The organism is Bradyrhizobium nivariense (assembly GCF_029846695.2).
In the GTDB taxonomy this organism is placed as follows: domain Bacteria; phylum Pseudomonadota; class Alphaproteobacteria; order Rhizobiales; family Xanthobacteraceae; genus Bradyrhizobium.
This window is the reverse complement of the sequence record NZ_JARWCR020000065.1, coordinates 1-53,406: the sequence shown is the minus strand read 5'-3', so window position 1 is coordinate 53,406 and position 53,406 is coordinate 1. Positions and strand designations below refer to the sequence as shown.

Annotated in this window: 52 protein-coding genes and 1 pseudogene; 28 read left to right on the top strand and 25 right to left on the bottom strand. The window is 64.2% G+C overall.

The features are described from left to right. Nucleotides 1-221, bottom strand: a pseudogene (locus QCM77_RS35685) (ATP-dependent DNA helicase RecG); the annotation flags it as partial. A 184-nt stretch (nucleotides 222-405) separates the two neighbouring features. Between QCM77_RS35685 and QCM77_RS35680 the strand changes: the two are divergent. Beyond that, nucleotides 406-696 carry an FAD assembly factor SdhE gene (locus tag QCM77_RS35680; RefSeq protein ID WP_279668134.1) on the top strand — a complete coding sequence of 97 codons (291 nt, stop codon included), beginning with the start codon at nucleotides 406-408 and terminating at the stop codon, nucleotides 694-696. After that, nucleotides 693-4,211, top strand: coding sequence for a transcription-repair coupling factor (gene mfd, locus QCM77_RS35675; RefSeq protein ID WP_280096080.1), 3,519 nt, complete (start codon nucleotides 693-695; stop codon nucleotides 4,209-4,211). Before QCM77_RS35680 ends, mfd begins: the two co-directional genes overlap by 4 nt. Nucleotides 4,212-4,267: 56 nt before the next feature. On the opposite strand, the gene QCM77_RS35670 is transcribed toward mfd, so the two are convergent. From QCM77_RS35670 to QCM77_RS35660, 3 genes are all read right to left on the bottom strand, one after another. Then, nucleotides 4,268-5,491 (bottom strand): GGDEF domain-containing protein, encoded by a 1,224-nt coding sequence (locus tag QCM77_RS35670; protein ID WP_280096079.1) that lies wholly within the window; start codon nucleotides 5,489-5,491, stop codon nucleotides 4,268-4,270. Nucleotides 5,492-5,576: 85 nt separating this feature from the next. Further along, on the bottom strand, nucleotides 5,577-7,079 hold the full coding sequence (locus QCM77_RS35665; protein ID WP_280096078.1) for an AMP-binding protein: 1,503 nt from the start codon (nucleotides 7,077-7,079) through the stop codon (nucleotides 5,577-5,579). A 4-nt stretch (nucleotides 7,080-7,083) separates the two neighbouring features. Continuing rightward, entirely contained in the window at nucleotides 7,084-8,952 is a 1,869-nt protein-coding gene (locus QCM77_RS35660) for an extracellular solute-binding protein (protein WP_280096077.1), read from the bottom strand. A gap of 262 nt (nucleotides 8,953-9,214) precedes the next feature. Between QCM77_RS35660 and QCM77_RS35655 the strand changes: the two genes are divergently transcribed. Next, nucleotides 9,215-10,039, top strand: coding sequence for an invasion associated locus B family protein (locus tag QCM77_RS35655; protein WP_279668142.1), 825 nt, complete (start codon nucleotides 9,215-9,217; stop codon nucleotides 10,037-10,039). Between the two features lie 92 nt (nucleotides 10,040-10,131). Here the strand turns inward: QCM77_RS35655 and hspQ are convergent, their stop codons facing one another. Further along, nucleotides 10,132-10,464 carry a heat shock protein HspQ gene (hspQ, locus tag QCM77_RS35650; protein WP_279668144.1) on the bottom strand — a complete coding sequence of 111 codons (333 nt, stop codon included), beginning with the start codon at nucleotides 10,462-10,464 and terminating at the stop codon, nucleotides 10,132-10,134. Between the two features lie 106 nt (nucleotides 10,465-10,570). Between hspQ and QCM77_RS35645 the strand changes: the two genes are divergently transcribed. After that, nucleotides 10,571-11,524 (top strand): AEC family transporter, encoded by a 954-nt coding sequence (locus QCM77_RS35645; protein WP_280096076.1) that lies wholly within the window; start codon nucleotides 10,571-10,573, stop codon nucleotides 11,522-11,524. Nucleotides 11,525-11,782: 258 nt separating this feature from the next. Here the strand turns inward: QCM77_RS35645 and QCM77_RS35640 are convergent, their stop codons facing one another. Then, entirely contained in the window at nucleotides 11,783-12,967 is a 1,185-nt protein-coding gene (locus QCM77_RS35640; RefSeq protein WP_280096075.1) for a UbiH/UbiF family hydroxylase, read from the bottom strand. Between the two features lie 87 nt (nucleotides 12,968-13,054). On the opposite strand from QCM77_RS35640, the gene pcsA reads away from it, so the two are divergent. The 3 genes from pcsA (at nucleotide 13,055) to QCM77_RS35625 (ending at nucleotide 15,603) form a co-directional block, all read left to right on the top strand. Next, nucleotides 13,055-13,822, top strand: a complete 768-nt coding sequence (gene pcsA / locus QCM77_RS35635; RefSeq protein ID WP_279667364.1) for a phosphatidylcholine synthase — start codon at nucleotides 13,055-13,057, stop codon at nucleotides 13,820-13,822. Continuing rightward, a complete protein-coding gene (locus tag QCM77_RS35630; protein ID WP_279667365.1) occupies nucleotides 13,819-14,553 on the top strand; it encodes a TerC family protein in 735 nt (244 codons plus the stop codon). Before pcsA ends, QCM77_RS35630 begins: the two co-directional genes overlap by 4 nt. Nucleotides 14,554-14,628: 75 nt before the next feature. Next, complete coding sequence (locus tag QCM77_RS35625) at nucleotides 14,629-15,603, top strand: quinone oxidoreductase family protein (protein ID WP_279667366.1); 975 nt, start codon at nucleotides 14,629-14,631, stop codon at nucleotides 15,601-15,603. A 131-nt stretch (nucleotides 15,604-15,734) separates the two neighbouring features. Here QCM77_RS35625 and QCM77_RS35620 read toward each other — a convergent pair whose 3' ends face one another. Continuing rightward, entirely contained in the window at nucleotides 15,735-16,925 is a 1,191-nt protein-coding gene (locus QCM77_RS35620; protein ID WP_279667367.1) for an acetylornithine transaminase, read from the bottom strand. Between the two features lie 577 nt (nucleotides 16,926-17,502). Here QCM77_RS35620 and QCM77_RS35615 point away from each other — a divergent pair. The 3 genes from QCM77_RS35615 (at nucleotide 17,503) to QCM77_RS35605 (ending at nucleotide 19,391) form a co-directional block, all read left to right on the top strand. Then, nucleotides 17,503-18,450: a hypothetical protein gene (locus tag QCM77_RS35615; RefSeq protein ID WP_279667368.1), complete on the top strand. Its 948-nt coding sequence runs from the start codon at nucleotides 17,503-17,505 to the stop codon at nucleotides 18,448-18,450. Between the two features lie 157 nt (nucleotides 18,451-18,607). Next, nucleotides 18,608-19,039, top strand: a complete 432-nt coding sequence (locus tag QCM77_RS35610) for a MerR family transcriptional regulator (RefSeq protein ID WP_279667369.1) — start codon at nucleotides 18,608-18,610, stop codon at nucleotides 19,037-19,039. Further along, nucleotides 18,972-19,391, top strand: coding sequence for a carboxymuconolactone decarboxylase family protein (locus QCM77_RS35605; RefSeq protein ID WP_279667370.1), 420 nt, complete (start codon nucleotides 18,972-18,974; stop codon nucleotides 19,389-19,391). Before QCM77_RS35610 ends, QCM77_RS35605 begins: the two co-directional genes overlap by 68 nt. A 294-nt stretch (nucleotides 19,392-19,685) precedes the next feature. Here QCM77_RS35605 and QCM77_RS35600 read toward each other — a convergent pair whose 3' ends face one another. Beyond that, a complete protein-coding gene (locus tag QCM77_RS35600) occupies nucleotides 19,686-19,826 on the bottom strand; it encodes a hypothetical protein (RefSeq protein ID WP_279667371.1) in 141 nt (46 codons plus the stop codon). Between the two features lie 150 nt (nucleotides 19,827-19,976). Between QCM77_RS35600 and QCM77_RS35595 the strand changes: the two genes are divergently transcribed. Then, complete coding sequence (locus tag QCM77_RS35595; RefSeq protein WP_280096074.1) at nucleotides 19,977-20,624, top strand: YxiH-YxzG fusion protein; 648 nt, start codon at nucleotides 19,977-19,979, stop codon at nucleotides 20,622-20,624. Nucleotides 20,625-20,643: 19 nt separating this feature from the next. Here QCM77_RS35595 and rimO read toward each other — a convergent pair whose 3' ends face one another. Further along, nucleotides 20,644-21,969, bottom strand: a complete 1,326-nt coding sequence (gene rimO / locus QCM77_RS35590; RefSeq protein ID WP_007590900.1) for a 30S ribosomal protein S12 methylthiotransferase RimO — start codon at nucleotides 21,967-21,969, stop codon at nucleotides 20,644-20,646. 110 nt (nucleotides 21,970-22,079) lie between these two features. Between rimO and QCM77_RS35585 the strand changes: the two genes are divergently transcribed. From QCM77_RS35585 to QCM77_RS35565, 5 genes are all read left to right on the top strand, one after another. Continuing rightward, complete coding sequence (locus QCM77_RS35585; RefSeq protein WP_148749280.1) at nucleotides 22,080-22,670, top strand: ANTAR domain-containing response regulator; 591 nt, start codon at nucleotides 22,080-22,082, stop codon at nucleotides 22,668-22,670. Beyond that, nucleotides 22,667-23,830 carry a CmpA/NrtA family ABC transporter substrate-binding protein gene (locus QCM77_RS35580; protein ID WP_279667373.1) on the top strand — a complete coding sequence of 388 codons (1,164 nt, stop codon included), beginning with the start codon at nucleotides 22,667-22,669 and terminating at the stop codon, nucleotides 23,828-23,830. Before QCM77_RS35585 ends, QCM77_RS35580 begins: the two co-directional genes overlap by 4 nt. 333 nt (nucleotides 23,831-24,163) lie before the next feature. Continuing rightward, nucleotides 24,164-25,945 (top strand): NirA family protein, encoded by a 1,782-nt coding sequence (locus QCM77_RS35575; RefSeq protein ID WP_279667374.1) that lies wholly within the window; start codon nucleotides 24,164-24,166, stop codon nucleotides 25,943-25,945. Continuing rightward, nucleotides 25,942-27,549, top strand: a complete 1,608-nt coding sequence (locus tag QCM77_RS35570; RefSeq protein WP_279667375.1) for a sulfite reductase subunit alpha — start codon at nucleotides 25,942-25,944, stop codon at nucleotides 27,547-27,549. Before QCM77_RS35575 ends, QCM77_RS35570 begins: the two co-directional genes overlap by 4 nt. A 330-nt stretch (nucleotides 27,550-27,879) precedes the next feature. Continuing rightward, nucleotides 27,880-28,032: a hypothetical protein gene (locus QCM77_RS35565; RefSeq protein ID WP_279667376.1), complete on the top strand. Its 153-nt coding sequence runs from the start codon at nucleotides 27,880-27,882 to the stop codon at nucleotides 28,030-28,032. Here the strand turns inward: QCM77_RS35565 and QCM77_RS35560 are convergent, their stop codons facing one another. Genes QCM77_RS35560 through pxpB form a run of 3 tightly spaced genes read right to left on the bottom strand, consistent with a single transcriptional unit; the run spans nucleotide 28,033 to nucleotide 30,601 of the window. Next, nucleotides 28,033-28,803, bottom strand: a complete 771-nt coding sequence (locus QCM77_RS35560) for a LamB/YcsF family protein (protein ID WP_279667377.1) — start codon at nucleotides 28,801-28,803, stop codon at nucleotides 28,033-28,035. Nucleotides 28,804-28,835: 32 nt separating this feature from the next. Next, nucleotides 28,836-29,873 (bottom strand): 5-oxoprolinase subunit C family protein, encoded by a 1,038-nt coding sequence (locus QCM77_RS35555; RefSeq protein ID WP_279667378.1) that lies wholly within the window; start codon nucleotides 29,871-29,873, stop codon nucleotides 28,836-28,838. After that, nucleotides 29,870-30,601 (bottom strand): 5-oxoprolinase subunit PxpB, encoded by a 732-nt coding sequence (gene pxpB / locus QCM77_RS35550; protein WP_279667379.1) that lies wholly within the window; start codon nucleotides 30,599-30,601, stop codon nucleotides 29,870-29,872. Before pxpB ends, QCM77_RS35555 begins: the two co-directional genes overlap by 4 nt. A 247-nt stretch (nucleotides 30,602-30,848) precedes the next feature. Here pxpB and QCM77_RS35545 point away from each other — a divergent pair, with 247 nt between their 5' ends. Both QCM77_RS35545 and QCM77_RS35540 read left to right on the top strand, forming a co-directional pair. Then, the gene (locus tag QCM77_RS35545) at nucleotides 30,849-31,547 is read left to right on the top strand and encodes a ribonuclease activity regulator RraA (protein ID WP_007590912.1); all 699 of its coding nucleotides are present in this window, start codon (nucleotides 30,849-30,851) and stop codon (nucleotides 31,545-31,547) included. Nucleotides 31,548-31,570: 23 nt separating this feature from the next. Next, on the top strand, nucleotides 31,571-31,975 hold the full coding sequence (locus tag QCM77_RS35540) for a (R)-mandelonitrile lyase (protein ID WP_279667380.1): 405 nt from the start codon (nucleotides 31,571-31,573) through the stop codon (nucleotides 31,973-31,975). A gap of 141 nt (nucleotides 31,976-32,116) precedes the next feature. Here the strand turns inward: QCM77_RS35540 and QCM77_RS35535 are convergent, their stop codons facing one another. The 3 genes from QCM77_RS35535 to QCM77_RS35525 all read right to left on the bottom strand — a co-directional run bounded on the left by QCM77_RS35535 (nucleotide 32,117) and on the right by QCM77_RS35525 (nucleotide 34,606). Further along, complete coding sequence (locus QCM77_RS35535; protein ID WP_279667381.1) at nucleotides 32,117-32,467, bottom strand: hypothetical protein; 351 nt, start codon at nucleotides 32,465-32,467, stop codon at nucleotides 32,117-32,119. A gap of 181 nt (nucleotides 32,468-32,648) precedes the next feature. Beyond that, nucleotides 32,649-33,551 carry a DUF2147 domain-containing protein gene (locus QCM77_RS35530; RefSeq protein ID WP_280096073.1) on the bottom strand — a complete coding sequence of 301 codons (903 nt, stop codon included), beginning with the start codon at nucleotides 33,549-33,551 and terminating at the stop codon, nucleotides 32,649-32,651. A gap of 272 nt (nucleotides 33,552-33,823) precedes the next feature. Then, entirely contained in the window at nucleotides 33,824-34,606 is a 783-nt protein-coding gene (locus QCM77_RS35525) for a transporter substrate-binding domain-containing protein (protein ID WP_280096072.1), read from the bottom strand. Between the two features lie 126 nt (nucleotides 34,607-34,732). Between QCM77_RS35525 and QCM77_RS35520 the strand changes: the two genes are divergently transcribed. Then, nucleotides 34,733-35,230, top strand: coding sequence for a DUF1993 domain-containing protein (locus QCM77_RS35520; protein WP_280096081.1), 498 nt, complete (start codon nucleotides 34,733-34,735; stop codon nucleotides 35,228-35,230). Between the two features lie 65 nt (nucleotides 35,231-35,295). Here the strand turns inward: QCM77_RS35520 and QCM77_RS35515 are convergent, their stop codons facing one another. Next, nucleotides 35,296-35,775 (bottom strand): hypothetical protein, encoded by a 480-nt coding sequence (locus QCM77_RS35515; protein ID WP_280096071.1) that lies wholly within the window; start codon nucleotides 35,773-35,775, stop codon nucleotides 35,296-35,298. Nucleotides 35,776-36,080: 305 nt separating this feature from the next. Further along, complete coding sequence (locus QCM77_RS35510; RefSeq protein ID WP_279687554.1) at nucleotides 36,081-37,364, bottom strand: hypothetical protein; 1,284 nt, start codon at nucleotides 37,362-37,364, stop codon at nucleotides 36,081-36,083. A 203-nt stretch (nucleotides 37,365-37,567) separates the two neighbouring features. Between QCM77_RS35510 and QCM77_RS35505 the strand changes: the two genes are divergently transcribed. After that, on the top strand, nucleotides 37,568-37,888 hold the full coding sequence (locus QCM77_RS35505) for a hypothetical protein (RefSeq protein WP_279687556.1): 321 nt from the start codon (nucleotides 37,568-37,570) through the stop codon (nucleotides 37,886-37,888). Nucleotides 37,889-38,255: 367 nt separating this feature from the next. Beyond that, complete coding sequence (locus QCM77_RS35500; protein ID WP_279687558.1) at nucleotides 38,256-38,567, top strand: hypothetical protein; 312 nt, start codon at nucleotides 38,256-38,258, stop codon at nucleotides 38,565-38,567. Nucleotides 38,568-38,868: 301 nt separating this feature from the next. Here the strand turns inward: QCM77_RS35500 and QCM77_RS35495 are convergent, their stop codons facing one another. From QCM77_RS35495 to QCM77_RS35475, 5 genes are all read right to left on the bottom strand, one after another. Then, entirely contained in the window at nucleotides 38,869-39,858 is a 990-nt protein-coding gene (locus tag QCM77_RS35495; RefSeq protein ID WP_279688340.1) for a hydroxyacid dehydrogenase, read from the bottom strand. Nucleotides 39,859-39,892: 34 nt separating this feature from the next. Further along, nucleotides 39,893-40,993: an ABC transporter ATP-binding protein gene (locus QCM77_RS35490; protein ID WP_280096070.1), complete on the bottom strand. Its 1,101-nt coding sequence runs from the start codon at nucleotides 40,991-40,993 to the stop codon at nucleotides 39,893-39,895. 20 nt (nucleotides 40,994-41,013) lie between these two features. Then, nucleotides 41,014-41,925 carry a carbohydrate ABC transporter permease gene (locus QCM77_RS35485; RefSeq protein ID WP_279667388.1) on the bottom strand — a complete coding sequence of 304 codons (912 nt, stop codon included), beginning with the start codon at nucleotides 41,923-41,925 and terminating at the stop codon, nucleotides 41,014-41,016. Then, nucleotides 41,925-42,863, bottom strand: a complete 939-nt coding sequence (locus QCM77_RS35480; protein ID WP_279667422.1) for a carbohydrate ABC transporter permease — start codon at nucleotides 42,861-42,863, stop codon at nucleotides 41,925-41,927. The genes QCM77_RS35485 and QCM77_RS35480 overlap by 1 nt, the downstream gene beginning before the upstream one ends. Before the next feature lie 135 nt (nucleotides 42,864-42,998). Next, nucleotides 42,999-44,339: an ABC transporter substrate-binding protein gene (locus QCM77_RS35475; RefSeq protein WP_279667389.1), complete on the bottom strand. Its 1,341-nt coding sequence runs from the start codon at nucleotides 44,337-44,339 to the stop codon at nucleotides 42,999-43,001. Nucleotides 44,340-44,801: 462 nt separating this feature from the next. Between QCM77_RS35475 and QCM77_RS35470 the strand changes: the two genes are divergently transcribed. After that, nucleotides 44,802-45,599, top strand: coding sequence for a Spy/CpxP family protein refolding chaperone (locus QCM77_RS35470; protein WP_279667391.1), 798 nt, complete (start codon nucleotides 44,802-44,804; stop codon nucleotides 45,597-45,599). Nucleotides 45,600-45,710: 111 nt separating this feature from the next. Then, nucleotides 45,711-46,088, top strand: a complete 378-nt coding sequence (locus QCM77_RS35465; RefSeq protein ID WP_279667393.1) for a response regulator — start codon at nucleotides 45,711-45,713, stop codon at nucleotides 46,086-46,088. A 105-nt stretch (nucleotides 46,089-46,193) separates the two neighbouring features. Here QCM77_RS35465 and QCM77_RS35460 read toward each other — a convergent pair whose 3' ends face one another. The 3 genes from QCM77_RS35460 to glk form a co-directional block, all read right to left on the bottom strand. Beyond that, nucleotides 46,194-46,349: a hypothetical protein gene (locus QCM77_RS35460; protein WP_279667395.1), complete on the bottom strand. Its 156-nt coding sequence runs from the start codon at nucleotides 46,347-46,349 to the stop codon at nucleotides 46,194-46,196. 140 nt (nucleotides 46,350-46,489) lie between these two features. After that, complete coding sequence (locus QCM77_RS35455; RefSeq protein ID WP_279667396.1) at nucleotides 46,490-46,693, bottom strand: hypothetical protein; 204 nt, start codon at nucleotides 46,691-46,693, stop codon at nucleotides 46,490-46,492. A gap of 140 nt (nucleotides 46,694-46,833) precedes the next feature. Next, nucleotides 46,834-47,805 carry a glucokinase gene (gene glk, locus QCM77_RS35450; RefSeq protein ID WP_279667423.1) on the bottom strand — a complete coding sequence of 324 codons (972 nt, stop codon included), beginning with the start codon at nucleotides 47,803-47,805 and terminating at the stop codon, nucleotides 46,834-46,836. Nucleotides 47,806-48,055: 250 nt separating this feature from the next. On the opposite strand from glk, the gene pncA reads away from it, so the two are divergent. From pncA to QCM77_RS35425, 5 genes are all read left to right on the top strand, one after another. Further along, complete coding sequence (pncA, locus tag QCM77_RS35445) at nucleotides 48,056-48,694, top strand: bifunctional nicotinamidase/pyrazinamidase (protein ID WP_279667397.1); 639 nt, start codon at nucleotides 48,056-48,058, stop codon at nucleotides 48,692-48,694. 16 nt (nucleotides 48,695-48,710) lie between these two features. Beyond that, the gene (locus tag QCM77_RS35440; protein ID WP_279667398.1) at nucleotides 48,711-49,826 is read left to right on the top strand and encodes an alpha/beta fold hydrolase; all 1,116 of its coding nucleotides are present in this window, start codon (nucleotides 48,711-48,713) and stop codon (nucleotides 49,824-49,826) included. 149 nt (nucleotides 49,827-49,975) lie between these two features. Next, entirely contained in the window at nucleotides 49,976-52,009 is a 2,034-nt protein-coding gene (locus QCM77_RS35435; RefSeq protein ID WP_279667399.1) for an NAD(+) synthase, read from the top strand. Nucleotides 52,010-52,023: 14 nt separating this feature from the next. After that, nucleotides 52,024-52,410 (top strand): GrlR family regulatory protein, encoded by a 387-nt coding sequence (locus QCM77_RS35430; RefSeq protein WP_279667400.1) that lies wholly within the window; start codon nucleotides 52,024-52,026, stop codon nucleotides 52,408-52,410. Between the two features lie 80 nt (nucleotides 52,411-52,490). Further along, nucleotides 52,491-53,249: a DUF1236 domain-containing protein gene (locus tag QCM77_RS35425; RefSeq protein ID WP_279667401.1), complete on the top strand. Its 759-nt coding sequence runs from the start codon at nucleotides 52,491-52,493 to the stop codon at nucleotides 53,247-53,249. The last annotated feature ends 157 nt before the right edge of the window (nucleotides 53,250-53,406 follow it).

Sequence of the window (53,406 nt, the reverse complement as noted above, 5' to 3'; positions counted from 1 at the left end):
ACGGTGACCTCCAGCGTCACCATGGTTCCCTGCACGGCGTCGCGGATCTTTGGCCGCGCCCGGCGGTCGATGACCTGGCTCGGCAAATGCAGCAACAGATCGACCAGCCGCGGCGTCTCATTGCGGCTGAGCAGATACTGCAGCAGCTTGTCCTGCTTCGGACCGACGCCGGGCAGGCTGGTCACGGGGGCAAACAGCGGATTGAGCAGGCTGGGGCGCATCAGGCGAATCTAGGATCGTTTCGGCCCGTCATGCCCGGCTTTATGCTCGGCATCCACGTCTTTTTTTGTGTCCCTGCGGCGGCAGCGGGCCATGATAAATCGAGGGCTGACAGGGCCGGTTCGAGTGGCTATATCACCCCAGCCCGGCACGTCCGGGCTTTTGGCGTTTGACTGGAATCGAGACATGACGGGGACGACACGATCGAGCAACGGGCTGGACGACCGCCGCAAGCGGCTTCTGTTCCGCTGCTGGCACCGCGGCACGCGCGAGATGGACCTGATCCTCGGCCGCTTCGCGGATGCCGAGATCGGCAATCTGTCCGATGACGAGCTGACGCAGCTCGAGACCCTGCTCGAAGAGGCCGATCCCGACCTCTATGCCGCCATCACCGGCGACAAGGTGCTGCCGGCAGATGTCGCCGGCACGCTGTTTGCCCGCATCAAGGCGTTTCCGATCGCGGACCGCGACGTATGAAGCAGGGGATGAAATCGCCGGCCGAGCTGCTCACGCCCGGCCGCGCGCTGACGCTTGCCAATGTCGCCGAGGGCGCCGAGGGCCTCGTCATCTCGGATCTCGCCCGCGCCATCGCGGCGCGGCCGAAGAAGCCGGCTGTCAGCCTCGCGGTGATCTGCCGCGACGGGCCGCGGATGCAGCAGCTCGAACGGGCGCTGCAATTCTTCGCGCCCGATTTGCCCGTGCTGACCTTCCCGGCCTGGGACTGCCAGCCCTATGACCGCGTCTCGCCGCATGGCGGCGTCCTCGCGCAGCGCCTGACCACGCTGGCACGGCTTGCGTCCCTGACTGGCAGCGACAAGCCGCTGATCGTGCTGACCACGGTGAACGCCGTCGTACAGCGCGTGCCCTCGCGCGACCTCGTCGCGGCGCAGGCGCTGTCGGTCGCGCCCGGCAACGTCGTGCCGATGGACACCATCGTCGCCTGGCTCGAGCACAACGGCTACAACCGCTCCTCGACCGTGCGGGAGCCCGGCGAATATGCCGTGCGCGGCGGCATTTTGGATCTGTTTCCGGCCGGCCTCGACCAGCCCGTCCGCTTCGACTTCTTCGGCGACAGCCTGGAATCGATCCGCACTTTCGATGCAGAGACCCAGCGCACGCTGCTCGACATGCGCGCGCTCAATCTCGTGCCGATCTCCGAATTCCAGCTCGTCACCGACACCATCCGCCGCTTTCGCATGGGCTATGTCGCCGAGTTCGGCGCGCCCGAGCGCGACGATGCGCTGTACGAGGCTGTCAGCGAGGGCCGCCGTCATCCCGGCATGGAGCATTGGCTGCCGTTGTTCCAGGACCGGATGGACACCCTGTTCGACTATCTGCAAGGTGCGGCCGTCGCGATCGAACCGCAGGCCGAGGATGCCGTCCGCGAGCGCTTCAAGCAGATCCTCGACTATTACCAGGCCCGCCGCGATGCGATGGAGCATCCGGGCGGCGGCGCCATCTACAAGCCGCTGCCGCCTGACCGGCTCTATCTGACCGAAGACGAGTGGGGCAAGCGGCTCGGCGACGTCCCGCTGGCGCGGTTGACGCAGTTCGCCGTACCGGCGGATGGCACGACCGTCGTCGATGCCGGCGCGCACAAGGGCCGCGACTTCGCGCCGGAGCGCAACGATAGCAAGGTCAATGTCTTCGAAGCCGTCGTCGGTCATGTGCATGGGCTGCTGGCAAGCCGCAAGAAGGTCGTGATCGCGCTCTGGAGCGAAGGCTCGCGCGACCGCATGATTTCGATGCTGCGCGACCACAAGCTCACCCCTGTGACCGGCGTCAACAGCTGGCGCACGGTGCAGGCCACCCCGCGCAACGAGACCATGCTCGCCGTGCTCGGCCTCGAAAGCGGTTTCGAGACCGACGAGATCGCGCTGATCAGCGAGCAGGACATCCTTGGCGATCGCCTGGTCCGGCCGCGCAAGGCGAGCCGCAAGCTCGACAATTTCATCTCGGAGATCACGAGTCTGGCGGCCGGCGACATCGTCGTGCACGTCGACCACGGTATCGGCCGCTTCATCGGCCTGCAGACGCTCGACGTCGCCGGCGCGCCGCATGACTGCCTCGAGCTGCATTATGCCGCCGAGACAAAACTGTTCCTGCCGGTCGAGAACATCGAGCTGCTGTCGCGCTACGGCTCCGACCAGACCACGGTCGAGCTGGATCGTCTGGGTGGTTCGGGTTGGCAGACCCGAAAAGCAAAACTGAAGAACCGCATCCGTGAGATCGCGGGCGAGCTGATCAAGATCGCCGCCGAGCGGCATTTGCACGAGGCGCCAAAGCTGCCGGTGCAGCCGGGCCTTTATGACGAATTCTGCGCCCGCTTCCCCTATGACGAGACCGAGGACCAGCTTGGCGCGATCGAATCCACGCTGAAGGACCTCGAACTCGGCCGTCCCATGGACCGGCTGATCTGTGGCGACGTCGGCTTCGGCAAGACCGAGGTGGCGCTACGCGCCGCCTTCGCGGTGGCGCTCGAGGGCAAGCAGGTCGCGATTGTGGTGCCGACCACGCTGCTCGCGCGCCAGCACCACAAGACGTTTACCGAGCGTTTCAAGGGGTTTCCGGTGCAGGTCGCGCAGGCCTCCCGGCTGGTGCCGACCAAGCAGCTTAATCTGGTCAAGAACGGTCTCACCGATGGCTCGGTCGACATTGTCGTCGGCACCCATGCGCTGCTCAGCAAGTCGATCAAGTTCCGCGACCTCGGCCTGCTGATCGTCGACGAGGAGCAGCACTTCGGCGTCACCCACAAGGAGCGGCTGAAGCAGCTCCGCGCCGAGGTGCACGTGCTGACGCTGTCGGCGACGCCGATCCCGCGTACGCTGCAGCTTGCGCTCACCGGCGTGCGCGAGCTCTCGATCATCGCCTCGCCCCCGGTCGACCGCCTCGCGGTGCGCACCTTCGTCGCCCCGCACGATCCGCTGATGATCCGCGAGGCCCTCTTGCGCGAGCGCTATCGCGGCGGCCAGGCGTTCTACGTGGTGCCGCGCATCGACGATCTCGCCGAGGTCAAGGATTTCCTCGACAAGAACGTGCCGGAGATGAAGGTCGCGGTCGCGCACGGGCAGATGCCGCCCGCCGTGATCGAGGACATCATGACCGCGTTCTACGACGGCAAGTTCGACATCCTGCTGTCCACCACGATCGTGGAATCCGGCCTCGACATCCCCAACGCCAACACGCTGATCGTGCATCGCGCCGACATGTTCGGCCTCGCCCAGCTCTATCAGCTCCGCGGCCGGGTCGGCCGTTCCAAGCTGCGGGCTTATGCGCTGTTCACGCTGCCGGCGCAGCAGAAGATCACGGCGCAGGCCGAGCGCAGGCTCACGGTGCTGCAATCGCTGGAGACGCTGGGCGCCGGCTTCCAGCTTGCCTCACACGACCTCGATATCCGCGGCGCCGGCAATATCCTGGGCGAGCAGCAGTCCGGCCATATCAAGGAGGTCGGCTTCGAGCTCTACCAGTCGATGCTGGAAGAGGCGATCGTCAACCTCAAGGCCGGCGTCTCCGAGCCCGCCGCCGACCGCTGGTCGCCGTCGATCACGATCGGCATGCCCGTGCTGATCCCGGAGGACTATGTCGGCGATCTCTCGGTGCGGCTGTCGTTGTACCGGCGTCTCGCCGATCTCGACACCGAGGAGGAGATCGAGAATTTTGGCGCCGAGATGCGCGACCGTTTCGGCGTGTTGCCGGACGAGGTCCGCTATCTGTTCAAGGTCGCCGCGATCAAGGCGTTCTGCCGCCAGGCCAATGTCGGCAAGATCGATGCCGGCCCCAAGGGCGCCGTCATCGCCTTCCGCGATAACTCCTTTGCGCATCCCGACCGCCTGGTGACGTTCATCCGCAGCCACGGCCAGGCCGCGAAGGTGCGGCCCGACATGAAGGTGGTGTTCCTGCAGGACTGGGAAACGCCGGAAGAGCGTCTCGCCGGCACCACCGAGATCATGCGGCAGCTGGCGCAGCTCGCGCACAGCAAGAAGGCGGCGTAAGGCGAGGCCTGACCAGGCAATGACGGGTGGTTGTTGGTGTAGTCTGCGAGACGTAACTACGACGCCGCCCGCGACGCGTCGGCCGAGAGCCGTCCGAGCAGCGACCGCGCCGTATCTGACGGCGACAGCGAATCCACGCTGACGACGGGATCGCTGCGCATCTCGTGCTTGCCGTTGGACGTGTGCCGCATCACCGCCGACAGGCGGCGGGCGATCATGTGGGCGGTGCGGAAGTCGGTCTCCGCGAACACGACGATGACCGAGCCGTCCTTCTGCGCCGCGCCAAAATCCATCTGCCGCATCAGGCGACTGAGAATGCGCGCGGCATCGAGCTGGGCGCGGGAATTGCCGGGGTCGAAGGCGAAGCGCGCGACCGAGAGGCCGCCGCCGCGGGCCAGTGTCTGCTCGACCGCCTTGGCAAAATCGCGCGCAAAAGCTTCCACCGTGAGCAGGCCGCTGCGCGGGTCGAGCCAGCCGCCGGCATCGATCGAGCGCAGCGTGCGGCTCAGTTGCGCTTCCATCGCGTGCTGGCGGATCAGCGGCAGCGCGTTGGCGGCGACCTTCGCGGGCTCGCCGGGAATGAGCTCGAGATTGGGCAGGTCGTAAGTCTGCGTCAGCTGGTGCGCGGTGACGACCACGGGCAGGCTGCGGAAGCGGGTGTCCTCGGCGAGCACCGTGAGGAAGGCATCGGTCACGCGGGCGGTAAAACCTTCGGCGAGCACGACGCCATCAAGGTCGCGGGTGTTGAGGTGTTTGGCCGCGGCCTCGATCGAGAGCGCGCCGACGACGCCGACGCGTTCACCGAGCGCGACAGAGAGGGCAGGGTAAGCCGGTCCACGGCCGACCAGGAGCACGGTGGCATCGCGTGCGGGGTCAACCTCCGGCAGCGCGACTTTCGTCTCCGGCAGCCGGCGCAGCACCGTGGCATGAAGCGTGCGGATGCGCAGCGCGGCGCGAAGCCGCGCGATCAGGCGGTCGGACTGGCCGCCGCGCGAGGAGAAGGGCAGGGCGTTGTGCGGGAGCGTGCCCGCCGCGTCCAGCGCCACGAAGGGAAGATAAGGCGATTGCTCCGCGATCTTCCTGGCGAGCGGCGCCAGATGCGGCTCGTGCCCGCCGGACATCGCGGCGAGAACCACGGCCGGCTGCACCTCTTCGACCGCGCGCGCCGCGCTGGCCCAGTCGGTATCGACCACGGGGAACAGTCGGGCCGCGTCCAGGGCCGCAATGAAGGCCGGCCGCTCGCCATTGGACACAAACAGGATCGGGCCGGCCTGGGACATCGAAAAACTCTGGTCACGCAACAGGTGCTGCGCAATCTAGTCCGGCCGCCTTAATGCAGCGTCAATGGATCGGTCGAAACTGCGCCTAGACCGGCCCGGAACGGTCGCGAAAAGCTTCGACCATCAGGGGGTTAAGCCCGAGTTCGCTGAGCGCCTCGCGGGCGCGGGCATTGTCCTGGGCCCGGCCCGCGAGCCGGTGGCCGGAGAGCCGGTCGGGCAGTGCGGTGAGGAGGGCGCCCTGGCCGAGCCGTCGCGCCCATTCCTGGAGGTCGTTGGAGAGAAAGCGGTAGCCGCCGACGGCCATGATGCCGGAGGGCGGCGCGGTGATGCAGATCGCGCCGCTCGGACGGTCGAGCCGCGCCGCATAGCCGGTGTCGACATAATCGCGCGGCGGCTGCGCGATCAAGGTGTCGCCGACCGGCTGCGGCGGGGCGTAAGCCGCGATCGGCACCATCGCTCCGCGCAGGCCGAGCGTGCCCTTCGGCGTCAGCAGGATCTCGCCGGCGATGGAGGAGCCGGATTGCTCGCGCGGCGCGCCGTGCGGCCCGGGCATCACCGCGACCGGCATGCCGTCCTCGCCGCGGCGGGCGCCGAACAGGCCGGCTTCGCCGAACAGATAGACGTCGGTGAGCGGCGCATGCGGCGCGATCCAGGCCTCGCTCGCCGCCACCTGTTCGGGGGCACGCCAGAGGCCGATGACGTTGCGCAGGCTCGGCATCCGCGCCGCCATATCGGCATCGCCGAGCCGCAAGGCGAGTTGCGCCGGGGCGATCAGCACCTCGCATTCATGCGCGTTGATCTGCTGCTCCAGCACGTCGTTCTCGTAGGGATGATGCAGCGCCAGCGCGCCGCCGCACAGCAGCCACACCACGAGCGAGGAGGCCAGCCCCGCGAACGACATCGGCGTGAACGCCGCCATCACGGTCGCGCCCTGCTTGATGTCGGCTTCCAGCGACATCGCGAGCCCGCCGGCGATCAGGCTGAAATGCGGCCGCGGCACCGGACGAAAGCCTTCCGCGGTGACGTCGAACGAGATCAGCGCCGCCTTGCGGCCATCCTGGATCACGGCGCGCGCGGTGCCGGGCGGTCGGGCCAGCACGTCGTCGAGCGAGGCCATGCCTTCGGGCAGGTCGATGCCGAAGCCGCAGACATGGCGGATCGAGAAGGCTTCGGCGGCCGCATGCATTGCGAAATCGGCATAGCTGACGCCGTCGACCGTGCTCATGGTGACGATCGCGCGCGCCGCGGTGCGGTTCAGGGCGGCGACCAGTTCGGCATGGCGCCAGAGCAGCGGCAGCACGGCGACGACGAGACCGGCGCGATGGGCGGCGAGTACGGTGAGCACGAACTCGACCGTATTCGGCAGCTGGATCGCGATGACGGAATTGGCCGGCAGGCCCGATTCGACGAAATAGGCCGACAGCGCCTCGATGGCCGTGTCAGCCTCGGCATAGCTCATCCGCCGCGGCTGGTGCCCGGTGACGCGGGCCTTGTTCAGGGGATCGAGCAGAGCGGGCGCGTGCGGCTGCCGCATCAGCGTGCGCTGAAACAGCGTGTCGAGCGTCGGCGATACAGCTGGCTGGTTCACGGCGTCACTTTGCTTGATTAGCTTGCGGCTGCCCCTTCGACCACCAGGTCTCCGGCAGATAGCCGGACAGCGAGGTGGCCTTTGGCCGTTCTATCCGATTCCAGCGCGCGATCCATTGCTCGGATACGTTAAACAGAGGGATTGTATAGAAACCGGCGATCAAAGCGCGATCGAGCGCCCGTACCGCCGACACGAAAGCCGTATGTTCACGGGCCTCCAGCAGTGCGGCGATCATCGCATCGACCGCGGGATTCCTGGCACCCATGTAGTTGCGGGTGCCCGGACTGTCGGCGGCAGCGCTGCCCCAGTAGAAATATTGCTCGTTGCCGGGCGACAGCGACTGGTCCCAGCGGTTCTGGATCATGTCGAATTCGTACCCAAGCCGGCGCTGGTCGAACTGCACCGGATCGACCGATCGCACGCTCGGCTCGATGCCGGCGCGCTTGAGGTCGCGCTGGAAGGCAAGCGCGACGCGCTCCTGGTCGCGGGTCGTGACCAAAATCTCGAAGGTGAAGGGCGCCTTGGTCGCGCGATTGCGCAGCACGGTGCCGTCGAGATCGTAGCCAGCCTCCGCCAACAGCTTCAGGGCCGCGCGCAACGTGGTCCGGTCGCGTCCCGAACCGTCGGTCACCGGCAGGCGGTAGCTGCCGTCCAGGATGTCCGGCGGGATTTGCGCGGCGAACGGCTTGAGCAACTCGCGCTCGCGCGCATCCGCGGGGTGGCCATACGCCGAGAGGTCCGAGCCGGCAAAATAGCCGGCGACGCGCGCGTAGAGGTTGAAGAAGTAGTTGCGGTTGACCAGCTCGAAATCGAACAGCAGCGTCAAGGCCCGGCGCACACGGATGTCGGCGAAGATCGGACGCCTGGTGTTGAACACCAGAAATTCGGAAGGTTGCGGCACGCCCGGCGTGATGGTGTCGCGGATCACCTCGCCACTCTTCGCCGCCGGAAAGTCATAGCCGTCGTGCCAGCGCAGCGGCTCGTGCTCGATGCGGAAATCATAGAGACCGCGCTTGAAAGCTTCGAACTGGCCGTTGGCCTCGCGAAAATAGTCGAGCCTGATCTCGTCGAAATTATAGAGCCCGCGATTGATGGCGAGGTCGCGGCCCCAATAATCGGGATTGCGGGTGAGCGTCACGCTGGCGCCGGGCTTTACGGCAGTGACGCGATAGGGGCCGGAGCCGACCGGGCCGGTCAGCGTCGTCTCCTCGAAAGCCGCGACGTCGACCGCATGCTTCGGCAGGATCGGCATCAGGCCGAGAATCAGCGGCAGCTCGCGGTCATTGGCCCCCGCGAGGTCGAACCGGACGGTGAGGGGATCTGGCGCCTCGGCCTTGGCGATCTTGGCATAGTATTGCCGAAGGTTTGGGCGGCCATGGTCGCGCAGAAGCTGCCAGGAAAACAGCACGTCGTCGCCGAGCACCGGCTTGCCGTCGGAGAAGCGGGCGCGGGGATCGAGGCGGAAGGTGACATAAGTCCGCTCGTCGTCGGTTTCGACGGTCTTGGCGAGCAGGCCGTAGAGTGTGAACGGCTCATCCTGACCGCGCGCAAGCAGGCTCTCGACCACGTAGCTCCGCATCTGCTGCACGGCCAGGCCCTTGACGATGAAGGGATTGAGGCTGTCGAAGGTGCCGAGAACGCCCCAGGTCAGCCGGCCGCCCTTGGGGGCATCAGGATTGACGTAGGGCATGTGGGTGAAATCGGCAGGCATCGCCGGCTTGCCGTGCATGGCGATGGCGTGGGCTTCCTCGGCCCCCGCGCCGCTTGCCGGGAGCCCCAAGGCGAACGGGAGCCCCAAGGCGAAAGCCACGACGCAGAGGCGGACGCAACGACCCTCAGGGCGACCCTCGATAAGGCGCGGGAACATGAACATCTGGACACGTTGATTCGAGGACCGGGCGGGCCTGAATCCTATCACAGGGATTTTCCCGGAGGCGCACGCCGGCGCACGGTCAAAGCCGCTTGTCGGCATTGATCTTTTCGGCGGCCACGTTAAGAAGGCGGGCAATCGCGCAAGAGCGCCGAGCCCGTCACTTATCCGCCTCATTTGATGGGGAGAGAGCCGCGCCCAACGCGGCCAGGTTCGGCGCGTTGAAGCGGTTCGGGCACTTCCCGTTCAGAAAGGGTTTTCCGCAATGAATTTCCGTTACTTGGCCGCGTCGTCCGTCCGGCCGCGCGGGCGACTTCTCGCCTTGTTGACGGCGACGGCGTTGGCCGTTCCGTTTGCCGCCGAGGCCCAGGCTCCCGCGCCAGCTCCCGGTGCGCCCGCGCCCAAGGCGGCCCCGAAGGCTGCTCCGAAGGCTGCTGCCCCAAAGGCGCCGGCGCCGTCCGCTCAGGCGCCCGCCCAGCAGGCTCCGGCTCAGGGCGCTCCGGCGCAGCAGGGCGCGGCCCAGCCCGCGGATCAGCAGATCCAGCTGATCTATGCCCCCTGGACCAAGTTCTGCCTCAAGGGCCAGGACGCCAATGCCAAGCAGGTCTGCTTCACCGGCAAGGATGGCCGCATCGAGTCGGGCCAGCCGGTCATCGCGGCCGTCATCATCGAGCCGGAAGGCGAGCCAAAGAAGATCTTGCGCGTGACGCTGCCGCTCGGCATGCAGCTTGTGCACGGTACCCGCATCATCGTGGACAACAATGCGCCGTTGCAGAGCCCCTATGTGATCTGCTTCCAGAACGGCTGCATGTCCGATTACGAGGCCACGCCCGAGTTCATCAACAACATGAAGAAGGGCCAGAACCTCGTTGTTCAGGCGATCAACGCCAACGGCGCTCCGCTGACCCTGCCGCTGCCGCTCGCCGGCGAATTCCAGAAGGCCTATGACGGTCCGCCGACCGATCCGAAGGTGTTCGAGGAAACCCAGAAGAAGCTCCAGGAAGAGCTTCAGAAGAAGGCCGACGAGCAGCGCAAGAAGCTCGAGCAGCAAGGCACGCCTCCCGGCGCAGCTCCGGCCGGTCAGAAGTAGTCGGGACCCGATCCCGGACATGAAAAAGGCGCTCGGTTCGAGCGCCTTTTTTTCTTGCCCTGTGTCTGAGCGAAGATGTGTCCGAGCGCGGCTCAGTTCAGCGACGGGTTCCGCGGTCGGTACCCGCCATCCTTGTTCTTGACGAAGATCTCGGTGACCTGGGAATGCCGGATTGGCTCGCCGGAATCGTCCGGCACCAGGTTCTGCTCGGAGACGTAGGCGACGTATTCCGATTCCGCGTTTTCAGCGAGCAGGTGATAGAACGGCTGGTCCTTGTGGGGCCGCACCTCCTCGGGGATCGACAGCCACCACTCCTCGGTGTTGTTGAATTCCGGATCGATGTCGAAGATCACGCCCCGGAACGAGAAGATCCGGTGGCGCACGACCTGTCCGATCTGGAATTTGGCGGTCCGCGCTTTAATCATTCCCCGTCGATAGACCAGGATTGTGGCCGATGCTAGTGGCCTGATCTGGAATTAATCCGCGGTTGCGGGGCAGATAGTCCCCAAATCTTCAGAAAACGCTTCATCAATGGCCGATATCCTCAATCTGGCTCTACCTTATTTCGGCTTGATCTTCGTTGGATTCGCCTGCGGCAAGGTCAAATCCCTGCCTGAATCGGGCCTCGCCTGGATGAACTTCTTCCTGCTCTATGTGTCGCTGCCGGCGCTGCTGTTTGCGATCATGTCGAAGACGCCGTTCTCGGAATTGAACAACCCGCCGTTCCTGGTCGCGACGACGCTGTCGACGGTTGCGGCGTTCAGCCTCGCGCTGGTCGTCGGCAAGGTTTTGGGCCGGCTAACATTGCGCGAGGCAACGCTCGCCGGGCTCTCGGGCGGCTACGGCAATATCGGCTACATGGGACCGGGGCTGGCGCTCGCCGTGCTCGGGCCGAAGGCCTCGGCGCCGACTGCACTGATCTTCTGCTGCGACAGCATCTTCCTGTTCACGATCGTGCCGCTGCTGATCGAGCTCTCCGACCGCGATCATCCCTCGCTGATGCATGCCTTCGGTGTCGTGCTGAAGCAGATCGTGCTCAACCCCCTGATCATGGCCGCCTGTTTTGGTGCGGCGGTCGCTTCTCTGCATATCGAGCTGCCGGTCGCGCTCGACCGTACCATCACCTTCCTCCAGAACGCAGCCGCCCCGACCGCGCTATTCGTGCTCGGCGTGACGGTGGCGCTCCGGCCTTTCGACCGCGTACCCTGGGAAGTGCCGGGCGTGATCGCGGTCAAGCTCCTGATCCATCCGCTCGCAGCCTTCGGCCTGATGCTGGCGTTCGGCCCGTTCGCGCAGCCCTGGGCCGCGACCGCCGTGCTGATGGCGTCGCTGCCGCCGGCGCTGAACGTGTTCGTCATCGCGCGCCAGAACGACGCCTGGATCGAATCCGCTTCCGTCGCGGTGCTGCTCGGGACGTTTGCGTCCGTGGTCACCCTGACCACCGTGATGTGGGCGATCCAGACCGGCCGGTTGGCGTTTCCATGAGCGCGTTCGAAGCGCGATGAGATTGGGCCTGATCGCTTCCGCAAGGACGGTGCCCTCCCTCTCCCGCTTGCGGGGGAGGGTTGGGGAGGGGGTGTCTCCGCGTCGGGATTGTCTGAAGTCTGCGGAGGAAGTCCCTGTGCGGAGAAAGCCCCCAGTCGCTACGCGCCGACCTCCCCCGCAAGCAAGCGGGAGAGGTTGGACCAAGCCCGCGGCGAACCAATTCAACCTAAGGCCATTCGCGCTTGGTTTCGCGGAGCGCTACCTTCGCCAGGTCGGCGTCAGGCCCTCGCGCATCGCAAAACGTCGGAACGGGCCGATGGCGCCAAGCAAGTGCATGCCGATCGCGCGGACCGGCTGGAGCGGCAGGAAATCGTTCAGCAGCGAGCGGTTGGCGATGTCGATCGCAAAGGTCCGGCTCAGAATGTCCGGACGCCGGGCCCGGTCGTAGCGCTTGAGCATCTCGGCCGCGCCGGGATCCTGACCGGCCGCGATGGCCTCGCCTGCGAGCCGAGCAATGTCGGCGGCATCGCGCAGGCCGAGATTGAGGCCCTGGGCGCCGATCGGGGGGACCACATGGGCGGCTTCGCCGACCAGTGCGATGCGGTCGCGGCCGAAGGAATTTGGACGTTCGATCGCCAGCGGGAACAGGTGGCGGCCCGGCTCGACCGTCATGCGTCCAAGGATCGAATGCGACTGCTTCTCGATCGCGGCGGACAATTCCTGGTCGCTCAAGCCGCGAAGCCGCTCGGCGTCCGCAGGCGCCGAGACCCAGACGACGCTGGAGCGATCGCCGGGCAGGGGCACGAACACGCAAGGGCCATGCGGCGTGTGGAACTCGGTGGAGACGTTGCGATGCGGGCGCGCGTGGGCGACGTTGAAGGTCAGTGCCGTCTGGGTCAGCTCGCGCCGCGTCACCGCGATACCGGAGGCTTCGCGGCACAGCGAATGCCGGCCGTCGGCGCCGACCACGAGACGGGCCGAGAGAAACTGAGCGGCGGCCGTGCGGATCGCGACGTCATCGGCTTCGATGACGACGTTCTCGGCCTCGTCATCGAAACGGACGAGACTGGGCAGTTCGGCCGCGCGCGCTTCCAGCGCCAGCATCAGCGAGCGGTTGTCGATGTTGAAGCCGAAGGCATCGAGGCCGATTTCGTGACAGGAGAACCGGACCTCCGGCGCGCGGAACAGCCGGCCGGTGTCGTCGACGAGCCGCATGATTTCGAGCGCGGCCGCCTTGTCCTTGCAGCGCGGCCAGACGCCGAGGCTCTCGAGGAGATCGACGGAGGCCCCAAGCAGGGCAGTGGTGCGGTTGTCGGCATAGGGCACGCGACGCGCCACCAGCGCTGTCCGTGCGCCCGCCTGCGCCAGTGCGATGGCCGCCGCAAGTCCCGCCGGTCCGCCGCCGATCACGGCCGCGTCAAAGAGTGTCGATGCATCTGTCATGGAACGACATTTGACATGCCCCGCGACAAATTCAAGCCCACCTGTATTTCCCTGATTTTATGACGAATTGTGCGACCGAGCGCCGCAATGGCTTATGTGCAAACCGGTGTCATTCTGATAGCAAAAGCCATGGACAGCCAAGAGGATTCCCTGAAGCCCACGCCCGCGATCCGCGCCGCCGCCTTCTCGGTGCACATCTTCACCGCATTCGGCGCGGCGATCGCGCTGCTGGCGATGCTGGAGGCCGTGCGCGAGCACTGGGCGGCGATGTTTCAATGGCTGGGCGTCGCCCTCGTCATCGACGCGATCGATGGGCCGATCGCGCGCCGGCTCAACGTCAAGGACGTGCAGCCGAACTGGTCGGGCGACGTGCTCGATCTCGTGGTCGACTTCGTCACCTATGTCTTCGTGCCGGCCTACGCGATCGTGGCCAGCGGCTTGCTGCTGCCGGTCGCTGCTCCCTTGCTCGGCGTCGCCATCATCGTCACCAGCGCATTATATTTCGCCGATCTGCGCATGAAGGCGGATGACAATCATTTTCGCGGCTTCCCGGCGCTGTGGAATGCGGCGGCGTTCTACCTGTTCCTGCTGCATTGGCCGCCGCTGCTGTCGACGCTGCTCGTCGCGGCCCTGGTGGTCCTGACCTTCGTGCCGTTCCACGTGCTGCATCCGGTGCGCGTCGTGCGGCTGCGCTGGCTGACGATGTCGCTGATCGCCATCTGGGCGCTGCTCTCCCTCTACACTCTGCAGATGGACTTTCGCGTCGGCGCCGGCGTGACTGTCGCGCTCTGCGCGATTGCACTCTGGATCAGCTTCAGCGACGCATTGATACGGCTGACAAGATCCTTCGCATGATGCACCTGTTGACCAGCCCCGAAGCCTGGGCCGCGCTCCTCACCTTGACGTCGCTTGAGATCGTGCTCGGCATCGACAACGTCATCTTCCTGTCGGTGATCGTCTCGCGCATTCCCGAGAAGCAGGCGCACCGCGCCCGCCAGATCGGGCTCGCGCTGGCGCTGATCTTCCGCATCATCCTGCTCAGCCTGCTGGTCTGGCTGATCGGCCTGACCGCGCCGGTGTTTTCGCTTTCGGGTTACGGCTTCTCCTGGCGCGACCTCATCCTGATCGGCGGCGGCCTGTTCCTGATCGCGAAGGCGACGCACGAGATTCATGGCGAGGTCGAAGCCGATGACGGCGAGGGCGACGAGAAGTCCCCTCGTAACGCATTCTTCTGGGTGATCGTCCAGATCGTGATCATCGACATCGTTTTCTCGCTGGACTCGATCATCACGGCGATCGGCATGGCGCAGGACATCGAGATCATGATCGCGGCCGTCGTGATCGCCTGCCTGATCATGTACATTTCGTCCGGGCCGGTGTCGCGATTCGTCGCGGAGCATCCGACCACGAAAATGCTGGCGCTGGCCTTCCTGGTGCTGATCGGCGTCGCGTTGGTTGCGGACGGATTCCAATTCCACATCCCGCGCGGCTACATCTATTTCGCAATCGCGTTCTCGGCGGCGGTCGAGTTCTTCAACGTGCTGGCGAAGCGCAACCGCAGGAAAAACGGCAAGCCGTCGGTCTAGGCGTTCCAGCCAGCGTCGAGTTGACAAGGCGGGCGCGATGTCTTTCGCTGGCCCGCGAGAAGAGGAGGTCAGGTGATGACCAAAGCCGTCCGTGTGCACAAGGTCGGAGGCCCCGAAGCCCTGGTCTATGAGAGCGTCGATGTTCCGGCGCCCGGCCCCGGCGAGGTGCGCATCCGCCAGCATGCGGTCGGGCTGAACTTCATCGACGTCTATTACCGCACCGGCCTCTACAAGGCGCCGGGGCTGCCCTTTATCGCCGGCAACGAGGCCTCGGGCGAGGTCGTCGCGGTCGGGCCGGGCGTGACGAATTTCCATCCGGGCGACCGCGTCGCCTACTACTACAATCTCGGCGCCTATACCGGCGAGCGCAACATCCCCTGGGAGCGGCTGGTCAAGCTGCCCGACCACATCACCCACGAGCAGGGCGCCGTGCTGATGCTGAAGGGGCTGACCGTCTGGTATCTCTTGCACAAGACCTTCAAGGTCGAGCCGCATCATCGCGTGCTGATCCATGCCGCGGCCGGCGGCATCGGCCTGCTCGCCTGCCAATGGGCGAGGGCGATGGGCGCCCATGTCATCGGCACCGTCGGCTCGCGCGAAAAGGCCGAGCTTGCCGAGGCCAATGGCTGCGACCATGTGATCCTCTACAACGAGGAAGATTTCGTCGCGCGCGTCAAACAGATCAGCCGCAACGAGGGCTGCGATGTCGTCTATGACGGCGTCGGCAAGGCGACCTTCCCGGGCTCGCTGTCCTGCCTCAAGCCGCGCGGCATGTTCGTCTCCTTCGGCAATGCCTCAGGCCCGGTGCCGCCTTTCTCGATCGCCGAGCTCAACACTCACGGATCGCTGTTTGCGACCCGGCCGAAGCTCAACGACTATATCGGGACGCGCAAGGAGCTCTTGGAAGGTGCCGACACGCTGTTCGCCGCGGTCATCAACGGCAAGCTGCACGTGCCCATCAACCACGCCTACGCGCTCAAGGACGCCGCCAAGGCGCATATCGATCTCGAAAGCCGCAAGACCACCGGCGCGTCGATCTTGAAGCCGTAGCTCTTCCGTCGTTATCCGCTCACGTGTCCCGGCTCTGCAGCGCACCGCCAAAGTGGCGCTGCGCTGCGTCCGGGGCACGAGAAGGAGATCGAGGCGCAGACCCGTCGCTTCGTTCCTCGCAATGACGAGTCTTACGCCACCAGCCGTGCCGCGCCGGCCCTGGTCAAAATCCCGTCGAGACAATCGATCATCTCGGCGATCTCTCCCTTCGTGACGTTCAGCGCCGGCATGAAGCGCAAGGTGTCGACCTGCGGCGCGTTGAGGAGCACGCCGGCCTCGAACGCTTGCGCGACGATGCCGGGTGCGATCGGCAGCTTGAGGTCGAGCGCGAGCAACAGCCCGCGTCCCCTTACGCCGCCGAGACCGTGCCGGGCCGAGACCTTCTGCAGCTCGCTTTCGAGCAGCAGGCCGGTCTCGGTGACCGTCTTCAGGAAGTCCGGCTTGCCGACCTCGTCGAGCACCGCAAGCCCTGCCGCGCACATGATCGGGTTGCCGTTGAACGTGCCGCCCTGATCGCCGTACTCGAAACAGGCCGCGCGCTCGGTCGCGAGCAGCGCCGCGAGCGGCACGCCGCCGCCGATGCCCTTGCCGAGCGTCATGATGTCAGGCGCGATTCCTGCGTGTTCGTAGTGGAAGAGCTTGCCGGTCCGGCCCATGCCGGTCTGGATTTCGTCGAAGATCAGCAAGAGACCGTGCGCGTCGGTGAGGGCACGCAACTCCCGCAGGAACTGATCGGTCGCCGGCCACACGCCGGACTCGCCCTGGATCGGCTCGAGCATCACAGCGACGGTGTTGTCGTTGATCAGCTGTTCGACCGAAGCGATGTCGTTGAGCTTCGCCTTCTTGAAGCCGGCGACCTTCGGCTCGAACAGCGGCTCAAAGGCCTTCTTGCCCGAGGCCGACATCGTCGCCAGCGTGCGGCCGTGGAAGCCGCCCTCGAAGCTGATGATCTCGAACGCGCCGCCTCTGTGGAGGCTGCCATATTTGCGCGCGAGCTTGATCGCGCCCTCGTTGGCTTCCGCGCCGGAGTTGGCGAAGAACACCTGGTCGAACGCGCTGTTTGCGACGAGCGCCTGCGCGAGCTTCAGGCTCGGCTCGTTGTAGAAGGCCGGACTCGGCGTCAGCAGCCGCTTGGACTGCGCGGTAAGCGCATCGGCGATCGCCGGCGGGGAGTGCCCGAGGCAGTTGACGGCCCAGCCCTGCACGAAATCGAGATAGCGCTTGCGGCTGTCGTCCCAGAGGTAGGAGCCGGCGCCGCGGACGAACACGGCCTTGGGCCGAGCGGTGATGTCCATCAGCGCGTCATACGGATGCGTGGTCATGTCGAACTCCTCTGGAGGCGGGTGGAAAAGGCGCGCGAAAAGCAAAAAGGCCGCACCTTGCGGGTGCGGCCTTCTCGAAAACTGAGCTGAATTCAGTGCTTCAGCGGCGTCGTCGGACATGGCGCAACCCATCATCGTCGCGGGAGCGACGACGCATGACTTGGCGCAGATGGGTCCGAGAGCTGATCATGGGCACGTCCGTACAGCCGAATGCCGGCGCTTGTCAAGCGGGTGTTTTGCAAGTCACCCGCCGAGCGTGCATCGGTCGGCTCAGATGCGCGGCTCCTTCTCTGTTCGCGTTGCGCCAATCCGCATCCGCCATCGTGGTGTCGATGAGCGCGCCGAGCAACGGGAGCGCATAACCGCGACAGACGCGCGAATGCGCTATAGTTTCACATCATTGTTCGCTTGCTGTCGCGCGTGGCATGTTGAGGTTGTGCTAGACCAATGCCCGAGCATCTCCATGGAAACCATCACGTCTCTAGCGCGTTTGTGATCGACGAACGCGAATTGGTTCGAACCGAACGCATGACGGTTCAGACCAAGAGGGGCGGGACCAACCAGATAGTTTGAAGCCTTGTCCGACACGCCTTACCCGATCGACCTCGACAGCATTCGCGGCGCGTTTCCGCCGGGCATCGAGGCTCCGTCCCTCCTGGTCGACTTCGCCGGCTGGCTGAAGGGACGCCCCTGGGGCAGCGTCGGCTGCTTCTCGCTGCAAGGCCAGTTTTCCGATCAGGCGCCGATCTTTGACGGCAGTCCCCTGCGCGACAGGTTTTCGCTGTTCATGCGGCTGCCGGATGGCTCGGCTGTCGGCGGCTGGTATGGCGCGGGTCTCGACCGCGATAATCCGCCGATCGTGGGGCTTGGCTCCGAGGGCGACCACGAACTGCTGGCGCCGAGCCTCGATGGCCTGCTCGCGAAGCTGACATCGCAGCAATTCGACAAGGCGTGGCACGATCTGCTGCCGCATGACGAGGTCGAATGCCAGACGGTCGAACTCGCGCAGTGGCTCGCCGGACGGCTGACCGGGGAGGCGGCGGCGCCCGATGACAATTCGTCGGAACTGCCCGACTTTCGCGGCTTCGTGGAAAAATGGAGCCGGGATCGCGAAGACTACTGGGCCAATCATCGCTTGATGGCCGAGCTCGGCTGGCGCCTCGCCGCGCATCTGCCGAAGGGCAAGAAGCCCTGGGACAAGACGAACTTCGAGATCGCGATCGTCGGCAAGCAATACGAGGCGCGCGTCCTGACGCGCGGGCCGCAGCCGTTCGAGGAAGCCTCTTCGATCGAATCCCTGCTGCGCGATCTACGTGAGGAGATGCGCCGCGCGCAGCCCGAGCTCGGACTGTGGCACGCCATGAAATTCGGGCTCTATGCCGACGGGCGGGTCATGCCGAACTTCGAATACGATGTGCGCCCGAGCATCGACGGCGAACCGGCTAGATTGGCGGAGGCTCAGGCCGACCTGGCCCGCGCCCCGCGTCCCGAGCGCTGGGTGCCGAAATGGCTGGCGGGATCTTGAAGCTCGGAGTCCCGCGATGCTGCCGCCCGGCCGGCGCGCCGAAATCGTCCGCTGTCGCGCCATCATGACCTCGCGGGTGCGGCACCTTCGATCCCCCTTGACTTAGAGCGCGCTCGAAGGGGTATCTGTACGTGCGTCAGTACGAGAACGGGCACACATGAAGATCGGCGACCTCGCAAAACGAACCGGCCTGTCGACTCACACGTTGCGTTATTATGAGCGCATCGGGCTGCTGCCATACGCTGACCGGGATCGCTCCGGCCAGCGTGACTTTGACGCATCGATCCTCACATGGATCGCATTCCTCGGTCGGCTCAAGACCACGGGAATGCCGATCCGGGACATGTTGCGTTATGCGGCGCTTCGTGATGAAGGCGAAGCCACCGGGTCAGCCCGGCGGCAGATGCTGGAAATCCACCGGGAACAGGTTCGCACGCAGATGGCCGAACTCCAGGAATGCCTGCTCGTCCTTGATACCAAGATCGCCGGCTATGCCGGCGACGAACAGAGGACGAAGGAAAATGACGCACGCCCAAACACAAGCCGAAAGCCGCTTCGATCGCGGCCAGCGGGCCCTGTCACGCATTGACGGCAGTGCCGGCGAAAAGGTCGTCGCCTCACTCGCCGACATAGCTCCGGATTTCGCACGATACGTGATCGAGTTTCCCTTCGGCGACATTTACTGCCGCCCGGACCTCGGCCTGCGCGATCGAGAGATCGCGACGATCGCCGCGCTGACGGCGCTCGGAAATGCCGCGCCTCAGCTCAAAGTGCATCTCGAGGCGGGTCTGAACGTCGGGCTCTCTCGCGACGAGATCGTGGAGATCATCATGCAGATGGCCGTCTATGCGGGCTTCCCGGCGGCGCTGAACGGGCTGTTCGCAGCCAAGGAGGTGTTCGCCGCGCATGACGGACAGCAGGCGTCGGGAAAAGCGACGTGACGAACTTGCTCCAAGCTCTCTGCTCGGCCGGATGGCGAACGGTGATCTGCTCGTTGGAACCTGGGGCGTCGGCGCCGTGTATCGCGCAACCCCGCAGTTCGGCACGCCTAGCCTGAACGCGGGCTGGTGGAATGCGTGAGGCGCGCCGGTCTTGCCGGCGTGCCGCGGCCTGAACGTTGGGTGCGAAATGGCTGGCGAGAAGCCTGATCGCAGCGACTTCGCCCTTGCGCCTAACGTCCGCTTGGTGATCCTGCCTTTGGCAAGTTATCGGCATCCGAGGCGCGGTTGATCAGGTCAGTTCAATTCGAGAAGATTGGCGACACGCCCATGCTTCCCGGTTTCTCGCTCGCTGCGAGCGGGGTGACGGGTGATCAGTCGCGGCTGTTCCTGTTTGTCGAGGAGTCCGGACGTCAGGCTGTGTTCGAGAGCGATCATGGCGGCATCGGCTCGTTTCCGCGGGCAAGAATGGACGGTTCAAAGCGATTTCGCCTTCTGATGGAGAGCACCGGATCGGTCCAGTCGATTGATTTGCCGCCACTCGATCTTGCATTCCCGAAAGTGGACATGTTTCTCGACGGCCGGCTCTTGCTGGCCGCCACCAGGTGCAACTGGCGGGCCGAGGCGGATTACGACCTGAACGGAATCATCTTCGATCCTCGTACCGGGCAAGCGAACCGCGTCCTCTTCGGCGACGGCATCAGCGATCTCCAGATCGATGACCGCGGCCGGATCTGGATTGCGTATTTCGACGAGGGTGTTTTTGGAAATTATGGATGGGGACATCCGGGCCCCGCGCCGGTTGGACAAGCCGGGCTAGTCTGCTTCTCGGCTCTCGGGGAGAAGATCTGGGAGTTTCCGAACGATGCCGGCCCTGCGATTTATGATTGCTATGCGCTCAACGTGACCGGAGCGGAGGCCACCATTGTCTCCTACCCGGATTTCCCGATCTGCAGAATTGACGCGGAATTTCAATTGACCTCGAAGCGCACAAAGCTCCGAGGCTGCCACGCGTTCGCAATGTCTGAGGCGGAGATTCTGTTTGCAGGGCAATACGGCGATCCACCCGATGTGGCCTACATCGGACGATTGGATCGCGAGGGGACGATCCTTGTCCGGCGAGCACGCCTGTTGATGCCCGACGGCTCGGCGCGGCCCCCCGGCCGATTGCAAGGCCGCGGCAAGCATCTCTATCACTTCGGCGAGGACGGCATTTACCGGGCGACAGTGAGTTGAGGCTGTCGACGGAGCGACGTCAGAACCCCGCGACGCTGCCGTGCAGATCGTACTGGTCGGCGCGCTCGATCTTCGCGGTGACGATCTCGCCGACGCGCAAGGGGCGGCGGCTCGACAGGTAGACTGCGCCGTCGATCTCCGGCGCATCGGCCTTGGAGCGGCCTTTTGAGACGGTCGGGCCGACCTCGTCGATGATGATCTGCTGGCGCGTGCCGACCTTGCGCTTCAGCCTGCGCGCAGAGATTTTCTGCTGGCGCGCCATCAGCGCGTTGTAGCGCTCCTGCTTGATCTCTTCCGGCACGGGGTTCTCGATCGCGTTCGCGGTCGCGCCGGCGACGGGCTCGTACTTGAAGCAGCCGAGCCGATCGATCTCGGCTTCGTCCAGCCAGTCGAGCAGATAGGCGAAGTCGGCATCGGTCTCGCCGGGGAAGCCGACGATGAAGGTCGAGCGCAAGGCGAGATCGGGACATTGCTCGCGCCAGCGCTTGATCCGAGCCAGCGTCTTGTCCTGCGCCGCCGGGCGCTTCATCGCCTTCAGCACTTCGGGGCTCGCATGCTGGAACGGGATGTCGAGATAGGGCAGCACCTTGCCCTCGTTCATCAGTGCGATGACCTCGTCGACATGCGGGTAGGGGTAGACGTATTGCAGCCGCACCCAGGCGCCGAGTTCGCCGAGCTCGCGCGCGAGGTCGATGAATTTGGCGCGGACCTGGCGATCCTTCCACGGGCTCTCGGCATATTTGAGATCGACGCCATAGGCCGAGGTGTCCTGCGAGATCACCAGCAGCTCTTTCACGCCGGCGCCGACCAGGCGCTCGGCTTCGCGCAGCACGTCATTGGCCGGGCGTGAGACGAGGTCGCCGCGCAGTTTTGGAATGATGCAGAAGGTGCAGCGGTTGTTGCAGCCCTCGGAAATCTTCAAATAGGCGTAGTGCCGCGGCGTCAGCTTGATGCCCTGCGGCGGCACCAGGTCGAGATGCGGATTGTGCGCCGGCGGCAGTGCGCGATGCACGGCGTCCAGCACGCTCTCATATTGCTGCGGGCCGGTGATCGAGAGCACGCCGGGATAGGCCTGTTCGATCTGCTCGGGTTCCGCGCCCATGCAACCGGTCACGATCACCTTGCCGTTCTCGGCCATGGCCTCGCCGATCGCCGAGAGCGATTCCTGCTTGGCGCTGTCGAGGAAACCACAAGTGTTGACGATGACGATGTCGGCCCCGTCGTGCTTGCGGGCGAGTTCGTAGCCCTCGGCGCGCAGGCGCGTGATGATGCGCTCGGAATCCACCAAAGCCTTGGGACACCCGAGCGACACGAAGCTGACCTTGGGCGCAGCCGTCTGATCCATATCTGATCTGCCTGATTGACCGGGTTGAGCTAGTCCCAATTGCCCATAATTACAACCCTTTGCATGGCCCGCGGGCATGCTATGGATGAATCACTGGTGGTGAGTGAGCAATGAGCGCCGAACAGTCGCCCAAAATCGTGATCGTCGACGAAAGCCCGATCCGGGCTGCGATCCTCGAAGAAGGGTTGCGGGAGGCCGGATTCACGCAGATCGTCCATATCCGCGAGATGCAGAGCCTGCTCGCCCGTATTTATGCGGTCGACCCCGACATCATTTTGATCGATCTGGAAAACCCCAGCCGCGACGTGCTGGAAGCAATGTTCCAGGTCAGCCGCGCCGTGCGGCGCCCGATCGCAATGTTCGTCGATCAGAGCGATTCATCCTCGATCCAGGCCTCGGTCGAGGCGGGGGTCTCCGCCTATATCGTCGACGGGTTGAAGAAGGAGCGCATCAAGCCGATCCTCGACCTCTGCGTGTCCCGATTCAACGCCTTCGCCAAACTCCAGGAGGAGCTGGAGCGGACCAAGTCGCAGCTCGAGGATCGCAAGATCATCGAGAAGGCCAAAGGCATCCTGATGAAGGTGAAGGGCCTCAACGAGGACGAGGCCTATGTGTTGCTGCGCTCCACCGCCATGCGCGAGAAGAAGAAAATCGGCGAGATCGCGCAGTCGATCATCACCGCGTCGGAGATGCTGAAATGACCACCCCCCTCCGCATCGGGTTTATCCCGCTGGTCGATGCCGCCGCCCTGATCGTCGCTGTGGACAAGGGCTTTGCCGCCGCCGAAGGGCTCGACGTCACGTTGGTGCGCGAAGTGTCGTGGTCCAACGTCCGCGACAAGCTCAATATCGGCCTGTTCGACGCCGCGCATCTGCTGGCGCCGGTGGCGATCGCGTCCTCGCTCGGGCTCGGTCACGTCAAGGTGCCGATCGCCGCGCCCTTCAATCTCGGCATCAACGGCAACGCGATCACGGTCTCGCCGGCGCTTCATGCCGCGCTGATGGAGGAGATCGACGGCGACCGCTTCGATCCGCTCGCCACGGCAAAAGCGTTGGCACGCGTGGTCGCCAAACGGCGCAAAGCGGGGGCCGATCCGTTGACCTTCGGCATGACCTTCCCGTTCTCGACGCACAATTACCAATTGCGGTTCTGGATGGCGGCGGCCGGCGTCGATCCCGACGAGGATGTGCGGCTGGTGGTGCTGCCGCCGCCCTACATGGTCGACAGTCTCGCCAACGGCCATGTCGATGCGTTTTGCGTCGGCGCGCCCTGGAATTCGATCGCTGTCGATCTCGGCATCGGCCACATCCTGCATTTCGTCTCCGACATCCTGGCCCGTGCGGCGGAGAAGGTGCTGGCGGTCCGCCAGGTCTGGGCCGACAAGAATCCGGAGGTGGTCGCAGCACTGGTGCGCGCGGCGGTGAAAGCCGCCGAGTTCATCGAGCATCCCGAAAACCGAACCGAAGCGGCGCGGATCCTGGCGCAGCCCGAACGGATCGGAGTCGATGCCGAAGTCATCCAGCGCACCCTCACCGGACGCCTCAAGATTTCACCGGACGGCACCTTTCGCGAGAGCGGCAGCTACCTTCTGGTGGGACGCGAGGAAGCAGGGCGCCCCGATCCGGTTCAGGCCGCCTGGCTCTATGCGCAGATGGTGCGCTGGGGGCAGACGACGCTGACGCCCGACGGCGTCAAGACGGCCATGGCCGTGTTCAGGCCCGACCTCTACGACGCGGCCCTCGGCCAACGCCCGCCCGCCTTAGCCCCGGCGGCGTTCGGCGCATTCGCCGGCCCAGCCTTCGATCCTGCCAACATTCGGGGGCATCTCGAGGCCTTCGAGGTGGGCCGTTGGAAGGTCTGATTCGGGCCTGCATCGTTTTTGGGCGTGCGGGATCAGCGGCTAAATTTTGAGCCGAGTGCTCGAATTTCGGGAGAGTTCCAGCACCGGGATCTTCCGGGATCCCCGTAACCAACTGACATCGCATAAGTTTCCAATTTCTCAAAGCTGGCACGCAATTTGAATATTGCAGTGCGGCCAGCCTGTCACAGATGCCTGCTGAGCCGAGTCCCACAGCAACGAAGCTGATCGGACCGTTGGGTGCAGAGCCGGCTCTCGAGCCAGCCGAACTCCCGGCGGGTCGTGCACTTTTCCGTCGATACCACTCAGGTGGCCGCAGGAGCTTCGTTACCGACCATGAAAATCGACACCGTCTCAGTCGACTTTACCGACGACCAGAAACGCTATCTCGAAGGCTTCACGACCGGTCTGCAGATCAGCCGGGTCGGCCGCGGTCTCGGCGGCGGCGCCGGCAAGGCGAGCGCCGAGCCCACCGGCCCCGATGCCGTGCACATCAAGGCGCAGGACAAGGTCATCGCCGCGGGCAAGAAGCTCGCCGACCAGGAGAAGGTCAAGCGCGACGAGCATCCCTTCGATTCTTATCCGCGTCTCCGCCAGCAGGCGCTCGACAACGCGCCGCCCAGCCCGGCGGACAATTTCCGCTGGCGCTATTACGGCATCTTCTACGTCGCGCCGACGCAGGACTCCTACATGTGCCGTCTGCGCATTCCGAACGGCATCATGAAACACTGGCAGCTGTCCGGCCTTGCCGATCTCGCCGATGAAACGTGCGGGCCTTACAGCCATGTCACGACGCGCGCCAATCTCCAGCTTCGCGAGATCCCGCCGAAGAACGCCGTGAAGCTGATCGAGGGCATTCAGGACCTCGGCCTGTGCTCGCGCGGCTCCGGCGCCGACAACATCCGCAACGTGACGGGAACGCCGACGGCGGGCATCGATCCGCAAGAGCTGATCGACACGCGGCCTTATGCGCGCGAGTGGCACTACCACATCCTGAACGATCGCTCGCTGTACGGCTTGCCGCGCAAGTTCAACGTCGCCTTCGACGGTGCCGGCAGGATCGCCGTGCTCGAGGAGACCAACGACATCGCATTCACGGCCGTGGACGTGAAGGACGGTTTCGGCGTCGAGCCCGGGGTCTGGTTCCGCCTCGGCCTCGGCGGCATCACCGGCCACAAGGATTTTGCCAAATACTCCGGCATCGTCGTCAAGCCGGAAGAAGCCACCGCCGTCGCCGACGCGATCGTGCGCGTGTTCATCGAGCACGGCGACCGCACCAACCGCAACAAGGCGCGGCTGAAATACGTGCTCGACGCCATGGGCCATGACGGTTTCCTCAAGATCGTCGAGGAGCGGCTGAAGAGCCCGTTCACCCGCGTGCCGGAGGAGGCGTTTGCGCCGCGGCCTGCCGCAGACCGCATGGCGCATATCGGCGTGCACAAGCAGAAGCAGGACGGTTTGAACTGGATCGGCGTGTCGCTGCCGCTCGGCAAGATCAGCTGCGATCAGATGCGAGGCCTCGCCAAGGTTGCGCGGGACCTCGGCGACGGGGATATTCGCCTGACGGTTTGGCAGAACCTGCTGATATCAGGCGTGCGCGACGAGAATGTCGAGCTTGCCATAGCGGCGATCAAGCAGATCGGGCTCGCGGTCGAGGCCTCGCACATCCGTGCCGGGCTGATCGCCTGCACCGGCAATGCCGGCTGCCGCTTCGCCGCTGCGAATACCAAGCGTCACGCCGCCGAGATCGGCGACTGGTGCGAGCCGCGTGTCGAGATGGACAAGCCGGTCAATATCCATGTCACCGGCTGCCACCATTCCTGCGCGCAGCATTACATCAGCGACATCGGCCTGATCGGAGCACGCGTGCCGGTGAACGAGGAGGACACGGTCGAGGGGTATCATCTCTTCACCGGCGGCGGGTTCGGCCCTGACGCCGACGTCGGGCAGGAGGTCTATCACGACCTCAAGGCCGAAGACGCGCCGAAGACGGTCGAAGGGCTGCTCAAAGCCTATATCGCCCATCGCTCGTCTCCCGACGAAACCTTCCTCTCCTTTGCGCGCCGCCATGACGGCGAGACGCTGCGCAAGCTCGCCGATGCCGAGGTGTCCGCATGAACCAGATCAGCCCTCCGCCCAAGCTCGATATCATTCCCGCGAGCGCACCGTTCTCCGACGCGCAACGCTCCTGGCTGAACGGCTTCTTTGCCGGGCTGCTGTCGCCCGAGGCGGCTACGCCGCTGTCGGCCGAGCAGGGCGCCGCCGTGATGCAAGGCGGTGATGGCGACGACGGCGAATCGCCGTGGCACGACCAGACCATGCCGATCGCGGATCGGATGAAGCTCGCCGAAGGCCGTCCCGTGCGCCGCAAAATGATGGCGGCGATGGCGCAGCAGGATTGCGGGCAGTGCGGCTACAATTGCCACGATTATTCGGAGGCGATCGCGGGCCGCAGTGAAGCGCGGCTCAACCTTTGCGTCCCCGGCGGCAAGGAAACCGCGCGGATGCTGAAGTCGCTGTACGAAGAGCTGGACAAGGCGCCGGCGGCCAAGGCGTCCGACAAGCAAGACGCGGTGGCAGCCCCCGCCGTCACCGTGACGATCGCCGAGCCAGGCCGCTCGCGCGACAACCCTGTTGCTGCGACCTTCCTGTCGCGCCGTCTTCTCAACAAGGGAAAGTCGGAGAAGGAAACCTATCACGTCGAGTTCGATCTCTCCGAGAGCAAGCTCGACTACGTCGTAGGCGACAGTTTTGGCGTGTTCGCGCGCAACGAGGTCGGCCTCGTCGACCAGATCATCGCGTTGCTCGGCGCCTCCCATACCACGAAGGTCAATGGCAAGACGCTGCGCGAGGTGCTGATCGACGACGTCTCGCTGTCGCCGGCGCCCGACACGCTGTTCGAGCTGCTTTCCTTCATCACCGGCGGCGCACAGCGCGAGAAGGCGCGGTCGCTGGCGCAGGGCGAGGATCCCGATGGCGATGCCGCCACTCTCGACGTCATGGCGGCGCTGCAGAAGTTTTCGGGCACGCGGCCGCATCCCGAAGCCTTCGTCGAGGCGCTGGAGCCGCTCCAGCCGCGGCTGTATTCGATCTCCTCGTCGCACAATGCGACGCCCGGAAAGCTGTCGCTGACGGTGGACTCCGTGCGTTACATCATCGGCAAGCGCAAGCGCATCGGCGTCGCCTCGACCTTCCTTGGCGAGCGCATCGGCGAGGGCGAGAAGCTCAAGGTCTATGTGCAGAAGGCGCACGGCTTCGGTCTGCCGCAGGATCCGAAGACGCCAATCATCATGATCGGGCCCGGCACCGGCATTGCGCCGTTCCGCGCCTTTCTGTTCGACCGCAAGGCGACCGGTGCGCCCGGCAAGAACTGGCTGTTCTTCGGCCACCAGCGCAGCGATTGCGATTTCTTCTACCAGGAGGAGCTCAATGCGATGAAGACCTCGGGTCTGCTCACGCGCATGTCGCTGGCCTGGTCGCGCGACGGCGAGAAGAAGTTCTACGTGCAGGATCGCATGCGCGAGGTCGGCCGCGAGGTGTGGACCTGGCTCGCCGAGGGCGCGCATCTCTACATCTGCGGCGATGCCAAGCGCATGGCCAAGGACGTCGAGCGTGCGCTGGTCGACATCGTCGCCCAGTTCGGGGCCCGTTCGACCGACGAAGCCGTCAGTTTTGTCGCCGAGCTCAAGAAGACGGGCCGCTTCCAGGCTGACGTCTACTAAGGCGCGATGGCATCAGTGCAAATCGTCATGGCGGCGCAAGCGCCAGGCGTCACGCCGGCAGCCGCCGTCTACTGTGCATGGGGTTGTTTTCGACTTTTTTGTCGGGCGGCGTTCTGAAGCCTTGGTTCAACCGTCATGCCATTGTCATCCGAGCTGGTTCCAGCTGGCTCGGACTTTAACGAATAAGATTCTCGGAACCCGTGTATGCGGAGAATTTGCACCTGCGATTGGGCTTCTTGAGAGAACCCTTATCGCTATTTCCGCCGCCGTCTTGCCCAAGACCCGGGTTGATCCTTCATAATCCCGCAAATGGGGCGTTGGAGATCGACCATGCGCGAACTGTCGGCGGAAGCCAGGCTGCACCTCTATGCGCGCTCGCTCTCGCGGCGGACCGGGGCAAGCATGCATCATGCTGCGATGTACAGTGCCTTCGCCGTCATCGTGGCCATCGTGTTCGGCACGCTCTCGGTGCACCCGTTCTGATCACGCCCCGCGCTTGAACGGCGCGACCTCGATCCCCGCATCCTTCAACGCCTGCCGCAGGCCGCGCGCGATGTCGACTGCGCCAGGCGTATCGCCGTGGATGCACACCGTGTCGGTGCGCATCTTGATGACCTTGCCTGTGACCGAGACCACCGCGCCATCCTGCACCATGCGCACCACGCGATCGGCGATCGCCTTGGCGTCGTGCAGCACCGCGCCTTGCTTCTTGCGCGAGACGAGGTTGCCGTCGTCCTCATAGGCGCGGTCGGCGAACACCTCGTGCACCATCGGCAAATTGGCCGCTTCGCCGGCCTTCACCAGCTTCGAATTGGCGAGCACGACGAAGATCAGGCTGGGGTCGACCGCTTTGATGCCGGCGGCGATCGCCTTCGCGGTCATGTCGTCCTCGCAGGCGACATTGGACAGCGCGCCATGCGCCTTCACATGCGTCACCTTGTGGCCGGCCGCCGTCGCGATCGCCTGCAGCGCGCCGATCTGATAGGCGACGAGGTTCTCGATCTCGGACGCTTTCAGACCCGCGATCGGGTGCCGGCCAAAACCGTGCAGGTCGCGATAGCCAGGATGTGCGCCGACCGAGACGCCGCGCGCCTTCGCCAGCTCGACCGTCCGGCGCATGATGTCGGGGTCGCCGGCATGGAAGCCGCAGGCGACGTTGACCGAGCTCGCCAGCTCGATCATCGCGGCATCGTTGCCCATCTCCCACGCGCCAAACCCTTCGCCGAGATCGCAATTGAGATCGATCGTCTTCATGGGGTGCTCTCCGCCTCTGGTCTTCTTGTCGTTTACGGCTCGGCCGCGACCTGCCAGGTCCTGGCGTCGACGGCACTTACAGCATAGCCCGCGACGTTGGCATCGCTGAGCGCTTCGATGTTGAGGGCGACGGTGTCGGCGGAGCGCAGGCGATCGGGCAGGTTGCGGATCAGTTGCGCGAATTTCTTCGCCTCGTCCTGCGCCTCGGCCATGCTGACCGCCTCGAAGCGGAACGCCGTTCCCGCCGAGGTCTGTGCGAGGCGGCCGATATCGGCCGTGATCACGGTCGCGATCTTCGGGTAGCCGCCGGAGGTGCCGCGGTCCATCATCAGCATGATCGGCGCGCCGTTGCCGGGCACCTGGATGCTGCCGTTGACCGTGCCGTCGGAGACGATGTTGTGGCCGTGCAGATGCTTGATCGCGGGGCCCTCGAGCCGGTAGCCCATGCGGTCGGAGGTGGCCGAGATCTTCCACTCGCTGTCGAGGAACAGCGCCTTGTTGGCGTCGTCGAACTCGTCGTCCTGCGGTCCCAGCACGACGCGGATCGGACCGCTCACAGGCTTCGGCAGTTCGATGCGCAGCTCCGGTGCACCGCTTGCGGCATCGACGGTGAATTCGTCGCCGGCCTGCAGCGGGCGCGGGTAGGGGCTGCCGAGACCGGCGCGGGCGTTGACCGCGAGACTGCCGAACACCGGCTCGCCCTTGATCCCGCCTTCGATCGCCAGATAAGTGAACGCACCGCCGCGGGCGAAGCCCAGCGTCAGCGTCTCGCCGTCTTTCAGCGTCACCGATGTGTCCATGGCGACCGCGCGTCCGGCGATGTCCGCATTGCGCGGTGCGCCTGAAATCGCGACGCGCACGGCACCGTCGCACGCAGTGAACGAGGCGCCGAACGGGCCGACCTCGACAACGGCTGCGAACGGCTCGTTGCCGACAAGGGTGTTCGCTGCCGCGAGCGACAGACGGTCCATCGCTCCGCTGACCGTCAGGCCATAGCGTTGCGCTCCGTGGCGTCCGCCGTCCTGGACGGAGCTTGCAGGCCCGATGCTGGCGATCACGAGCCGGCTCATGCGACCACCTGCTCGGCGATGATCTCGCCGGCCTCGGCGGCGCGGTCCTGTTCCTCGAAGGTCTTGTGGTCGATGGCGTAAAACGTCACGCGATCGCCGGGTTCGGTGAGGAAGGTCGGATTGCGGTGGAGCTGATAGGTCCGCACCGGCGTGCGGCCGAGCAGGTGCCAGCCGCTCGGGGCAGCCAGGCACTGGATTCCGGCCTGGATGCCGCCGATCGAGATCGTGCCGGCGGGCGTCAGCAGCCGCGGATTCTGCCGCCGCGACATCTGCAGGGATTTGTCGAGGCCGCTGAGATAGGACCAGCCCGGCGTGAAGCCGATCATGGCGACCTTATAGTCGCCGGCGACGTGGCGCGCGACGATGTCGTCGGGCGTGGTGTTCAGCGCCTTGGCGACATCCTCGAGATCGATGCCGTGCTCGCCGCCATAGGCGACGGGAATCCGCCAGCGGCGCGCCTTGGTGGCCGGTGGCAACGGTTGGCTGGCGAGCGCGAGCAGCTTTTCGCCGAGTGCGTCGAAGCCGATCTTGCCGGGATCGTAATGCACCAGCAGCGAGCGATAGGTCGGCACGGACTCGGTGATGCCGTCGATGGGGCTTGCTGCCAGCGCCTTGTCGAGCGCCAGCACACTCTGATTGGCGTCGTCGTCGATGGTGCGGCTGAACTCGACCGTGACGGCGCTGTCGCCACTGGGCAGAAGGCGGGGCGGGGGAAGCGTCGCGGACATGGGCTGTCGAAATCGGGCTTCTGGAGATACGCGGGCTCGGCCTTGAGTTCCGCTTGTCCCTGCTTCGCGTAAATGCGCCCGCAAGTCCAATAAATTAAAGCAGGGGGAAACGATAAAGCCTTGTTATCGCGACGCATAACAGCGCTGCGGCCCTGCATTATTGGTATCTTCTTGGCCCTTGACGCGAGGCCCGCACCTCGCAAGATGCGCGGCGTCATTTCCCGCCATCCGGAGCTCGTCTGTTTCCATGTCGCTGTCCCCCGAAGCCCGCAAGACCCTCGCCGGCATCACCACTGCCACCATCACCACGGTCCTGCTGAAGAAAGGCCTGCGCAACATCTGGATGCGCGGCGCCCGTCCGCTGCGCCCGGGTCTGCCGCGCCTGGTGGGACCGGCCTTCACGCTGCGCTTCGTGCCGGCGCGCGAGGATCTGGCGACGCCGGAATCCTGGTCGTCGCCGATCTCGACCCGCACCGCGATCGAGGCGATGCCGGAGGGCTGCATTGCCGTGGTCGATGCCATGGGCATCACCGATGCCGGCATCTTCGGCGACATCCTGTGCGCGCGCATGATGAAGCGCGGCGTCACCGCACTCGTCACCGACGGCGTCGTGCGTGACGTCGAGGGCGTGCTCGGCACCAATCTGCCGGTCTGGTGCGACGGCTATGCCGCGCCGCCGTCGGTTGCCGGCCTGACCTTCGTCGGCTGGGGCGAGCCGATCGGTTGCGGCGGCGTTGCGGTATTTCCGAACGACATCGTCGTCGCCGACCAGGACGGCTGCGTGCTGATCCCGCAGGCGATGCTCGAACACGTGCTCAATGAGGGTGTCGAGCAGGAGCGGATGGAAGCCTGGATCGTCAACGAGGTGAATAACGGCGCGGTGCTCCCGGGGCTCTATCCCATGAACGCCGAGACCAAGGCGCGCTACGCCGCCAGCAAGAAGTAACAGGACAGCAAGCGAGGTTCCCTATGGAGATCACTGTCGCAGGCACGCGCCCGACCCGTCGCGCGCCCAAGGAACACTTCACCGGCACGGTCCTTCAGGACCCCGTCATCATGGCGCCTGCGCCGGCACGGTTGAACTGTTCACGCGTGTCGTTCGAGCCCGGCGCGCGCACCAACTGGCATCACCATCCGCTCGGGCAGACGCTGTACGTCATCTCGGGCGTTGGCCGGGTCCAGGCCAAGGGCGGGCCCATCAGGGAAATACGCCCTGGTGACACCGTCTGGATTCCACCGGGCGAGCTGCACTGGCACGGCGCCACGCCGACCAATGGCATGACCCACATCGCCATGCAGGAAGCGCTCGACGGCGTGTTCTCGACCTGGTTGGAGCCGGTGACCGACGCGGAATACGGGGCGGCGGTCGGCTAACTCTCGCCCCCCGGACAAGACGTATCGCCTTGGGGCGATACGCGCCGATCCAGGGCCCGGAGGTCTCCGCAAAGCAACATCCCTGGGTCTCGGCTCTGCGGAGCAGCGTTGCACGCTGCACCGCGTCCGGGACAAGAGAACTTACATCCTCTCCGCCGTCCAAGTGCCCGTGCACATGGTGCCGCGCCAGGTGCCGGAGCCTGAGGTGCCGCTGAGCCGGCCGAAGCCGACGGCGCGCTTGATGCCGGTGCTCAAGGTGACGTTGATGCTGCCGGCGTCCGCGACGCGGCCGGACGCCGTCACTGCGGCGCTGCTCGACGCGATCTGACCATTGTTGATCCCGATCGAGACGGTCGAGCCGTTACCGCAGGTCTCGCTCGACGACGAGATGCGGACATTCCATGCGCCGTCGAAAGTGCTGGCGCTCGCCTGCGCGGCCGGCAACGCGATGACGACGATCGTAGCGAAAAGACACTTGCGAAAACCGTTCATGACACGCCCCTTGGGTTGATCATGCGGGGATCGTGGCATGGGCCCGGAACCGGCGATGTGAGGGCTGTCACGTGCGCAACGGGCTCTGTGAGGTGGCGCACTTCGCAATCGACTTGGCGGGCAAAAGCAAAGGGGCCCGCGTTGCGGGCCCCTTTGTCTCGGTCAGAGTGTCTCGCCGAAGTCAGTTCGCACGCGTCCAGGTCTGGCCGCCGCAGAACATGCCGCCGAAGGCGCAGCCCTGCACGCGCAGCCGATCGGTGCCCTTCGGCGCGATGGTTGAATCGTAGGTCGAGCCGGAGTTCGGATCGAGGATGCGCCCGGACCATTTCTGGTCCTTGTTCTGGTCCTTGCCGGGCTTCATGTTGATCAGAACCTGCTCACCATTCTGGTTCGATTTCGAATCGACCGAGTAGCCGCAGAGATTGTTGCCGCATTGCTCGATCCGGACCTTGCCTTCCTTCTCCTCGGTGAGCCAGACGCCGAGCGGTGAATTGAGATCGCGCGTGGGCGCGGCCGCGGGACCTGGCGGCGCGACGGCAGCCGCCTGAACAGGCGCCGGGACGGGAGGCGGAGACGGCGCCGGAGGCGCGGCTGCGACGGTCGGGGCAGGCGGTGCGGGCGGTACTGCGGCCACGGTCGGGGCAGCAAGTGGGGCCGGCTGAGGCGGCGGCACTAGCGCCTCTTCGGCCGGAGCATTGTTTGCCCTGGTTGCTGCCGGAGGCGCTGGCGGGGCAGGAGGCGCCACGGCCACGGGAGCTTGGACAGGGGCTTGCTCGGCCGCCGGAGGCGCCGCGACAGGCGCGGGGGCCGGCACCGGATTGGCCGGCGGCTGCGGATCAGCCTTGACTTGTTGCGGTGCCTGCGGGTCCGCTTTCGAAGTTCCCTCCGTTTTCGAAGTTCCCTTGGCCTCGGTCTTGGTCTTCTTTGCCTTGCCCTGGCCGGTGTTGTCGTAGACGCCGGGGATTTGCACCGTGCCGCGGTCGGGATCGATGCGGATGGTGCGCCCGCCATAGTCGAAGGTGTACTGCGCCTGCGCAGCGGTGCTCGCCAAAAGGAATGCGGCCATGGCCAACAGCTTCCTCATTTCCGTCTCCTGAAACAGGTGGTCCCCTTACCGACGCTTACGCCCCGGTTCGATCGCAAAAAGTGATCTAGATCACTGTCACCGTATGAGTCGTGCTCCGGCGGTGCCGGGTTCAATAACGCCGGAGCCGGTCCAAAGTTTGGCCGGGGGCAAGCGACAGGAGGACGCGGCCTAAAGCGCGATGAGATCAGGATGAATTATCATCGCGCTTTAGGTTGTTGTTTGAGCATGATCTTTTCGGAAAACCGCTTCGCACTTTTCCGGATCATGCTTTAGTCGAACCAGGCGGCGTAGATCTTCCTGTAGCTGCCGTCCTCCATGGAAATGTGCAGCCATTGGTCGACGAACGCCTTCAGCGCCATGTCCCGCTGGAGCCAATAGGCCTTCTCGGAGAAGTCGAACGGTTTTTCGGGATGCACCGCGCAGAGCACGCCTTGATGCTGCTTTTGCTGGTAGCGCGTCTCGGAGGCGTCCGTCATCATCAGGTCGGCATTACCCTTGGCGATCTCGTCGAAGATCACGGTATTGTCGGGGAAGACGGTGATGTCGGCGTCCTTGATGTTGGCACGCGCGAAGCGCTCGTTGGTGCCGCCGGGATTGACGATCACGCGGGTGCCCTTCTTGTCGATGTCGGTGATGCTCTGGTACTTGCCGACATCGGCACAGCGCGCGATCGGCGTCTTGCCCTCGCGCATGATCGGCGTGGAGAAGAAGCCCTTCTTCTGCCGGTCGAGCGTGACCGAGACGCCGCCCATGGCGATGTCGAACTGATCGGCCTCGAAATCCTTCATCAACTTTGGCCAGGCCGTCGGCACGAATTCGACCTTGACGCCGAGCGCCTTGCCGAGTGCTTCCGCCATGTCGACATCGAAGCCGTTGAACTGCTGCGTCGTCTTGTCGAGATAGGTGAAGGGCTTGTAGTCGCCGGTCATGCCGACGCGCAAAGTGCCGCGCTTGACGATCTCGTCGAGGCGGGAGGGCGCCGCCTGCTGTGCGTGAGCCGAAAGGTTTGCCAGCAGGACCACGGCCAAAGCCGCCAAAATTCGAATGGTCATTCGAACGATCATCTCTTTTCCGCCAATGCCCGAGCTGTCATTGTGCAGCTCTTGAGGATTGGATTTAGACCAGATGCCCGTCGCTGGCGAGGCGGAATTGAAGGGAATTTTGACGTGACGATCTCGATGTATGACGCCTCGATCGGCGTCTTCGTGCCGTATCTGCGCAACCTGTCCGCACTGCTCGACAAGGGCGTTGCCTATGCCGAAACCCGGAAATTCAATCCGGCCGTCCTGCTCGGCATGCGCATGGCGCCCAACATGTACGATCTGGCGCAGCAGATCGGCGAGGCCTGCCGTCATGCCACGGTCGCCCCGGCCTTGCTGGCAGAGCGCGAGCCGGTGACGCTGCCGGTACTGGAGCACGACATGGCCGGGCTCCAGGCCCGCATTGCGACGTCAATCGAGTTCATCGAAAGCCTGCCGCGCGCCGAGATCGATGCGGCTGCGGAGCTGAAGGTCTTCTTCAGGCTGAAGAACGGGACCGAGCTGCCCTTCACCGGGCGGACGCTGCTGCTGACCTTCAGCGTTCCGCAGTTCTTCTTTCACGTCACGACCGCGTACGACCTGTTGCGGCACGCAGGCGTCGAACTCGCGAAGAAAGATTTCCTGGGGAGGAAGTAGAGGTAGGGCCCCATGGTCACCTCTCCCTTCAGGAGAGGTGAACAGAGAGAGACGGCCGAAAGTAATTACGCTTCGCCGTTGCGCTCGTAATCGGCGAGCGAGCTGCGGCCGGCGATCTCGCTGCGCAGCTCTTCGAAGCGCCGATGTGCCTCGTCCTCGTGCGCGTCGACGAAATGCACGGCGGCCTCGCTGGTCATCGGGCCGCTGATCACCGGCACGGACTGCTCGCCGATGGTCTCGTGGACGTAGTACTGGCCGTCGTCGCCGTGATGGACCGTCCATTTCAGACGGATCGCCACCATCGGCCCCGGACCGACCTTGCTGTAGCCGTCGGCATCGGTGTGCTCCGGCACCAGTGGCTGCTCCTCGACCACCGGATGCTCATCGACAATCGGGTGCTCGTCGGCGGCCACGTGCTCACCAGCAACCACCATTTCGGTCACGGTCACGGTCTCGGTCTCCCGGACTACGAGAACGGGCTCGGGGTGCTCCAAGATGCTGGCGATGGTCGCCAGCGCGTGGTCGGTCGGGTCGATCTCTGACAAGGGTCCATCCTCCAGCTCGACGCGGCCGGCAAGTCTGTCCCACTGCCGCCGCGGCCGGACTTATTACACAGGTTTGATTAAGGCTGAGTTGGGGCTCGATCTGCGCCAAAATGGGACGCATTCTGGCGTTCCGAAGGCGGGCGGAGGGCCGCCGTCCTCCCGTTCGCTCAGCGCAGGACGTCTTGGTCAGTGATGTGAACGCGCAGATTATCGAGGATAATGCCGGACATCAGTCCCTCGAAACACAAAATGAAGTGCTCGGGACATGACTCCGGTTATCGGTGCAAGAATTCATTATGAGAAGTTCAGGACCTGATCCCCTCTGTCTTGGCAAGGCCGCTGAGGCCTTTGCGGTCGAAGTTCACTTCGTTGTCGCCGACCTTGAGCTTCAACTGCGAGGCGTTGCCGACCAATGCTGATGCCAAATCGTCTGCTGCCGTGTGCTCCTGAGAGGAGCTGTCGCCGTGGGTGAATAGATTACGAGTGACACCTTCTAGCAGAGGCGCAGGGATTTCGGAGTGCTGATCTCTTCGCCACTCCATCGCGGTCTCCACGACCCAACTGGCGCGGTTGATATCGAGTTCGAACTGCTTGAGTAGGAACTCGGCGGAGGCGTGCTGCTCGAACCACCGGTTCATCCATCTTACGTAGAAAAACAAGGCGCCAACTAGCGCGATCGTCACAATGCTCTGCTTAACAAATGCCCAAGCGAGCACAGGCCAATCGACTTTTCCGACGTCCAGACTCAGCACCGTACTCGCCGTGACGTAGTTCGCGCCAAGCAGCGCCGAGATCAACACGATCAGTGCGATGTGGATTGGCAGGCGCAGGCGGGTCGTCTCAGGTGTGAGTGTGAACTTCTGCTGTCTTTCGAGAATCCGCTTGCGCAACTCTCCAAGCGTCCCGCGCCTCGCGTGCATATAGTCTCGGTCATCGAGGTCTTTACGGCGCTGCTTTAGGGCTTCAGAATCACGCCGCAGCGCCTCTAACCTGCTCTCGTGTTCTTTGCTCAACCGTTCTCTTTCGGTGGCGGTCTCGCCTGCCAGCCTGAGCTTCTCCTGCTCTAAGGCTGTGGTCTGTTCCACAGTCCACTCCGTGATCTTTTCGATTTGCTGCGCGAAACTGGTTTCCAGTTTCAGGACTGTCGAGTGATAGATCGCCTGTAGGTCGTCGATCGATTTGGCCGCCAGTTCATCGCGCTTACTGACACCACCGAGCGTGATCTTGCGATCGAGATGGTCGAGCAGCGCAATACGAGCTTCGAGAGCAAGACCACCTTGATTGTCGCTGTGGTTGATATCGATTTCGTCGTAAAACGGGCTTAGCCGGCCTGTGTCTTGATTGCGGGCGTAGCTGATGTTGAAATTTTGGAAGCTCAGGCTGATGCGGGTGATGAGATAGCGGCCAGACCCTCGCTCCAATTCGTCTAAAGCCCCCTTTTTGTCTCCAGGGTTGAGGACGTCGATGGGGTCGAGACCTGCTGCTTGCAACGACATGCTGGAGGGGGATTGTATCCCTTGCAGTTCTCGGAAAATCGCGAGTGCCGTTTTGTCATCAAGACGCGGAACTGCTGATTTGGTACTGGCCATCGTGATCCCCCCGGGGCACACTTGTACGCCGCCTGGTTGAATTGCCCCATAACTCACACGTAGCCGTCCTCAGATTTTTTTCGAGCCAAAATCCGACCTCAGCGGGCGCCCCAGCGCCCCGCGGGGGTATCCCGGCGGGCCATTGCTTGGTCCCAATCCGGCCTTGTTCAACTGGAACTCTCGGCTTTTCACAGGAGGTCCCGATGTTGAAATTGTCATTCATGCGCCAGCCGATAAGCGATCACGCGTATTCAGCTCGGAAATCTTTTGATGCGACGCTGTCCATGGATCACAACGGTCGACCGAATGACGAGCAGCGATGGCTCCGATTTGGGTTTTGCGACGAGCCGAACGGTCATTTGTATGCCTCCGCGATCTACCCAAGGGATTTCGAGAGGATTGCTCGATTGATGATCGAAACCGACCCAGTGGCTGCTATCCACGCGTTTGGAGCTGCTTTGCAGGGCGCGCCGATCGAACGACAGGATCCCATGCTGGGCGACGACGTAGTCGGCCCGCACTAAGGAGCCCTAGCCGCCGCTAAGAAGCGCGGCAAGACGCTCGGGGGCAATCGTGGTGTGGCGCCCACGGCGAAGATGCGGGCGGCCTCTACGGCGATCCAGAAGCGCGCCAGCACGCGGGCTGCTGACGTCGGCCCGGTGATCGCGGAGCTACAGCGAGCCGGCGCTGCGAGCCTGCGGGCTATTGCGGAGGGACTCACAATGCCCGCGGCATCCCCACGGCCCGCGGCACGGTGTCTGGTCGGCGGTGCAGGTGGCGCGGGTGTTAGAGCGCATCACTGGGTGAGGGGCCGCCAAGGGCGACGATGGCGGCCGAGCGAAAATGCTGTTAGTTTGCTAATAGCCAAGGCTGCCGCGTTTGGGGGTGAACATGAAGCCGCTTGCTGTTGTTGCTATTTTGCTGGCGATCGGTCTTGTTTGGTGGAGCGCCCGCAGCGGCAGCAGTGAGAGCCTCGACGCTATCCACCACGCCTTTGAGGACTGTGCAGGCAAGTTTGACGACGTCGGCAAGATCAAATCGTGCGTAGACGATCAGCTGAAATCGCGCGGTCCCCATTGGTATGATGTCGGCGCTGATACGCTTTCGATCCGAAACTTCGTGATGGCGACGAAATTTGGGCCTGCACCCGGCGACATCTACGTCAGTTGCAGCCGCTTGCCGCGACCCAGTTGTAACCCTTGACGCGGCCTGCGGCGTAAGGCGCACTCTTGCGCCAACTCCACGCGCGCGACCACCGCGGCGGAGAGGGCGGCGAAGGTCGCCTTCATCGAAGCTCTGGACGACGGAGCGATCGACTTGCGGGGCCTTATCGGGGCGATCCTAGAACTGGATGCAGCGGTCATCGCCGAAGCTGCATAGACCGCACGCTAACGACCAAGGGCCCGCCTCTCGGCGGGCCTTTTTTGTTACCCCAGAGCTACCCCGATGGAATTGTAAGTTCGCTAAAAGGCAACAAAATATAGCTTTATCATGGGTTTGCTAACTATACTAAGACGTCCTGGTTGATGATGTTTTGCCTGATGGGGTCGCCGTCCAGCACACTCAGGATGTTGCGCGCGGTCTGCTCGCTCATGCGGCTCACCGCCTCGACCGTGACGCCGGCGACATGCGGGGCCATGATGACGTTGGGCAGCGCGAACAGCGCGTTGCTGACCGGCGGGGGCTCCACCTCGAAAACGTCGATGCCGGCACCGGCGAGCTTGCCCGAGACCAGTGCGTCGTACAGCGCCGTCTCTTTCACGATGCCGCCGCGCGCGGTGTTGATGAGATAGGATTTCGGCTTCATCCGGCCGATCCGCGCCGCGTCGAACAGGCCGACCGTTTCCGGCGTCTTCGGACAGTGGATGGTGACGAAATCGGCGTGGGGCAGTGCGGCATCGAGGTCGGCGACGGGCTCGCAACCGGCCGCCTTGATCTCGGCTGCGGGCTTGTAGGGATCATAGACCTGCACCTTCATGTCCATCGCCAGGCAGCGCTTGGCGGTGCGGGTGCCGATGCGGCCGAAGCCGATGACGAGGACCGTCTTGCCGTACAGATCGAACGGCAGCATGCCGAGCCGGTCGGCCCATTTGCCGTCCTTAACGCAGGCGTGCATCTCCTGCGCGCGTTTTGCCAGTGTCAGCATCATGAACAGCGCCTGCTCTGCGACCGAGGGCGAGTTCGCGCTGCCCGCGACCATCAGCGGCACCTTGCGACGGGAAAGAGCGGGGACGTCGACGGCGTCGTAACCGACGCCGATCCGCGTCACCACTTTCATATCTTTCGACGCTTCGAGCTCAGTCTCGCCGAAGGCGGTGGCACCAAGCGCCACGCCGTGGACCGGCGCATGGCTCTCGAGCAAGGCCTCGAAGTCTTTGGCGGAGATCAGGTTCGGAAACTCGATGAGCTCGATGTCATCTCGCTGGGTGAGGAGGGCGCGCGCCCCTTGCGACAAAGTTTGTGTAACGAAAATCTTCTTCTTGTTGGTCGCCATTGCTCCCCGCCTGCTCGCGTTTCTTGGACCGGCGTCACAACACGACGCCGGTCTCTTCGTTTAGCAGGTGCATATTGTTGAGGTCCATCGCCAAACGCATGGGTGCCCCGTCCTTGGCGCCCGCATTGGGATCGACGCGGCCGCAGACGGGCGTGCCCTCGAGCCCGAAATAGACCAGGGTCTCCATGCCCATCGGCTCGGTGACGTCGAGCACGGTGTCGAAGGTTTCGACGCCCGGCCCCAGATGCGCATGCGACTCGGTGAGATGCTCGGGCCGGATGCCGAGCAGGAGCTTGTCGGTGCGCGGCAGTGCGTTGTAGCGCGTGGCGCGGGCCGGCGGCAGCGCGAAGGCGATGCGGTCGGTCAGGCGGATCTGGAGCGTGCCGCCGGCATCCTCGAGCCGGCACGGGAGGAAGTTCATCGCGGGCGAGCCGATGAAGCCCGCGACGAAGCGCGTCGCCGGCTTGTGGTAGAGCTCGTTCGGCGTGCCGATCTGCTCGATGCGGCCCTTGTTCATCACCACCACGCGGTCGGCCAGCGTCATCGCCTCGACCTGGTCGTGGGTGACGTAGACCGTGGTGGTCCGCACCTTTAGGTGCACTTTCTTGATCTCGATCCGCATCTGCACGCGCAGCTTGGCATCGAGATTGGACAGCGGCTCGTCGAACAGGAAGACTTTTGGGTTACGCACGATGGCCCGCCCCATGGCGACGCGCTGGCGCTGGCCGCCGGAGAGCTGCTTCGGCTTGCGGTCAATCAGGTCGGTGATGTCGAGGAGGCGGGCGGCTTCCGTCACCCGCGCCTTGATCTCGGCCTTGGGATAGTGCTTCAGACGTAGCCCGAACGACATGTTCTCCGCGACCGTCATGTGGGGGTAGAGCGCGTAGTTCTGGAACACCATGGCGATGTCGCGGTCTTTCGGCGGCACGTCGTTGACCACGTCACCGCCGATCATGATGTCGCCGTCGGTGATGTCCTCGAGTCCCGCGATCATGCGCAGCGTGGTCGACTTGCCGCAGCCGGAGGGGCCGACGAGCACGATGAACTCATGGTCGGAGATGTCGAGATCGATGCCGCGCACCGCCTCGACATCGTCGTAACGCTTGATCACCTTACGCAGGGAAACGTCGGCCATTGCACTTCAACCCCTCGTTCTCAACCCTTTGTCGCGCCGGCGGTCAGGCCGGCAATGTAATAGTCCATCAGGAAGGCGTAGATGACCAGCGGCGGGGCTGCGCCAAGCAGCGCGCCGGTCATGATCTGACCCCAGTTGAAGACGTCGCCCTTGATCAGCGTGGTGGTGATGCCGACCGGCAGCACGAGCTGGTCGATGGACGTCGTGAACACCAGGGGATAGAGGAACTGCGCCCAGGACACGGTGAAGGCGAATATGGTCGCTGCGATCAGGCCGGGCAGGGCGACCGGGATGAAAATCCGCGTCAGGGTCTGGAGCCAGGAGGCGCCGTCGATGAGAGCAGCCTCGTCCAGCTCCTTCGGGATCGAGGCGAAATAACCGATCATGATCCAGGTGCAGAACGGCACGGTCAGCGTCGGATAGATGAACACCAGCACGTACCAACGGTTGAGAAGAGGGATACCGGTAAACTCCTGGACCACCGCGAGCATCTTGAACAAGGGAATGAACAAGAGGCTGTCCGGGATCAAATAGGTGAGAAAGACGCCGGTCGCGAGTGTCGCCGAGCCCCAGAACTTCATCCGCGCCAATGCAAACGCCGCCGGAATGCTGATCAGCATCGTCACGATCACGACCACGATCGAAATCATCGACGAATTCCAGAAGAATCGCAGGAACTGGTTCGAGGTCAACAGCTCGACATAGTTCGACAGCGTCGGATGAAAGACCCACCAGGGATTGGTGGCGGCCGAGATCTCCGCGCTGCTCTTGAGCGAGGTGATCAGCATGTAGACCGGCGGGACCAGGAAGAAGATCGCAAACAGCACCAGGAAGAAGTAGGACCAGCGCAGCGCCCAGGTGCGGTCGCGGCTCATGCTTCGAAGCTTGACCTTACGTGTCGGTCCGGTTTTGTCGATCGCAAGCGTGCTCATCAGGCTTCGTTCCCGCGTTTGTTGACATCGCGCAGGATGAAGATCGCTGCGACGGCGAGGATCGGCACCATGAACAGCGAGACGCAGGCGCCGAGCGGAATGTCGCTGCTCTGGATGCCGACCTGGAACGCCCAGGTAGCGAACAGATGCGTCCGGTCCAGCGGACCGCCGGAGGTGAGGATACGCACGATGTCGAAATTGGCGAAAGTGACGATCAACGAGAACAGCGTGGTGATGGCGATGATGTTGCGCATCATCGGCAAGGTGATGTGCCAGATCTTCTGCCACCAATTGGCGCCGTCGATCGCCGCGGCTTCATAGAGCTGGTCAGGAACGGATTTCAGCGCGGCCAGATACATGATCAGGAAGAATGGCGCGCCGTACCAGACGTTGACGAGGATGACGGAGAAACGCGCCCAGAAGGTGTCCCCGAGCCAGGGGATGGGACCGACGCCGAAGAACGAGAGCGTGTAGTTGAAGGCGCTGTAGGAGGGATCGAACAGCCACAGCCATGCCAGCGTGCTCATTGCCGGCGGAATCACCCAGGGCACCAGCAGCATGCCGCGCCATTTACGTTGCTTTTTGCCCGGAATGTTGTGGACGAAATGCGCGACGATGAAGCCGATCAGCGCCTTGAAGACCACGGCGGTGATCGCAAAAATGCAGGACTGTCTCACCACCATCCAGAACGTCTCGCGCTTGAACAGGAAGGTGAAATTGCCGAGGCCGACGAACTTCGTCATCGCCTTGTTCAGCGTCGCCAGGTAGACCGAATAGAAGGCGGGATAGAGCACGAGCAGGACGATCAGGAGGATCAGCGGCAGCGTCAGGAAGAACGCCACGGTCGATTTTCGTCCCATTGCATTGCGCAGGCTCGCCCGTTTGCGCGGGCTGGCAGCACGAGCGAGACGGCCTTGCTCAACGACGACATCGGCCATGACGTTAGCCTCTTTGCAGGACGTGTAGAACAGCGAAGCCGGCGCAGCTGTCGGCTTCATTCGGCATGCGGATCGATCGAGGGGGGCCTCGGCGGCTCACGCACAAGGCGTGAACCGCCATGGCACACACCCGGCTCAGGTCCGCATGAAGCCCTCGCACTCGCCCTCGGCCCAGGCGAGCGCCGTCTCCATCTTCTCTCCTTGCGCAAAGCGCAGCGCCATCTTGGTCAGCGTCGCCTGGAAGTAGATCTGCTGTGCGATCTTCGGCGGCGCAGGCGACGCGGCGATCGACATCGTCTGCTGCTTGTAGGGATCCGGATAGTGGAAGAGCGTGCCCTTCGGCGGCCCTTCCTCGGCCCAGGTCTTGAACTTCGTCATGTTCGCGTAGGCCGGAAGATCGTACCCGCCGCTCGCCGCGACGAACTTTTCAATCGCCGCGGGCGAGGACAGATGGATGAGCAGGCTCTTGGCCGCCTCCTTGTTCTTCCCGAAGCTCCAGACGCCCCAGAAGTAAGGCAGGAACGGCGCAAAACGTCCCTTCGGACCGGACGGGAAGCCGTGCGTCCAGCACTGTTCGGCGACTTGCGGTGCGTCGCGCTTGGCGACGGCCCAGGCGCTCGGCGGATTCAGGATCATCGCGCCGCGGCCCGAGATCAGCCATTTGTTGTTGGACGCATCGTCCCATGACGGTGCGTCGGTGGGCAGCACGGCGATCAGCTTCTTGTAGAATTCGAGCGCCTGCCGCACTGCGTCGGTCTTGACGGTGACATCGCCCTTGGCGTTGACGAGCTCGGCGCCGAAGGACTGGAAGATCGCGCCGGCAGTGTCGACGCTGTCGGTGGTCTCGCCGAGACCGATGCCGAATGGGAAGCCGGCCTTGTGGCAGGCCTCGGCGGCCTTCAGGAACGTCTCCATGGTCCAGTTGTCTGCCTTTGGCGGACTGCCGGCCGGATACATCTCCTGCACGTCGATGCCCGCGTGCTTCTTCATCAGATCTATGCGGGAGCAGGGACCCTTGATCTGGCTTCCCGGCGTCGCGGGCACCGCCAGCCATTTGCCGCCCGACTGCCCGAGATATTTGACGGTGCCGTTCACCTCGCCGTTCTGCTTGATAAGCGGCTCCATGACGTCGTTGAGCGGTTCGAGATTCTCGGAATAGGCGTGCGGCCACCAGCTCGGCATCTGGAGAATGTCGTGACCGGACTTGGCCTGGGCTTCGGCCGCCGCGGTCAGCTCGATCTTCTTGTTGTTGCTGGTGATGTAGTCGATCGAGACTTCGACCTTCTCCTTCTCGCCCCATTCCTTGACGAGGGCGGTGGAGGCATCGTTGGCGCCGGGCACCCAGTGGTCCCAGAAGCCGATCGAGAGCTTGCCGGCGGCGTAAGCGCCTCGGACGTAGGGCGCCGTGATCAGCGCCGCGGAGGACATTGCAGTGGCAGCCACAAATTGACGTCGCGTCAGTGTCTTGCGTGACATCTCGTTTCCTCGCTTGGGTGTTTTATTGCTTTGGTGTTTCCTCTGAACTCTTCCGAGTTTTGCTTTTGATTTTCTTGTTGGGAGTTTCTTGTTGGACGTTCTTGCAAATTGGTAGCGCGATCAGATCATGATTGACCGCGTCTGTCGAGAAAACCGAACGCCTCGCGCCTAGAACTAACGTTGTGTCCGGGAAGGCGGCATAGCCTTCGGTGTCGTGCGCCGGCCGTGAACCACCGCCCGGTCGTTTTGCGACGCACACTTTGCGCAGATCCGCCGGAGCGACACGAGCGCAATTACGCCGCAGTTTCGAATGAGCCTGCATAAGCGCCTCGCGCCAAACACTTTTCGGGCGTGGATAGCAATCGTCCGCACCTAGACCTCGAAGCGGCGAAAACGATAGAGTTGCAACTGGCGGGTGGCTCTCACCCCAATAGGCCAATCAGACCGACCATGGAGACCAGAATGATCAACCCGGCGCCGCCCGCGCGGCTTTACCTGCGACGATGGTTCGCGCTGGGGTCCGTTTTCGTGTTGCTGCTCGGCGCAGCCGCAGTGGCGAACGCTCAAGGTTTGGTCAAAGGCGTTCAGGAAGGAGCGGCGGCCGGGAACAAGGCGGCAGGTCCGGTCGGCGGCGTGCTCGGCGGCGCGATCGGCGGTGTGGTCGGCGTCTTCACCGGCGTACTCGGCGTCAACAACAATAACGGCAGTCAGGGGCCGGCCGCCAAGGATGCTGGCAAGGACGGCAGCAAGGATGCCAGCAAGGACTCCAAGCCGGGCGCCGGCAAGGACAAGGATGCCAAGAGCGCCAAGGCGGGCAAGGGCGCCAAGGCGAGCAAGGAAGCCAAGAATGCGCCGCAGGACAATAAGGACGTCCCCGTCCTCACTCAAGCCGGTGCGCCGCAACAGACCGCCGAGCAAATCGTTGCCAACAGCGATTCCTATATCGAGCGGATCAAAACGGAACTGAACCTCACGCCCGATCAGGAGAAGCACTGGTTCGGCTTCTCGAGCGCCATGCACTACCTGGGGCACAATGGTGCAGAGCGGCTCAACCTGCGGATCACCCGGGCCAAGCGGGATCCACCGGACGACATCATCGAGCAGATGCGCAACGAGTCGCAATTCCTGATCGATCGCGCTGCCGACCAGCGCAATGTCGCCGACGCCGCCGAGCCGCTTTTCTCGAGCCTCGATGACAAGCAGAAGCAGGTCTTCATCCAGGAGATGGTGCGGCTCAGCCATGAACGAGGATTGGATTGATCAAGTTGAATCGGATCGGGCGCGTCTGAATTAACGGCGCCCGCCACGAATTCGTGAATCCTCTTCGCAATTCGGTTATGCTTAGCTTCGTGGGCTGATTGCGGGGTTGATATGGCGGACGGACTCTCCGTTTTCCTGGTCGAAGACGAGGCGTTGATCCGGATGATGATGGCGGACATGGTCGAGGAACTCGGCCACCACGTCGTCGCGGAAGCGGACAATGTCCGGGACGCCAGCGCTTTTGCCATGACCGCGCAGTACGATCTCGCGATTCTCGACATCAATCTCATGGGCGTCTACGTCGATCCCGTCGCCGACCTGATCGAGCGCCGCGGGAAGCCGTTTCTATTTGCCACGGGCTATGGGCCCGAGCTGCTGCCGTCCTTGCTCCGGCGCCGGCCGATCCTGCGCAAGCCGATTACGATCGATCAGCTCAAGGCGATGATCGATTCGATGTTTCCGGAAGCGGCGGCGAAGACGCCGCACTGAGCGAAGGCGCTACGCTGAGCGACGGCGAAGGCGCCGCGCTGAGATCGCCAACGAAAATGGCCGCCCATCAGGGGCGGCCATTTGGCGACGGAATTCGTCCCGGTCTCACATCAGGCCGGCGCTGAGATCGATGCCGCGCGCCATCAGGCCGAACGAGGCGACGAGGCCCGTGCAGCAGAACAGCAAGATGGTCTTGAACGTAGAATCGGCCAAACGCGTTTCGACGGCGGCCGGCATCGCGACGAGCGAAGTCATGCTCATATTCATTCCCCCCTTTATTGCCCTGAATTGCATCAGGTGAGGGAACTCTTAGAGCAAAAAGTTTGACGCGAGCTTTCGAGGGATCGTTAACGGAATCGCAACTGGTCCCGCGTTCGCGAGCGCAGCAACGGGATCACGCCTCAGTGGCGCCCGTTCTTCAGCACCGTGGCGATGGTGTGAGCTGTCATGGCCGCACGGTCCGAAGCACGCTGGGCGGCGAGCCGGTCCTGCGCTTTTTCCTGGATCAAGAGCTCGATCAGGGCCAGCCGCTTGTCTTCGTCGTCCGCCTCGATCAGCAGGCGGTGATAGCGGTGATAGTCGAAACCCAAATCCTGCTTACGCACGTCACGCCCCCGCAACTACGCCGCACAAGCCGGATTGTTTCTCATCCGAAACGTGCGCGCAAGCACGATCCGGCATGGAACCGCGCGTGCGATGCAATCAGCTGTGAATTACTGAACCCGCGCGGAGGGAGGGGCGCGCCTTAAGGCTGGTTGTGCTCGGCAAACATCTTCAGGCCGACGAAACTTGCATCAGGTTTCGTAACCAGCCTGGTCGGGATGTTGCGCAGATAGTCCTGGAAGCGCCCTTTGGCTTCGAAACGCGCCCGGAACGCGGAGGCTGCAATGAACTCCGGAAAACGCGGCACGATTCCGCCGGCGATATAGACACCGCCGCGGGCGCCGAAGGTCACTGCGAGATTGCCGGCGACCGAGCCGAGAATGGCGCAAAACATCTCCAGCGTCGCGCGGCTGAGTTCGCAACTGCCCGCCAAGGCCGCCATCGTGATGGCAGCAGCATCGCGATGCGGCACCTGAGCGCCGTCGACCTCGGCCAGCGCCTCGTAGAGGCTTTGCAGGCCGGCACCGGACAACGCGCCGCGCTCGATGGAGACATGGCCGAGGCGTCGGCGCAAGGCCGCGATCACGCGTTCCTCGCGCTCGTTCTCCGCCGGCAGGGTCGCGTGGCCGGCCTCGGTGACGACGGCCAGCCGCGCGCCATGGCGCTCGACCAGACAGGAAACGCCAAAGCCGGTTCCAGGCCCGACCACCAGCAACGGCTCGCCGGGAAGGCCATCTTGTCCGCCGAGCGGGATCAGGTCGGCGGGCTGCAGGGCGGGCAGAGACCAGGCCACGACCTCGAAATCGTTGAGAACATGAACGCTGTCGAAGCCGAGAGCCGGCTGGAGCTCGTTGCCGTCGATGACCCACGGGCTGTTGGTCATGACGCAGCGATTGTTGGTCACCGGACCCGCCACGGCCAGTACGGCCCTTTGGGGCGGTTCGCCGCCAGACTGACGCGCGAGAACGTCGACGACGGCTTCCCGGACGGTCGGGAAGTCTGCCACCTTCACATAGTCGATCGGTCCGGTCTGATTGCCCCGACTGAGCGCGAAGCGCGCGTTGGTGCCGCCGATATCGGCGAGAAGAATCTGTCCTGTCTTGCCGATGGCCATGTCCATTGGGCTGCCGCTGCCTTGCCGGCTGCGGGAACCGCCCCCTCCGCTCTGTCCGATCGCAAGATGCGAACGGCTTCAGAATCCGTCCTCGGGTGGATCTAGTCAACACGCACGAGGCCAAACCGTTGCATCCTGGGAACGGCGGGGCATTCGCGCAGATCGCCGTATGTTGTCGGTGGTTGCGAAACAGCGCAGGAAGATCGACATTGGAGAGAGCGTTCGGCGCCGGTCGCGCGGGACGGCTGGAATGGATCTTGCGATGAAGATTTCCGACCGCGACGTGCTGCTGGCCATCGACGTCCAGAACGATTTTTGCACCGGTGGGGCGCTCGCCGTTCCCGGCGGCGAGAAGGTGGTGCCCGCCATCAACCGCATCGCCCAAAAATTCGCCAATGTGGTGCTGACCCAGGACTGGCATCCCCGTGATCACGTCTCCTTTGCCCCCAACCATGCGGGCAAACAGCCGTTCCAGACCATCGCGCTTGACTACGGCGCCCAGGTGCTCTGGCCCAGGCATTGCGTGCAGGGCACGGCGGGCGCCGAATTTCATCGCGATCTCGACATCACCCGCGCCAGCCTCGTGGTGCGCAAAGGATTTCGGCGCGGCATCGATTCCTATTCGGCACTGTTTGAGAACGACCACAAGACGCCGACCGGCCTGCTCGGATATTTGCGCGAGCGCGAGTTGAACACTGTCTTCGTCGCCGGCCTCGCGTTCGACTTCTGCGTCCGCTTCTCGGCGGAGGATGCCCGCAAGGCGGGGTTCGAGGTCGCCGTCATCGAGGACGCCTGCCGCGGCATCGATCTCGACGGCTCGGTCGCGGCGACCCACCAAAGCTTTCGGCAGCTTGGCATCTCGGTCGTCAGCCTGGAGGCGTTCTTGTGAAGATCACGAGGTAACGATGGCGGCGAAGACCGGCAAACAGCCAAACGGACCCGGGCATGTCCCCGAGGATCCTTTGCTGTGGCCGTTCGCTGCGGCCCGTCTTGCCATGGACGCCTGGTTTGGGTGGCTGGACCGCGCTCCAGCGGAGCAGGGCGACAGCAGCCTGCCATGGACGACGCCCAGCTCGGTCGCGCTTGAGCTCGCGACCATGCGCCTGCGCGATTGCACGCGGACGGGGGCCGGCCAGCCGGCACTGGTCTGCGCGCCCTATGCGCTGCATCGAGCCCTGATCGCCGACTTCGCACCCGGCCACAGCGTGGTGCAGTCGCTGCAAAATGGCGGCATCGACCGGATCTATCTCGCCGATTGGCGGTCAGCCACGCCCGAGATGCGCTATCTCTCGATCGACAGCTATCTTGCCGATCTCAACGTTGCCATTGACGAGATCGGCGCACCGGTCGATCTCGTCGGTCTGTGCCAGGGCGGCTGGCTATCGCTGCTTTACGCGGCGCGCTTTCCGGCCAAGGTGCGGCGGCTCGTGCTGGTTGGCGCTCCCGTCGATCTCTCGACCGAGTCCGCGCTCTCTCGACTCGCCCGCAACGCGCCGGAGATGGTCTATGACCAGCTCGTCGCGCGCGGCGGCGGCAATGTCAGCGGCGAGGAGATGCTGCGTGTCTGGTCCAAGGCGCCGAGCCGCGAGGACATTGTGACGGCGCTGCAGAGGGAACTCTTCGGCGAGGAAGGTGCGGCGCTGCTGGCGCGCTTCGAGCGCTGGAACGCCGAGACTCTCAATCTGCCCGGCGCCTATTATCTCGAAATCATCAACTGGATCTTCCGAGAGAACCGGATCGCGAGCGGCCAATTCACGGCACTCGGCCGCGTGATTGATCTGAAGCACGTCAAGGCGCCGGTCTTCCTGCTGGCCGGGCTCGATGACGACGTCGTGCCGGCTGCGCAGGCGCTCGCCACCGCCGGTTTGCTCGGCACGCCACCGGCCTTCATTGCGGCGGCCTCCGAGCCCAGCAACCATCTCGGCCTGTTCATGGGCGCGCGAACTCACGCCCATGCCTGGCCGCGGATTGCCGGGTGGCTACGCGGCGATCTGTCCGGCGTGCTGGCCCGTAGCGCCTGACTTCGCCGGGCACCGGGCGGACGAGCCTGCAAATCCGTTATGCATGAAGGTGGATGGCCTGCACCGGACCGGCTCGATGGGTTACATATGGTCCGGAACTGACGGCTGCGGCCGGCCGCAGACAGATTGAATTGAAGGTACTGCGCTCGATGAGTTTTCACTCGATCTACGCCCACGGATTTGCGCGCGTGGCGGCCTGTGTCACCACGTCCCATGTGGCCGATCCCTCGGCCAACGCGAAGGCCGTGCTGACGGCGGCCAATGCGTGCCACGAACAGTCGGTGGCGGTTGCCGTGTTTCCCGAGCTGTGCCTGTCCGGCTATGCGATCGAGGATCTGGTCAAGCAGGATCCGCTGCTCGATGCGGTCGAGCGCGGACTTGCCACGATCGTCCAGGCCTCCTCGACGCTGATGACCGTGCTGATCGTCGGCGCGCCGCTGCGCTTTGGCCATCGCATCTACAATTGCGCCGTCGTCATTCATCGCGGCAACGTCCTCGGCGTCGTCCCCAAGAGCTATCTGCCGACCTATCGTGAATTCTACGAGGGGCGGCATTTCGCCTCCGGCGCCGGCATCCTCGGCGAGACGATCGCGTTCGGCGGGCTGCATGCCCCGTTCGGCACCGACCTTGTGTTCGCGGCCGAGGACGTTCCGGGCCTGACGATCGGTGTCGAGATCTGCGAGGACATGTGGATCCCGGTGACGCCAGCCTCCGAGCTCGCGCTCGCGGGCGCGAGCGTGCTGATCAATCTTTCGGGCAGCCCGATTACGATCGGCCGTGCTCGCTCGCGCGCGCTGCTATGCCAATCGACTTCCGCGCGCTGCCTCGCGGCTTACGTCTATTCCGCCGCCGGGGCAGGGGAATCGACCACCGATCTGGCCTGGGACGGCCAGACCTCGATTTACGAGAACGGCGTGCTGCTGGCAGAGGGCGAGCGGTTCCGCCAGGGCGGCCAGATCACGCTGGCTGATGTCGATCTCGACCTGCTCAGGCAGGAACGCGCGCTGATGGGGACGTTCGACGACAATCGCCGCCAGCGCGAGGCTTTCTTCCGCAAGGTGACTTTTGCCCTGAAGCCGCCGACCGCCGATATCGGCTTCCTGCGCAAGGTCGAGCGCTTTCCGTTCGTGCCGAGCGACGAGAGCCTGCTCGAGCAGGACTGCTATGAGGCCTACAACATTCAGGTCGCGGGCCTCGTGCAGCGCATGCGCGCGACCGGCACCAAGCGCGTCGTCATCGGCGTATCGGGCGGGCTCGATTCCACCCATGCCCTGATCGTCGCCGCCAAGGCCGTCGATCTCCTTGGCCTGCCGCGCGAGAACATTCTCGCTTACACCATGCCCGGCTTTGCCACCGGCAGCGAGAGCAAGACCAATGCGCTGGCGCTGATGAAGGCGTTGCAGACGAATTGGCAGGAACTCGACATCCGCACGACGGCGACGCAGATGCTGAAGGACATCGGCCACCCCTTCGGCAATGGCGAGAGGGTCTACGACGTCACATTCGAGAATGTGCAGGCGGGCCTGCGCACGGACTATCTGTTCCGGCTCGCCAACCATCACGGTGGCATCGTGATTGGAACCGGCGATCTCTCGGAGCTCGCGCTGGGCTGGTGCACCTACGGCGTCGGCGACCAGATGGCGCACTATAATGTCAACGCCGGGGTGCCGAAGACGCTGATCCAGCATCTGATCCGTTGGGTGATTGCCTCGAAGCAGTTCAGCGACGACGTCAACCGGACGCTTGCCTCGATCCTGTCGGCCGAGATCTCGCCCGAGCTGGTTCCGGTCAAGTCCGGCGAGAAGCCGCAAAGCACGGAAGCCTCCATCGGTCCCTACGAGCTCCAGGATTTCAACCTGTTCTACACGCTGCGCTTCGGCATGCGGCCGTCCAAGATCGCCTTCATGGCGCTGCAGGCCTGGAAGGACGTCGCCAAGGGCGAATGGCCGTCGGCATTTCCGACCGATAAGCGCAGGGCCTATGATCTCAAGGAGATCCGCCGCTGGCTTGAGGTGTTCCTGCGCCGCTTCTTCGCCTTCAGCCAGTTCAAGCGCTCGGCGATGCCGAACGGGCCTAAGGTCTCGGCCGGCGGCTCGTTGTCGCCGCGCGGCGACTGGCGCGCGCCGTCGGATTCGAGCGCGGCGGCGTGGCTTGAAGATCTCGAACGGAATGTACCGGTTTGAGCGGGAGATGCGTTATGTCGGCCGGCGATGGGCCCGAGCAGGGCGGCGATCCAAAGAAGGTCCTCAACGGCCTCTACATTTTTGAGATTGAGATGCGCGACGGCAAGCGCGGCCAGGCCAAAGGTGTCGTCGTGCTCTGCGATGGTCGCATCATGGGCGGCGACAGCTATTTCTACTACAGCGGCAGCTACACCTTCCGGAACGGGAAATGGCGCGGCGATATGACCGTCAATCAGCACACCGAGGCCGTTGGCAAGCCACTCGCGTTCGGCGGCAGGGAAGTGACCTGCGGCTTTTCGGGCGACTACTCTGCCGACGGCGCCGAGGTCGAAGGCATGGCGCTGGTTGGCAAGACCAGCGTGACATTCACGGCGCGGCTCACACTGAAGGACGCCATGTGAGCTCGACCTGATCTGGCACGCCGGTGAGGCGCACGGCCGCCGTTCCCCTCAGGAACCTTCACGCCAATACGACGTTCGCGTTGGCAAATTATGAGCGCAACCAGAACCAGCCACCGCGCAATGCAGAACAGCAGCCTCCTGTGCAACAGGGCAACCGTCCGGCAACGGCAACCGACTCGAGCCGGACGGCTCCGGCCAACAGCGCACAAAGCGCCCCGTCTCAAACCGGGACGCAGACCAATCAAGCCAATCAGACAACCCAATCCAACACGCAGGTCAATCAGCAGACCCACGTGACCTCCGAGACGCAAGTGCGCATTTCCGAAACGCTGAGCCGCGGGCGCTTGGCGGAACCGGAGCGCAATCTGAACATCTCGATCCGGGTTGGAGAGACGATCCCCCCGCGCCTGCGGCTTCATCGTCTGCCGCCGGAAATCGTATCGATCGAGCCTGAATATCGGGACTACGAATATTTCGCGACGGATGAGGACGTCGTCATCGTGGAGCCGCGCACGCATCGCATCGTCAGCCAGGTGCCGCGCGATCCTTCGCGAGCCCGCGCCCAAATGAGTGGCGGTACTTCATCGAGCATGGCCGCAGCCGGCGGCAGCAACGTGAACTGCCGGATCATGCGACGTGATGCCTCCGGCAACGTCGCCGAAGCAGAACCGTCAACGGTGGGCTCGAGCGCGCGCCCGGATTCGCTGAGCGTGACTGTTCAGTTCCCCGGTGGCGGTTCGTCCGCCCCCATCGCGCTCGGGACTGCGGCTGGCGATATCGTCGTCGCCACGCAGGGGCAGGGCGATTGCACCGTCACGATCGAGCCGCAGACGCGGTAATCGCCTGAACCAGCTGGCACACGAAAACGCGCCGCCAAGCTGAAGAGCCGGGCGGCGCGAAAACGCGTTCAATCTAGAAAGTCCCGAGGTCCGGAGTGCCTAGGAGTCCGGACCTCGTCACCTTGCCCCAGCCTTTGATCCCCCCGCCCCATGTGGT

Excerpts from the sequence above, each read along its gene's own strand:
- QCM77_RS35680 (WP_279668134.1), top strand. The coding sequence starts at position 406 with ATGACGGGGACGACACGATCGAGCAACGGGCTGGACGACCGCCGCAAG.
- mfd (WP_280096080.1), top strand. The coding sequence starts at position 693 with ATGAAGCAGGGGATGAAATCGCCGGCCGAGCTGCTCACGCCCGGCCGC.
- QCM77_RS35670 (WP_280096079.1), bottom strand. The coding sequence starts at position 5,491 with ATGTCCCAGGCCGGCCCGATCCTGTTTGTGTCCAATGGCGAGCGGCCG.
- QCM77_RS35660 (WP_280096077.1), bottom strand. The coding sequence starts at position 8,952 with ATGTTCATGTTCCCGCGCCTTATCGAGGGTCGCCCTGAGGGTCGTTGC.
- QCM77_RS35655 (WP_279668142.1), top strand. The coding sequence starts at position 9,215 with ATGAATTTCCGTTACTTGGCCGCGTCGTCCGTCCGGCCGCGCGGGCGA.
- hspQ (WP_279668144.1), bottom strand. The coding sequence starts at position 10,464 with ATGATTAAAGCGCGGACCGCCAAATTCCAGATCGGACAGGTCGTGCGC.
- QCM77_RS35645 (WP_280096076.1), top strand. The coding sequence starts at position 10,571 with ATGGCCGATATCCTCAATCTGGCTCTACCTTATTTCGGCTTGATCTTC.
- QCM77_RS35640 (WP_280096075.1), bottom strand. The coding sequence starts at position 12,967 with ATGACAGATGCATCGACACTCTTTGACGCGGCCGTGATCGGCGGCGGA.
- pcsA (WP_279667364.1), top strand. The coding sequence starts at position 13,055 with ATGGCTTATGTGCAAACCGGTGTCATTCTGATAGCAAAAGCCATGGAC.
- QCM77_RS35630 (WP_279667365.1), top strand. The coding sequence starts at position 13,819 with ATGATGCACCTGTTGACCAGCCCCGAAGCCTGGGCCGCGCTCCTCACC.
- QCM77_RS35625 (WP_279667366.1), top strand. The coding sequence starts at position 14,629 with ATGACCAAAGCCGTCCGTGTGCACAAGGTCGGAGGCCCCGAAGCCCTG.
- QCM77_RS35620 (WP_279667367.1), bottom strand. The coding sequence starts at position 16,925 with ATGACCACGCATCCGTATGACGCGCTGATGGACATCACCGCTCGGCCC.
- QCM77_RS35610 (WP_279667369.1), top strand. The coding sequence starts at position 18,608 with ATGAAGATCGGCGACCTCGCAAAACGAACCGGCCTGTCGACTCACACG.
- QCM77_RS35605 (WP_279667370.1), top strand. The coding sequence starts at position 18,972 with ATGACGCACGCCCAAACACAAGCCGAAAGCCGCTTCGATCGCGGCCAG.
- QCM77_RS35600 (WP_279667371.1), bottom strand. The coding sequence starts at position 19,826 with ATGATCGCTCTCGAACACAGCCTGACGTCCGGACTCCTCGACAAACAG.
- rimO (WP_007590900.1), bottom strand. The coding sequence starts at position 21,969 with ATGGATCAGACGGCTGCGCCCAAGGTCAGCTTCGTGTCGCTCGGGTGT.
- QCM77_RS35585 (WP_148749280.1), top strand. The coding sequence starts at position 22,080 with ATGAGCGCCGAACAGTCGCCCAAAATCGTGATCGTCGACGAAAGCCCG.
- QCM77_RS35580 (WP_279667373.1), top strand. The coding sequence starts at position 22,667 with ATGACCACCCCCCTCCGCATCGGGTTTATCCCGCTGGTCGATGCCGCC.
- QCM77_RS35575 (WP_279667374.1), top strand. The coding sequence starts at position 24,164 with ATGAAAATCGACACCGTCTCAGTCGACTTTACCGACGACCAGAAACGC.
- QCM77_RS35570 (WP_279667375.1), top strand. The coding sequence starts at position 25,942 with ATGAACCAGATCAGCCCTCCGCCCAAGCTCGATATCATTCCCGCGAGC.
- QCM77_RS35565 (WP_279667376.1), top strand. The coding sequence starts at position 27,880 with ATGCGCGAACTGTCGGCGGAAGCCAGGCTGCACCTCTATGCGCGCTCG.
- QCM77_RS35560 (WP_279667377.1), bottom strand. The coding sequence starts at position 28,803 with ATGAAGACGATCGATCTCAATTGCGATCTCGGCGAAGGGTTTGGCGCG.
- QCM77_RS35555 (WP_279667378.1), bottom strand. The coding sequence starts at position 29,873 with ATGAGCCGGCTCGTGATCGCCAGCATCGGGCCTGCAAGCTCCGTCCAG.
- pxpB (WP_279667379.1), bottom strand. The coding sequence starts at position 30,601 with ATGTCCGCGACGCTTCCCCCGCCCCGCCTTCTGCCCAGTGGCGACAGC.
- QCM77_RS35545 (WP_007590912.1), top strand. The coding sequence starts at position 30,849 with ATGTCGCTGTCCCCCGAAGCCCGCAAGACCCTCGCCGGCATCACCACT.
- QCM77_RS35540 (WP_279667380.1), top strand. The coding sequence starts at position 31,571 with ATGGAGATCACTGTCGCAGGCACGCGCCCGACCCGTCGCGCGCCCAAG.
- QCM77_RS35535 (WP_279667381.1), bottom strand. The coding sequence starts at position 32,467 with ATGAACGGTTTTCGCAAGTGTCTTTTCGCTACGATCGTCGTCATCGCG.
- QCM77_RS35530 (WP_280096073.1), bottom strand. The coding sequence starts at position 33,551 with ATGAGGAAGCTGTTGGCCATGGCCGCATTCCTTTTGGCGAGCACCGCT.
- QCM77_RS35525 (WP_280096072.1), bottom strand. The coding sequence starts at position 34,606 with ATGACCATTCGAATTTTGGCGGCTTTGGCCGTGGTCCTGCTGGCAAAC.
- QCM77_RS35520 (WP_280096081.1), top strand. The coding sequence starts at position 34,733 with ATGTATGACGCCTCGATCGGCGTCTTCGTGCCGTATCTGCGCAACCTG.
- QCM77_RS35510 (WP_279687554.1), bottom strand. The coding sequence starts at position 37,364 with ATGGCCAGTACCAAATCAGCAGTTCCGCGTCTTGATGACAAAACGGCA.
- QCM77_RS35505 (WP_279687556.1), top strand. The coding sequence starts at position 37,568 with ATGTTGAAATTGTCATTCATGCGCCAGCCGATAAGCGATCACGCGTAT.
- QCM77_RS35500 (WP_279687558.1), top strand. The coding sequence starts at position 38,256 with ATGAAGCCGCTTGCTGTTGTTGCTATTTTGCTGGCGATCGGTCTTGTT.
- QCM77_RS35495 (WP_279688340.1), bottom strand. The coding sequence starts at position 39,858 with ATGGCGACCAACAAGAAGAAGATTTTCGTTACACAAACTTTGTCGCAA.
- QCM77_RS35490 (WP_280096070.1), bottom strand. The coding sequence starts at position 40,993 with ATGGCCGACGTTTCCCTGCGTAAGGTGATCAAGCGTTACGACGATGTC.
- QCM77_RS35485 (WP_279667388.1), bottom strand. The coding sequence starts at position 41,925 with ATGAGCACGCTTGCGATCGACAAAACCGGACCGACACGTAAGGTCAAG.
- QCM77_RS35480 (WP_279667422.1), bottom strand. The coding sequence starts at position 42,863 with ATGGCCGATGTCGTCGTTGAGCAAGGCCGTCTCGCTCGTGCTGCCAGC.
- QCM77_RS35475 (WP_279667389.1), bottom strand. The coding sequence starts at position 44,339 with ATGTCACGCAAGACACTGACGCGACGTCAATTTGTGGCTGCCACTGCA.
- QCM77_RS35470 (WP_279667391.1), top strand. The coding sequence starts at position 44,802 with ATGATCAACCCGGCGCCGCCCGCGCGGCTTTACCTGCGACGATGGTTC.
- QCM77_RS35465 (WP_279667393.1), top strand. The coding sequence starts at position 45,711 with ATGGCGGACGGACTCTCCGTTTTCCTGGTCGAAGACGAGGCGTTGATC.
- QCM77_RS35460 (WP_279667395.1), bottom strand. The coding sequence starts at position 46,349 with ATGAGCATGACTTCGCTCGTCGCGATGCCGGCCGCCGTCGAAACGCGT.
- glk (WP_279667423.1), bottom strand. The coding sequence starts at position 47,805 with ATGGCCATCGGCAAGACAGGACAGATTCTTCTCGCCGATATCGGCGGC.
- pncA (WP_279667397.1), top strand. The coding sequence starts at position 48,056 with ATGGATCTTGCGATGAAGATTTCCGACCGCGACGTGCTGCTGGCCATC.
- QCM77_RS35440 (WP_279667398.1), top strand. The coding sequence starts at position 48,711 with ATGGCGGCGAAGACCGGCAAACAGCCAAACGGACCCGGGCATGTCCCC.
- QCM77_RS35435 (WP_279667399.1), top strand. The coding sequence starts at position 49,976 with ATGAGTTTTCACTCGATCTACGCCCACGGATTTGCGCGCGTGGCGGCC.
- QCM77_RS35430 (WP_279667400.1), top strand. The coding sequence starts at position 52,024 with ATGTCGGCCGGCGATGGGCCCGAGCAGGGCGGCGATCCAAAGAAGGTC.